Raw genomic sequence first — 57,671 nt, forward strand, 5'->3', positions numbered from 1 at the left:
TCGCGCCACAGGACTTCGGCGATATCTGCCATACCCATGGGTGCGCCCGGGTGACCGGATTTGGCTTTTTGCACGCCGTCCATGCTGAGTGCGCGGATAGCGTTGGCAAGTTCTTTACGAGAGGACATGCTTTACTCCAGATCGGATTGAACAGATGTCTTGCCAAACATACGTTTAATAATCAATACGTTAGCCAGGAAGACCAAAGAGAGATGGCTATAAATGTACATGAAAATGCTGGCGATTGCACATGGAACCATTGGCGAAATAACAGGATTTCATGGCTATTTTGCGCCAAACAGGATTTTAGCTATCCTACATGCAGCAAAGCCTGCTGAAAGTGCGAGTGAATTCGCCGTTTTCCGATATTAAGACCATTCGCTTTCCTCTATTTTGAAACCGGGTTTCATCATAGTGGTCGATAAAAAGGAACATCTTTTCTGCCTTACCGTGAGCAGAATCTGCATGAGCCTGAAAACCAGTGAGGAAGATAAGGGTATGAGGATCAGAACACCGCTGTTAGCTCTGACTATCACCAGCCTACTGAGCGGCTGTCAAAATCTGGATAACAACACCTTGATGCAATCAGGGGTGCAAGCGTTTCAGGCGGCGACGCTGAGCGACGCGCAGGTAAAAACGCTCAGCGAACAGTCTTGTGCACAAATGGATAAAGAGGCCAAAATCGCGCCCGCCGACAGCAGCTATACAAAACGGCTGAACAACATCGCCGATGCGCTCGGCCACGATATCAATGGCACCCCCGCCAACTACAAGGTGTACCTGACCAAAGACGTGAATGCCTGGGCCATGGCCAATGGCTGCATCCGCGTCTACAGCGGGTTAATGGATATCATGACGGACAATGAAGTCGAAGGCGTATTGGGGCATGAAATGGGGCATGTGGCCTTGGGTCATAGCCGTAAGGCGATGCAGGTAGCCTATGCCACCAGCGCGGCCCGCACTGCCGTCGCCTCGGCGGGCGGCGTGGCGACCTCATTATCACAATCCCAATTGGCGGATATGGGAGAAAAACTGGTGAATGCCCAGTTTTCGCAGACGCAAGAGCGTCAGGCCGACGACTACTCTTTCGACTTGCTAAAACGGCGCGGTATCGATCAACAAGGATTAGCCAGCAGCTTTGAGAAACTGGCCAAACTGGATGCGGGCCGACAAAGCAGCATGTTTGATTCACACCCTGCCGCCGAAGAACGCGCGCAACATATTCGCGATCGTATCGCCGCAGGCAAGTAACCCGACAGATACCCTCACCGCAGCGATGTATCGAATCGGTACGTCGCTGTAATTATCGGCTAAAGGAATTACCCCACGCTATTAATCTTCCCTTAACAGAGAAGTCATTTTATTTGTATGGATAATTTATAATAACGATGGCGCACCCTCTGATGGCACGATAAATAAAAGTTTTTCGCCTTCATCCATGTTCCGTTATCACTTAAATAAATAAAAGTAATTAATTACATAATTTCAATCAATTATAGTAATTAATCTTCTCGCTAATACCTATTAATTCGATAGCGTAACACCATGTATTTTCAATACATTATATTTTTTAATAGGAAAATTCCCTAAATTTGATATGATAGTCACGCGAGAGTTGTAAAAATTTGTCAATTTTATCATTGAGATAGACTAATTATTTTCGTTAGTCCTATTTTTGAGATAGCGGATTCGTAAGACAGATAAATATTTCAAATTATTTCAAAGTGGTTTTTGGACGACTAACCCGACGAGCGCAATATTGACAACAATATTTGAGATATGTTTTTTTTGAATAAACTCATAAAGTCAAAACACCATGGATGTGAGAATTTTTAGCAAATGCAACTTTACGCTTGTCGGCTTACGTGAAATTTTTTCACGTGTCCCCGCGTTGCATGTAAAGTCTGCAAATCGATTTACATTGATACCCCAGGGAAGAAAAAAATGCATTTTTATCATCGATGGCGCAAGTGAAGGCTTCGAGGAATACTACGCGTCGATAAAATGTCACTTTTATGACATTGTTTCCGTTTTCATCATTATTAATAACTCAAACCACGAACCCGTTTGCATTGATGAAAAAACGGTGCTTATCCCTAAATCAACGTCGATCGGATACTTCTCTAACATATTGAATATAGAAGAGATCCATGAAAGTGGTGCCGCCCAGCCGGTTAAACTCTCCAAATCCGAGCATGCGGTATTTCGGTACTGGAGCGAGGGGTATTCGCCGGAAGTGATCGCCGAACGGGTGGGGATTAATAAAAAGTCAGTACTGAACAGCAAAGCAAGGCTGTTAAACAAATACGGCGTGCACGACAAGAATTCCCTGCTGCTGATTGCCACCATTCTGTTTAAACGACAAATCATTAAACTGGGTGAAGGCAGCGCCAATGCGCCTTAAGCGTGTTGCCTGTATTAAACAGAGATAAAAAGGGAGGCTATTGCCTCCCTTTTTTATGCCTTCAAACTAGGCATCTTCCAGGTAAGTGTAGCCATACAGGCCGCTTTCGAACTCATCCAGAAACTGCGACTGAATGTCAGCAGGCAGGTTGGTCTCTTTCACCTGATCGCGGAAACGCGACATCAGGACTTCGGGATCCAGTTGCACGTACTCCAGCATGTCTGCCACCGTATTGCCTTCATCGGACTCTTCCAGTTCGATGGAGCCGTCCTGGAACACGTAGACATCCACCGTCGCCGTATCGCCAAACAGGTTATGCATGTTGCCCAGGATCTCCTGATAGGCCCCAATCATAAAGAAGCCCAGCAGCGGCGGATTTTCCGGGTCATAAGGCGGCATCGGCATGGTGGTCGCGATACCATCACCATCGATGTAATGGTCGATGGTTCCGTCCGAGTCACAGGTAATATCCAGCAGCACGGCACGGCGCTCAGGCAGTTTGTCCAAACCTTCCAGCGGCATCACCGGGAACAGCTGATCGATCCCCCAGGCATCCGGCATCGACTGGAACAACGAAAAATTCACATACAATTTATCCGCCATGCGTTCCTGCAACTCGTCAATGATCGGACGGTGCGCGCGGTTGCTGGGATCAAGCTGCTGCTGAATCTGCTGGCAGATGCTGAGATAGAGCTGCTCCGCTTTCGCACGCTGCGTCAGATTTAACATCCCGTGCGTATATTGGGTATGCACATCATGCAAATCCATCTGGCTGTCGTGCAACCATTCACGCAAGGAACGCCGCGTTCCCGGCATTTTGATCTCCTGCCAGGTTGACCACAGGCTTTCCAGCGCGCGGGGATCGTCCTCTTCCGGCGGCATCGGCTCGCTGAACTCGTTGCGCTCCACCCCGATAATGTTGGACACCAGCACCGTGTGGTGTGCGGTAACCGCACGCCCGGATTCGGTGATCACCATCGGGTGCGGCAGACCGTGTTCATTACAGGCATCGCCAATGCCCCAAATCACGTTATTCGCGTATTCATTCAGGCCATAGTTGACCGAACAGTCAGATTGAGAGCGGGTGCCTTCATAATCTACGCCCAGCCCACCGCCGACGTCGAAACACTGAATATTGACGCCCAGCTTGTGCAGTTCCACATAGAAACGGGCGGATTCGCGCACACCCGTGGCAATATCGCGAATATTGGCCAACTGGGAGCCGAGATGGAAGTGCAACAGTTGCAGGCTGTCCAAACGCCCCGCTTCGCGCAGCATCTCGACCAGTTGCAGAACCTGCACCGCAGCCAGACCAAACTTGGACTTTTCACCGCCGCTGGATTGCCACTTGCCTGAGCCCTGCGAGGCCAGACGCGCACGCACGCCAAGGCGCGGCACCACGTTGAGCTGCTCAGCCTCTTCCAGCACCAGTTTAATCTCGGACATCTTCTCGATGACCAGATACACCTTGTGCCCCAATTTCTCGCCGATCAGCGCCAGACGGATGTATTCGCGATCCTTGTAACCGTTACACACGATCACAGTGCGCGTCATACCCGCGTGTCCCAGCACCGCCATCAATTCAGCTTTTGAGCCCGCCTCCAGCCCCAGCGGTTCACCCGAATTCACCAGCGATTCAATCACGCGCCGATGCTGGTTAACCTTGATGGGGTACACCAGGAAATAGCCGCCTTCGTAGCCGAAGGACTCCCGCGCACGACGAAACGCGGCGTTAATCGAACGCAAACGGTGTTGCAGAATTTGCGGAAAACAGAACAGCGCAGGCAAACGCTGGTGGTCCTGCTGCATCTCTTTCACCAGCCGCGCCAAATCAACGCGGGCTTCCGGCACGTCCGGATCCGGGCAAACGCTGATATGCCCCAACTCGTTCACGTCGTAATAGTTGTTGCCCCACCAGGCAATGTTGTACGTCCGTAGCATCTCGCTGGCATTGCGGTCATTCATGGCCACCTCTTGCATAGAGCGTAAATGTTCACGTTTACCCGTCGCTGACGAGCCATTTTCAATCATATCGTCAGACATAACGCACCTCTTTATTCATTCCACTCATCACATTACGACCTGTCCCAAAACGCTGTGTCACTTCCACCCACGTTGATGGCGACAGCGGTGAAAAAACTGGCTGCATGCAGTATGCCGCCGTTATGTGACCTTTATTAGTGTAGTAAAACACGCTATCAGACTCCGTCGCACCCGCGAAAGAAAACGTAACAATCCGTGCCTGCGCAACAAAGGCGGCAGCACACGCGTTGGGTTACACAGCTAAAAAATAGTAGAAAGACAACGCACGCAAACGCGGCAAAAACCCTGAACATAGGCGTATCAGCCTGCCCGGGAGTCCTGCGTTAAGCTCGTGGACACGCGACTTCGGGAAACAGCAGAGTGAGAAGAAAAAAAGAAAGGCTGAGTATTTGACGCCGATACGTCAAAAGAAACCTGTTGCAAATGCAACGGACTCGGCAAACCGTGGATCATTAAACCTATCACCTCCGTGCCGCCGCAACGATTGCGGTCAGGCTATGGGTCAAAACAGGGAGCATATACGCTTTCCGCTACGCGTTACGGGACACTGCAACCGCTCGCCGTTTATACCGATATGTGGGGGTAAAAGCAAAATGAAAATCACTTTTCAACCTTTTGTACCCTAAATAATTCGAGTTGCAGGAAGGCGGCAAGTAAGGGAATCCCGATGAGCTTACTCAAGTAAGTGATTCGGGTGACAAATCTGCCGGGAGCAGATTTGAACGCCGCTTGCGGCGGCCTCGTCAGAGGTGAGGCCCAGGGATGGGCCGAATAACGAACGCAGCCAACGCATCTGCAGCTTGAAGTATGACGGGGAAAACGGCAATACAATATTTCGATGATAGCCGTCCAGAAACAAAAAACTGCTGGTAATCCGTCCGCCAAGTGACCTAGAATAGCCATCCAGATGTTAATCCATCTATACTGTTTTACTGACACACCGCGACTACTACAGCATTTGCTTTGAAGGTATAAAACGCATGGCTAAACACCTTTTTACGTCGGAATCCGTTTCTGAAGGGCATCCGGACAAGATTGCAGACCAGATCTCTGATGCGGTTCTTGACGCCATTTTGGAACAAGATCCCAAGGCGCGCGTCGCCTGTGAGACTTACGTGAAAACCGGTATGGTGTTAGTGGGCGGTGAGATCACCACCAGCGCCTGGGTAGATATTGAAGAAATCACGCGTCGTACGGTACGTGAGATTGGCTACGTCAACTCTGAGATGGGGTTTGATGCCAACTCATGCGCTGTGTTAAGCGCCATCGGTAAACAGTCGCCGGATATCAATCAGGGCGTCGATCGCAGCAATCCCCTGGAACAAGGCGCGGGCGACCAGGGTCTGATGTTCGGTTATGCCACCAATGAAACCGACGTGCTGATGCCAGCTCCCATCACCTACGCTCACCGTTTGGTACAGCGTCAGGCTGAAGTGCGCAAGAACGGCACGCTGCCGTGGCTGCGTCCGGATGCAAAAAGCCAGGTCACTTTCCAATATGATGACGGCAAGATCGTCGGTATTGACGCGGTGGTCCTGTCGACACAGCACGCGGAAGATATTGCGCAAAGCGATTTGCATGAAGCAGTGATGGAAGAGATCATCAAGCCGGTTCTGCCGTCTGAATGGCTCTCTGCCAGCACCAAATTCTTTATCAACCCGACAGGCCGTTTCGTTATCGGTGGCCCGATGGGTGACTGCGGTTTGACCGGTCGCAAGATTATCGTGGATACCTACGGCGGTGCAGCGCGTCACGGCGGCGGTGCGTTTTCCGGCAAAGACCCGTCCAAGGTTGACCGCTCTGCGGCCTATGCCGCGCGCTACGTGGCGAAAAACATCGTCGCTGCGGGTTTGGCCGATCGCTGTGAGATCCAGGTGTCCTACGCCATCGGCGTGGCCGAACCGACCTCAATCATGATCGAAACCTTTGGCACAGAAAAAATCCCGGCAGAGCGCCTCACTCAGTTGGTACGCGAGTTCTTCGATCTGCGTCCTTACGGATTGATTCAGATGCTCGACCTGCTGCACCCGATTTATCAGGAAACTGCCGCTTATGGCCACTTTGGCCGCGAGCATTTCCCGTGGGAGAAAACCGACAAGGCCGCACAACTGCGCGCGTCTGCCGGTCTGTAACCACCACAGGGCATTCCTCTCCGGTCAAAGGCGGGAGAGGAATGCGCCTTTCAGTTGCATCCCGTTTTGCCTCGTTCTATCCTCAACGCCATGAACACGCCTCGCATTCCTATCGCTCTCCATCACGCTGTCATGCACTGTCTGCGTGAACGCCTGCAATTTGCTAATCAAGCCTTAGGCAGCCAGTACTCGGAGCCCAGCGTCAGCTATCAGCAGCGCGGTGCAACCGCCGGGACCGCCTGGCTACAGCAATGGGAAATCCGTCTGAACCCGGTGCTGTTGCTGGAAAACCAACAAGCGTTCATCGATGAGGTGGTTCCCCACGAACTGGCTCATCTGCTGGTGTATGCCCGCTTCGGCCGCGTTGCGCCCCATGGCAAAGAGTGGCGCTGGATGATGGAACAGATTCTGCAAACCCCGGCGAAACGCACCCACCGTTTCGCCACTGCCTCCGTGCAGGGCAAAACCTATCCTTATCGTTGCGCCTGCCAGCAGCACCAGTTGAGCGTGCGTCGCCACTATCGGGCCCAACGCGGCGATGCCACTTATCGCTGTCTGAAGTGCGGTACGCCGCTACAGCTCGACGCCGCGCCACAGACCTAAGCCGTTCCTCCTCACGGCGCGATAAAACGTACAGTATCCATTTGCGCGATACGTCGACGTTCGCTACTCTGCGCGTTTTACGCCAAGGGGTAAATTTGGAATATGCTTCGCAACATTCTTGTTATTTCCACACTGAGTGGTGCACTGTTTTCGGCGTTTGCCGCAGCGCAAACCATCAATAATTTCACTCAGGCCAAAGCCGTTGCCGTGCGTATTCATCAGGATGCACCCGGCTCCTTCTATTGCGGATGCCGTATCTCCTGGGAAGGCAAAAAAGGCACCCCCGATCTCGCCTCCTGCGGTTATACCGTGCGCAAAAACGCCGATCGCGCACAGCGCATTGAGTGGGAACACGTGGTGCCTGCCTGGCAGTTCGGCCATCAACGTCAATGCTGGCAAGACGGCGGCAGAAAAAACTGCACAGGCGATGAGGTGTATCGCGACATGGAAACCGATCTGCACAACCTGCAACCCAGCATTGGTGAGGTGAATGGCGATCGCGGCAACTTCATGTATGGTCAATGGAACGGCGGTGAAGGCCAGTACGGCCAATGCGCGATGAAGATTGATTTCAAAAACAAGCTGGCAGAACCGCCCGAGCGGGCACGCGGTGCCATCGCCCGGACCTATTTTTACATGCGCGATCGCTACCAACTGCAGCTTTCCAGCCAGCAAACCCAGCTGTTTACCGCATGGGACAAGCTCTACCCCGTGACTTCCTGGGAATGCACCCGTGACCAGCGCATTGCCGAGCAGCAGGGGAATCATAATCCTTACGTTCAGCAGGCTTGCCAGCGCTAGTTCCACTACCTACTATAGAGCGTTCAACCAACGCCGCTGATCACGACATGTACTGCGGCGATACCGTAAACATCGCCGCCGGACACGCGCTTGTGAATCACCAAAGGCCAAGATAGACCTATGCGAATACCGCGTATTTTTCACCCCGAGACCGTGCCGCTCACGGGGGGTGACATCGAATTGAGTGAGGATGCCGCCAACCATGTGGGCCGCGTGCTGCGCATGAATCCGGGCGACGCGTTGCAGCTTTTTGACGGCAGCAACCACGTTTTTGCAGCCGAGATCCTGTCGGTCAGTAAAAAGCAGCTTATCGTCCGCACGCAACCCGGCGTTGGGGAAGACAAAGAGTCACCGCTCCATCTGCACCTGGGTCAGGTGATGTCGCGCGGCGAGAAGATGGAGTTCACCGTGCAAAAATCCATTGAACTCGGGGTCAATGTCATCACACCGCTGTTTTCTGAGCGTTGCGGCGTGAAACTGGACGGTGAGCGATTGGAGAAAAAAATCGCGCAGTGGCAAAAAATCGCTATCGCCGCCTGTGAGCAGTGTGGCCGTAACCGTATCCCCGAAATCCGGCCCGCCATGACGCTTGAGGATTGGTGCGCCGAGCACGATGAAGCCCTGAAACTGAATTTACACCCGCGCGCGACGCACAGCATCAACACGCTGCCTGTACCGCTTGCGCGCGTTCGGTTACTCATTGGTCCCGAAGGGGGCCTGTCTGCCGATGAAATAGCCATGACGGCCCAGCACCATTTCACCGACATTCTGTTGGGGCCGCGCGTTTTACGTACTGAAACGACTGCACTTACCGCCATCACCGCCTTACAGGTGCGTTTCGGCGATGTGGGGTAAAGGAGAAAAACCATGATCAAGCTCGGCATCGTGATGGATCCCATCGATTCCATCAACATCAAGAAAGACACCAGCTTTGCCATGCTGCTGGAAGCGCAACGCCGCGGTTATGAGCTGCATTACATGGAGATGAACGACCTCTATCTTCATGCTGGTGAAGCCCGTGCCACCACGCGTCGCCTCAGCGTACAGTACGACTATGATGGCTGGTACGATTTCCACGGCGAGCAGGATATCGCCCTGCACGAACTGGATGCGGTCCTGATGCGTAAGGATCCGCCGTTCGATACCGAATTCATCTATGCCACCTATATCCTGGAGCGGGCGGAAGAAAAAGGCACGCTGATCGTCAACAAGCCGCAAAGCCTGCGTGACTGTAACGAGAAGCTCTTTACCGCCTGGTTCCCGCACCTGACGCCGGATACGCTGGTCACGCGCCGCGCCGACAAGCTGCGTCAGTTCCACCAGCAGCATGGTGATGTGATCCTCAAACCGCTGGATGGTATGGGCGGCGCGTCGATTTTCCGGCTGAAACAGGATGACGCTAACGTTTCGGTTATCATCGAAACCCTGACCGAACACGGCCAGCGCTACTGCATGGCGCAAAACTATCTGCCCGCCATCAAAGACGGTGACAAGCGTATTCTGGTGGTGGATGGCGAACCCGTGCCCTATTGCCTGGCGCGTATCCCGAAAAGCGGTGAAACGCGCGGTAATCTGGCTGCCGGTGGACGCGGTGAAGCGCGCCCGCTGACGGAAAGCGATTGGCAAATCGCGCGCGCGGTGGCACCGACGTTGAAACAGAAAGGGCTGATTTTTGTCGGTCTTGACGTCATCGGCGATCGACTGACAGAGATCAACGTGACCAGCCCTACCTGCGCGCGGGAAATCGAAGCGGCATTTCCTGACGTTTCCATTACCGGTATGCTGATGGATGCCATTGAGCGCCGCCTGGCAGATCGCCAGCGTTAAGGTGGTTGGTGTAAAGGTTCTTGGCATTAATGTGCTTTACGTTAATGTACTTCGCGTTAAGGTATCCTGCATTACGGTGCCCAGCATGAGGGATACCCACCGATACCCGCCCGTGGCAACACGGGCTTCCCCTTCCCCCTGACCAGAGCGAATAACCACGCACAATGAATTTACAGCATCATTTTCTTATCGCCATGCCAGCCGTTCAGGATCCGGTATTCAAACGCGCCCTGATCTATATTTTCGAGCACAATGAAGACGGTGCAATGGGGCTTATCGTCAACAAACCGATGGACCAATTTTCGGTAGAAGACATCCTGAGCAAGCTGCGTATCGAGCCGACGCCTCGCGATCCCGACATTCGTCTGGATAAGCCGGTGTTCTCCGGTGGTCCGCTGGCGGACGATCGCGGTTTTATTCTGCACACGCCGCAGTCGGGTTTTGGTTCCAGCATCAGTATTTCCAGCGATGTCATGGTTACCACGTCAAAAGATGTGCTGGAGACGCTGGGCACACCGACACAGCCACGGGAAACGATGGTGGCCTTGGGGTATTCCGGCTGGGAACAGGGACAATTGGAAACAGAACTGCTGGAGAACGTGTGGCTCACCGCCCCCGCAGAAGCCGATATCCTGTTCCATACCCCGATCGCAGAGCGCTGGCGCATGGCGGCGAAAAGGATTGGTATCGATATCCACAATATCGTGGCCGATGCGGGGCATGCCTGATGACCAACCGAACCCTGATGGCCTTCGATTTTGGCACCAAAAGCATCGGTGTTGCCATCGGCCAGGAAGTCACCGGCACTGCGCGACCGCTTACGGCGTTCAAGGCGCAGGACGGCGTGCCTGACTGGAACCAGGTAGAGAAAATACTCAACGAGTGGCAGCCTGATTTACTGGTGGTGGGGTTGCCGCTGAACATGGATGGCACCGAGCAGGAGCTGACCGCAAGAGCGCGCAAGTTCGCCAACCGTTTACACGGGCGTTTCGGCAAACCGGTGGAACTACAGGATGAACGTCTGAGCACCGTAGAAGCACGGGCTGACCTGTTTGAACGCGGTGGGTTTCGCGCATTGAATAAAGGCCAGGTGGATGCCACCTCGGCCGTCATTATTCTGGAAAGCTGGTTTAGTCGTCAAACGCCGGGGCAGTAAAGGGATACCCATCCTCTTTCACGTAGCGGGTAGGTCGGCCACGCGAAGTCGTTAGGGTATATGGCAATACCTCTCAGCGGCGTTGGTGCAAACCGTCGCTATTCGTCCGGGAACTCAGCGATGAAATGTTCCACGTCGTTCACCATGGATTCGGTGCCGACAAAGAACGGGCAGCGCTGGTGCAATTTTTCCGGCGTAATATCGAGAATACGGCGTGCGCCATCGCTGGCTTTACCGCCTGCTTGTTCCGCCAGGAATGCCATCGGGTTGCATTCGTACAGCAAACGCAATTTTCCTTTCGGATAGCTTGCGGTGCTCGGGTACAAGTAGATGCCGCCTTTCAGCAGGTTACGGTGAAAATCCGCCACCAGTGAGCCGATATAGCGCGAGGTGTAAGGACGCTGCGTTGCCTCATCCTGTTCCTGACAGTACTTGATGTACTTCTTCACGCCCTGCGGGAATTTGATGTAGTTCCCTTCGTTAATCGAGTACATGTTCCCTTTTTCCGGGAAATGCACGCGTTCGTGCGACAGGCAGAAAACGCCCAGGGAAGGATCGTAAGTAAAGGCATGCACGCCGTGACCGGTGGTGTACACCAGCATGGTCGAGGAGCCGTATACGATATAACCCGCCGCCACCTGCTTGTTACCCGGTTGCAGGAAATCCGCTTCCGTGACCGGCGTACCCAACGGGGTAATACGACGGTAAATGGAGAAAATGGTGCCAACAGATACGTTAACATCAATGTTGGAAGAACCATCCAGCGGGTCCATTAACACCACATATTTGGCGTTTAGACCGCGGTCGCCTTCAAAAACGACGATCTCATCTTCTTCTTCGGAGGCAATCCCCGCTACTTCACCACGCGCTTTCAGTGCCGCTTTCAGTTTTTCATTGGCATACAGATCCAGCTTCATCTGCACTTCGCCCTGAACGTTCGACACGCCGCTGGTTCCCAGGATATCAACCAGTCCAGCCTTGTTGATATCACGGTGAATAATTTTGGCGCCCAGTTTGAGTGCGGACAACAGCGCGGTCAGTTCACCGGTTGCGTGAGAGAAATCGTGCTGTTTTTCGACGATAAATTCGCCTAACGTTTTCATAACACTATTCCAGAATCTACGAATGAAAAGCGGTTTCAGTTTTCACCGCTCATGTTTGCGCATGCAGTGTAGCCCAAACAGAAAGCCGCACCTAGTCAAATCCATTTCTTATGCGTAATCCAGGCGCTAGAATACGCGAAGACTTTCAGGAACTGATGGAAAATGTATGCGTATTCATATTTTGGGCATCTGTGGCACCTTTATGGGCGGTTTGGCACTGCTCGCTCGTTCATTGGGACATGAGGTTACCGGTTCGGATGCCAACGTCTATCCTCCGATGAGCACGTTGCTGGAAGAACAAGGCATCAGCCTCATTCAGGGCTATGACCCGTCGCAGTTAGACCCCGCGCCGGACCTGGTGATCATTGGCAACGCCATGAGTCGCGGCAACCCTTGCGTCGAGGCGGTGCTGGAAAAAAACATTCCCTACGTCTCCGGGCCACAGTGGCTGCATGACGCGGTGCTGCGTGAACGCTGGGTGATTGCCGTTGCGGGCACACACGGTAAAACCACCACCGCCGGGATGGTAACCTGGATTCTGGAAGCCTGCGGCTACCAACCCGGATTCGTCATCGGTGGTGTTCCCGGCAACTTTACCGTTTCTGCCCGCTTGGGTGGCGGCACCTTTATGGTAGTGGAAGCCGACGAATATGACTGTGCGTTCTTCGACAAACGTTCAAAATTCGTGCACTATGCGCCGCGCACGCTGATCCTGAACAACCTCGAATTCGATCATGCGGATATTTTTGACGATCTGAAAGCCATCCAGAAACAGTTCCACCATCTGGTTCGTCTGGTGCCGGGAACCGGTAAAATCATATTGCCAGACAATGATTTACACCTTAAACAGGTGATGGGTATGGGCTGTTGGAGCGAGCAGGAGTTAGTGGGTGACGACGGTGTCTGGAAAGCGAAAAAAGTCACGACCGATGCCAGCGAATTTCAGGTTTATCTGAACGATGAGTGGGTCGGCGAAGTACGTTGGAAGCTGGTGGGCGAGCACAACATGCATAACGCCCTGATGGCCATCGCGGCGGCGCGCCATGTCGGCGTGCCCGCAGAAGAAGCCTGCCGTGCGCTGGGCGGATTTATCAACGCCCGTCGCCGCCTTGAACTACGCGGCACCGTCAACAACATTAGCGTCTACGACGATTTTGCACACCACCCAACGGCGATCCTTGCCACGTTGGCCGCATTACGCAGCAAAGTGGGCGGAACGGCACGCATTTTGGCCGTGCTGGAGCCACGCTCTAACACCATGAAAATGGGCGTTATCAAGAATGAGCTAGCCCCGTCATTAGGCCGTGCAGACGAGGTGTTCCTGTTCCAGCCGCAGCACATTCCGTGGCAGGTGGTTGAAGTGGCTGATGCCTGTGTGCAGCCGGCGCACTGGAGCGCGGATATCGACACGCTGGTAGAGATGATCGCCAAAACCGCTCAACCGGGTGACCATATTCTGGTGATGAGTAACGGCGGGTTCGGCAATATTCACAACACGCTGCTGGCGGCGTTGGAGAAGAAAGCAGCATCCGCGCAGGATGAAAGCGACGAGCGGTAAAACAGAACTAAAGCCAAAAGGACGGCTTTTCGTCCTTCGAGGTTGCTGATAAACCGACCTAAAACAGCGACACTCACCTCTCTCTGTCATCCTCGGCGCAAGCCGGGGATCTCTGCCAGAAGAAACGCGTTTCACCTGCAAGAGATTCCCGCCTTCGCGGGAATGACAGAACGTCAAAAAGGACGGTTTCCCGTCCTTTTTTCGTTGATGCGTTTAGTATGGTTTACACATTACGCATCGAACGGATCGCGCAGGATCATGGTTTCGCTACGATCAGGGCCGGTGGAGATAATATCAACCGGCACGCCGGTGACTTCTTCCACGCGCTTGATGTAGTCCAGCGCAGCCTGCGGCAGTTTGCTGTGGTCCTGCACACCAAAGGTGCTTTCCGTCCAGCCCGGCAGGGTTTCATAGATAGGCTCGATGCCTTCCCAACCTTCAGCCGCCAGCGGCGTCACATCCACTTCGTCACCGTTCGGCATACGATAGCCGACGCAGATCTTCACTTCTTTCAGTCCATCCAGCACGTCCAGTTTGGTCATGCAGAAACCGGACAGGGAGTTGATCTGTACGGCACGGCGCACGGCAACCGCATCCAGCCAACCGGTACGGCGACGACGGCCGGTGGTTGCACCAAACTCATTGCCTTTCTGCGACAGATGTTCACCAACATCATCAAACAGTTCGGTAGGGAACGGACCAGCACCCACGCGGGTAGAGTAGGCTTTAACGATACCCAGCACATAGTCTACGTAACGCGGACCCAGACCAGAACCGGTGGCAACGCCGCCCGCCGTGGTGTTAGAGGAGGTTACGTACGGATAGGTACCGTGGTCGATATCCAGCAGCGTGCCTTGCGCGCCTTCGAACATCACCAGATCGCCGCGCTGATGCGCTTTGAACAGCAGATCGGAGACATCTACCACCATGGCAGTGAGAATGTCGGCAATCGCCAGCACGTCATCCAGCACTTTCTGATAGTCCACCGCTTCCACTTTGTAATAGTTAACCAGTTGGAAGTTGTGGTACTCGACGATCTCTTTCAGTTTGACGGCAAACGTCTGCTTATCGAACAGATCGCCCACGCGCAAACCACGACGCGCCACTTTATCTTCATACGCAGGGCCGATACCACGACCGGTAGTACCGATAGCTTTCGCGCCACGCGCTTTTTCGCGCGCGTTATCCAACGCGACGTGATAAGGCAGAATCAGCGGACAAGCTTCAGAAAGCAGCAGACGTTCGCGTACCGGAACACCGCGCGCTTCCAATGCGGTCATCTCTTTCATCAGCGCATCAGGTGCCAGCACAACACCGTTACCGATGATGCTAACCACGTTTTCACGCAGGATGCCAGAGGGGATTAAGTGGAGGACGGTTTTCTCACCGTTGATAACCAGAGTGTGACCAGCATTGTGACCACCCTGGTAGCGCACAACATACTTAGCCCGTTCAGTCAGCAGGTCAACGACCTTGCCTTTACCTTCGTCACCCCATTGGGTGCCCAGTACGACGACGTTCTTACCCATTTCAAGAATCACCAGGTTGCTTAAAAATGGATTCTATCATCTCACTTGGTTGCTTTCAGTACTTTTAGCATACGTTTGCGCACATTTTTTGAGGCAATTTAGCTTCCCGCGCGATGACGCAACATGTAGTAGATCACAATGCCAGCAACCACTAATCCGCCGCCAAAACGGCGTAAAATTGTATCTGGCTGCTGCGCCATCGCCAGGATCATACGACGCCAAATCCGTGGAAACAGCAGCGGCCCCAGCCCTTCCACAATCAAGACCAGGCCCAGCGCCAGCCAAATAGTGATACTCATACCCACTCCGATGAAAAATTTTGCCATTAAAAAAGCCCGTATAACCATACGGGCTTTTGGTGAAAAACGGTAACGCTAATCAGCGTGCAAGCGAGGTCGTGGGTGAACGCATATAGCGGAAGAAGTCGCTATCCGGGCTGAGCACCATCACGTCCTGATTGTCGTTGAAGCTGGCTTCATAGGCACGCAGGCTACGGATAAAGGCATAGAAGTTCGGATCTTCGCTAAACGCGTTGGCAAACAGCTTGGCCGCTTCCGCATCCCCTTCACCGCGCATGATCAGCGCTTCACGTTCCGCTTCGGCCAGAGTGCGGGTCACCAGATAATCTGCCGCCGCTTTCAGTTTCTCAGCCTGTTCCTGACCTTGAGAACGGTGACGACGGGCAACCGCTTCACGTTCTGCACGCATACGGGCGAAGATCGCATCCGACACTTCCGTCGGCAGGTTGATCTGCTTGATACGCACATCGATCACTTCGATACCGAGAGCCGCCATACTGTTCGGGTTGATGTGCGGTTGCGCACCCTTGGTCTCTTGCTCCACGCGCGCAGCAGCAGAGGCAATGGCGCTATCCGCTTCCGTGGTTTCACCGGTACCGGTATTCAGCGCATCACGCACGTCCAACATCAGTCGGCCACGAGAATCGGTAACAATACCACGCACGTCTAAACGGCCGATTTCAGAACGCAAGCGGTCGCTGAACTTACGTTTGAGCAGCACTTCAGCCTGAGAAATGTCACCGCCGCCTGTCGCCAGGTAGTAGCGGCTGAAATCACTGATGCGCCATTTGATGTAAGAATCCACGATCAGGTCTTTCTGCTCCGAAGTAATGAAGCGATCGGCCTGATTTTCCATGGTTTGGATACGCGCATCCAACGTCTTCACGGTATCAATAAACGGGACTTTGAACTGCAAGCCCGGCGAGTAAATAACGGGTTTGTTCTCGCCATCGCGCAATACTTTGCCAAAGCGCATCACGATCCCACGCTGGCCTTCCTGCACCACAAACACTGAGGCATAGAGCACCATCAGCACTAGGGCGAGGATAAAAACGATAGACTTACGCATTATTATTCTCTCCCAAAATCACGCTGCGCGTTTGCACGACGCTGGTCCATGACAGTTCCACCCGTGCTGGTACGGGTTTGTCCGGTGGTTGCTCCGTTGTTATTCGGTGCAGACGGCAGACGCATCGGCGCAGCCGTGGTGTTACTGGTCGCGTTACCGCTGGCATTGCCAGTCTGACCGCGCATCAGTTGATCCAACGGCAGCACCATCAGGCTGTTGCCTTTGTCATTAACCAACACTTTCCGGGTATGTCCCAGTACGCGCTCCATGCTTTCGATATAGAGACGTTCGCGGGTAATTTCTGGCGCGGCTTTGTATTCCGGCAGAATCTTGGCAAAACGCGCCACTTCACCCTGCGCTTCAAGCGTGATACGAGCGCGATAAGCGCGCGCCTCTTCCAGCACACGCTGTGCCTGGCCGTTGGCACGCGGCTGCACTTCGTTGGCATAGGCTTCTGCTTCACGGATGTATTGCTGTTCGTTCTCACGAGCAGCAATCGCGTCATCAAACGCAGCTTTCACTTCCTCCGGCGGACGCGCCGCCTGGAAGTTAACGTCCAACAGGGTTAACCCCATGTTGTACGGACGAATGGTCTCTTCCAATACGCGTTGCGTGTCAGTACGCACGATGGAGCGCCCCTCAGTGAGGATTTTGTCCATGGTGTATTTACCGATAACCCCGCGCAGGGCGCTGTCCGTCGCCTGACGCAGACTGTCGTCAGCATTGGTGACGCTAAACAGATAGCGCTCCGGCTCCGTGACACGATACTGAACGTTCATCTCCACGCGCACCACGTTTTCATCCGACGTCAACATCACGCCCGATGTGGCCAATTCACGCACAGACTCCACGTTTACCGCACGAACCGAGTCGATAAATGTCGGTTTCCAGTTCAGACCCGGCCCTACCAGGTGGCTGAACTTGCCAAAGCGTGTTACTACGCCGCGCTCGGCTTCTCGGATGGTGTAAAAGCCGCTCGCGGCCCAAATCACCACTGCCGCCACCGCGACAATACCCACGACACGGCCGCCCAGGCCGCTGCCAGAGGTGCCGCCGCCGTTACCTGAATTCCTGCTTCCGCCCAGTTCGCCCAGCTTTTTGCTCAGCTTGCGGAAGATATCATCCAGATCGGGAGGACCTTGATCCCGGCCGCCTTTATTATTGTTTCCGCCAGAGTTGCCGCCTTGATTATTGCTGCTCCCCCACGGGTCGCGGTCCTGTCCGTTATTACCGGGCTGATTCCACGCCATGTTTTAGCTCCATTCTTTTATGATTGGTGTTCTTCAGGTTCAATATCCCAGAGTCCGCAGAACGATGCCGATATCGACCAACAAGTCAGTCTCAAACCACATAATCCGCGAGTTCTTGCTCTTGTTTGCAAAGACGACGCCAGTCCACCATCGGCATACGCACGATAAGACCCACGCGACCGTCTTCCTCAATCCATTCTTTTTCTATTGCCTGAAGCTGGTAAAAACGACTACGAAGGCGTCCTGCCTGCGGAGGAAGGCTCAGAGAATAATGTGCGATGTCCCCTGATAGCCGCTCCGTCAATGCCTGAAATAACAACGAAATTCCGTCACCCGTCTGGGCAGAAAGCCATACCCTGACCGGCACATTCTCTTCGTTGCGATCGATACGCGGAACGAAACCGTCCAACATGTCGATTTTGTTCATCACGAGCAGCACAGGAATCTCATCAGCCTCGATTTCCGCCAGCACGTCATTTACCGCCACGATATTCTCGTTAATACGAGGATCGGCAGCATCCACTAAGTGCAACAGCAACGACGCCTGACGCGTTTCCTGTAATGTCGCTTTAAACGCCGCCACCAAATCGTGCGGCAAGTGACGAATAAATCCCACGGTGTCGGCCAACACCGTATCCCCGACATCCACAACATTAATCCGTCGCAGCGTAGGATCCAGTGTGGCAAACAGCTGATCGGCAGCATAAACGCCTGCCGCTGTCATTTCGTTAAACAGGGTGGATTTTCCGGCGTTGGTGTAGCCCACCAGTGCAACCGTGGGCACATCCGCGCGCGTTCTGGCGCGACGCCCTTGTTCACGCTGCTTCTCCACGCGCTCAAGGCGAGAGAGGATTTGGCTGATACGGTTACGCAACAAGCGACGGTCAGTTTCGAGCTGGGTTTCACCCGGCCCACGCAGGCCAATCCCCCCTTTCTGACGCTCAAGGTGCGTCCATCCCCTTACCAAACGCGTGGCAAGGTGACGCAACTGCGCCAGTTCAACCTGCAATTTCCCCTCGTGAGTACGCGCACGCTGGGCAAAAATATCCAGAATCAATCCGGTTCTGTCGATAACACGGCATTCGCACAAACGCTCAAGGTTACGCTCCTGAGCAGGCGTCAGCGCATGATTGAACAGCACAACAAAGGCATCGGTGGCTTTCACCGCCTGCGCAATTTCTTCCGCCTTGCCTTCACCCACAAAATATTTGGAGTGCGGTGCCTTACGGCTACCGGTGATCACCTGCAATGACTCGATACCGGCGGAGGAAACCAGAGATTCAAACTCCAGCAAATCGTCCGTATCTCTGTCTTGCGAAAAATAAATATGAACCAATACGGCCCGTTCACCGGCTTCATAACGGTCAAACAAACGTGCGACCTCTCAAACAAACGAAAAACACCCTGGTGGAAAGCGTTAGCGATGTGTACAAGCTCCCCACCGGGGTGAAAGCGCAATACGCGTTATTCCGCGTCATCACTTTCCTGCGCCGACGACTGCTGATTTGCAGACGAACCACCATGGTAGTTGCTGGTGCCAGGGTTATTGCTGTGATGAGAAACCGGACGAGACGGCACCACGGTGGAGATAGCGTGCTTATACACCATCTGGCTAACCGTGTTTTTCAACAAGATAACGAACTGATCGAAAGACTCGATCTGGCCCTGCAACTTGATACCATTCACCAAATAAATAGAAACCGGAACACGTTCGCGACGCAGCGCGTTCAGGAACGGGTCTTGCAAAGATTGCCCCTTAGCCATTCTATATTTTCCTTATTTGCTTGTTGTTTGTAACAAAGAACCCCAAGGCTCTAAAATAATGATGTAAAAAAGTTGTGCGCTGAGACTCGCCAATTGTACACAATCGGCCACCCTATGCACTAACTATGCGCGCATAATAAACCCGCACATCAAGGTGCCTGTACCACCGCCATCACACGTTCAAACGCATCCTGCGGTTTTTCACTGTCCAACCAATGAACGCCGTCCCAACCGCGCAACCAGGTCATTTGACGTTTCGCCAACTGACGTGTCGCACAGATACCCCGGAACACCATCTCATCGTAATCAAACTCGCCGGATAAATATGACCACATCTGGCGATAACCAACACAACGAACAGACGGCAAATCCTGATGTAAATCGCCCCGGGCAAAGAGCGAACGGACTTCCGCCTCAAATCCTGCCGCCAGCATCTGCTGAAAACGCAGCGCGATACGCTCGTGCAACAACTCGCGCGTCACCGGTGCGATGGCAAACTGATGCACACGGTAAGGCAACGCCTCACCCGCTGTTTTTGTCAGCTCGGTTAAAGTGTTACCTGAAACGAAAAAAACTTCCAGTGCCCGACACAGTCTCTGCGGATCATTTGGATGAATCCGAGCCGCTGCAACGGGATCAATCTCACACAATTGGCGGTGCAGTGCTTCCCACCCTTGCTCACGCGCCTGCGCTTCGATGCGCTCACGCACGGCCATGTCGGCTGACGGCAGCGGTGACAATCCCTCCAGCAGCGCCTTAAAGTACAACATGGTTCCCCCCACCAGCAGGGGAATGCGCCCGGCAGCGGTAATCTCCGCCATCTCCCGTAACGCATCGCGGCGGAAATCCGCGGCGGAATACGCCTGCGTCGGATCGAGAATATCAATCAGACGGTGTGGAGCCTGAGCCAACTCTTCGGCGCTGGGTTTGGCGCTGCCAATATCCATACCTTTATAGATAAGGGCAGAGTCTACACTAATCAACTCAACGGGCAACGATTGTCGCAACGCCATCGCCAGCGCGGTTTTTCCTGACGCGGTCGGCCCCATGATAAAAATCGCCGGGGGAAGGGCCGCGTTCACTAATTCAGTCATACTTTCAAAGCCTTAATGGCATCTTCCACGCTAACCCGCTGCAACAGCGATGCGGGCGGCTGTTTTGGCAGTTCCGGACAAAGGCGCTCTATTTCTGTTAACAGTTGTATCGCCTGCGCCTGGCTCCAACGTTCGTGGTCGCTGTGCAGTTGCTCCGACAACCAGGTCGCCAGTTGCTCAGGCGTGCACGCAGGTTGCAACGCAAGATAGCCTAACAGTTCAGAGATCAAGTTTTGTAAATTTTGTTGGCGCAATGGTAAAGGTACAGCGCGCAGTAGCGCTCTCTGGGATTCCAACGCGATATCGATACCAAACTGCGCCAATAGTGCCTGATGATGAAGCAGCGCTTCGCGTTCATTTTTTTCCACCGTCAAGCGTTGTGGAATCAGCAGCGGTTGCGGACGTAATCCTTGTTCCGGCGGCAACAGTTGCGTGCGCTTAAGGTAACGCTCGGCGTGCGTCAATGACACCACCGCCAATCCGTGCTGATACTCCACCAGCGCGAAACTGGGCGCAAACACGGTTAACAGACGGCCGAAGCCTTGAGTCACGCTGACCGGATCCACATCCGGCACAGCCGCTGGCACGGCCGTATCGCCAGGTTCTTGAACGGTTTCCGCTACGGACGCCGGTTTCAATAAAGTCTGGTAAAGCTCACCCTGTTTTTTCTGGTAGGGTGCGCCAGTGAGGGGCATAGGCCCTCGCCCTTGCGTTTGAGAGCCGCGCGACGGATAGGCCGGGACACTCTCCTTCATCTGGCGCACCGAAATGTCTGCAGTTTTCGCTGGCGCATGCTCCACCGTGCGTGCGGGCTGCGCAAATTGATTTTCCCCTGCGGCGATGCGATTTTCCGGCTGCCATGCGATGGTCCCGGTTGCGGCGTCAGGGGCCACGGTCGCCAACGGCAGCTCAGACGCCTGCTGTAATACGCTCACCACCGCCTGATAGATAAAATCATGCACCAGCCGCGACTGATGGAAACGCACTTCATGCTTGGCCGGATGCACGTTGACGTCAACCTGGTGCGGGTCCACTTCAAGAAACAGCAGGTAGGCGGGCTGCTGCTCACCGTGCAAACTGTCTTGATAAGCCTGACGGATAGCGTGATTGATCAACCGATCGCGCATCATGCGCTGATTGACATAGCAATACTGCATGTCGGTCAGTTGTTTTGCGCCCTCGGGCTCAACCACCCAGCCGTGGATGGACAAATCACCGTGCTGCCAGGAAATCCGCAGCGCGTGCTGCAAAAACAGCGGCCCGCAAATGTTGCCAACGCGGCGCTCATGCTGCGAGGCGTCCAGCGCGGCACGGTATTGGCGGATCGTTTTACCATTATGGTTGAGGGTGATCGCCACATCGAAGCGCGCCAGCGCAATGCGTCGCACCACTTCATCAATATGCGCGAATTCTGTCTTTTCTGTGCGCATGAATTTGCGCCGCGCGGGGGTGTTGTAGAACAGATCGAGCACTTCCAGCGTGGTGCCCACCGGATGCGCTGCCGGTTTTACCGTCACCGCCATATCACGGCCTTCCGCGTAGGCCTGCCAGGCTTCGTTCTGCTCCGCCGTACGAGACGTCAACGTTAAGCGTGAAACGGAACTGATACTCGCCAGCGCCTCACCGCGAAAACCTAAGCTGATAATGGCTTCGAGATCGTCCAACGTGGCAATTTTGCTGGTTGCATGACGCGCCAGCGCCAAGGCCAGATCGTCTTTGCCGATTCCCGTGCCGTTATCACGAATCCGAATGCGTTTTGCCCCGCCGCGATCGATATCGATATCAATTCGGGTCGCCCCGGCATCGAGACTGTTCTCCACCAGTTCCTTCACCACGGAAGCGGGGCGTTCCACCACTTCTCCGGCGGCAATCTGGTTAGCCAGTTGGGGAGGCAGAACCTGAATCGGCATGCGAGTTCCTCTGTTATGGACGCACCAGCGTCGCGAACGGCATCAGGCTGACGGGATGATCAGCGTCTGCCCAAGTTGTACCGTGCCGGACGTCATGTCATTGGCACGTTGGATCTCCTTCATACTTACACCATATCGCATGGCGATGGCACTCAGGCTATCTCCTTTTACCACTTTATGCTTGACCGGAACGGCGGTGCGCGTCACTGCGGCCGGTGCCGTCGATGTGCGAACCCCCGCCGGAATACGCAGTTTCTGCCCCACCCATACGCCGTCTTTTTTCAGATTATTCTCACTGCGCAACGCCGCCATGCTGACGCCATAACGCGCGGCAATCCCTGAAAGTGACTCACCGCGCGCCACGGTATGGCGCGTGGCCTCGGTTCTACCGGATGCTGATGTGCTGCTGGATGCCGACGTGGTGGGCGTCGCGGCCTTACGGTTGACCGGCTGTACGACCGGTCGATTTTCCTGCTTTGGGACGGATTGTACTGGATGCGACTGGAAATAGCTGCGCAACCCCCGGTAGATCGCCGTGGCGATTTTATCCTGATAATCGCTGCTTCCCAGCAGGCGCTCTTCAGTCAGGTTGCTGATAAAGCCGGTTTCCACCAGCAACGAGGGAATATCCGGCGATCGCAGCACGCCCAGGCTGGCGTGTTCCGGGCGGCGTTTGTGCAACGACCCGACGCGCTGCATTTCCTGCAACACTTTGACTGCCACGTCATAACCGACGCGCTGAGAGTGACCAAACTGCAAATCCAGCACCGCTTGGCTCAGGTAAGGGTCTGCACTGTTGTTTGCCAGCAGATCGCCTGCCCCACCGAGCAGTTCCGACTGTTTCTCGTGCTGTTCCAGCCAGTTAGCCATTTCGCTATTCGCGCGCCGATTGGAGAGCACCCATACAGAAGCACCGGAGGCCCCACGGTTTGGTGCCGCATCCGCGTGAATGGAGACCAGCAGGTTGGCACCTTGCTTACGCGCCACGTCGGAGCGCCCCATGACAGAGATAAAGTAATCGCCGTCACGCGTCATCACCCCTTTAAAATTAGGATCGCTATTGAGCAAGGTATGCAATTTGCGCCCAATCGCCAGCGTCACGTTTTTCTCGCGCAAGCCAGAAGGCCCAATGGCACCGGGGTCCTGCCCACCATGCCCGGCATCAATGGCGACGACCACCGGTTCGCTGGCACCGCTGGAACGTGGCGTTGCTGCACGCGCGGAGGCATTGCTGTTCACCACCACGGTAGGTTTGTTATTAAACGGATTGCCACCCGATTCAACCGGGGCCGTGTTACGGGTTTCACGCGTTGCGGGAGTCGACGATGGCGCTTTTGCCACCTTCGCTTTCTGTTGCCCAGCAACGGTAAACACCACGTTAAACCCCGCGCCAGCTTTCTGTGTCGAAGCGCGCGTTTTGGCCGGTTGGGTCAAATCCAGCACCAGTCGCAGGCTCTGTGCATCTTTCGCCTGACTGGTACGAATGCGTTTGATAATGTTTTGCCCGCTGAACTCGAGCGGTAACCCTTGAACCACACCGGTCTGGCGGATGTCTATCACCACCCGATCCGGGTTGTTGAGCGGGAAAAAGGCATAGATCGGTTGTCCGCTAAAATTCAGGCTGACCGTCGCCTGATTATCGCCGTTTTCCACCTTGATATCAGAGAGGTTGGCAGCCCAACCCGTACTGGCCAGCAGCAGCCCAGCCCACATCACCAGAGCGAGCACGCGTTTCATCATGGCGTTTCACTCTCCGGCAGAGAAGAGATCTGCGTCAGGATACGTTCACCCAGCGCCGATATGGCGATCAACTGCGCGTGCCGCCCTTGCGCTTCATAGTTCAGATGCACTTCGAGATCGGCGCCAGGAAGAATGCCTTCGCCCTGCTGAGGCCACTCAATCAGGCAGATGGCATCCTGCGTCACGTAGTCGCGGATCCCCATAAACTCCAGCTCTTCAGGATCGGCCAGACGGTAAAGGTCGAAATGATACACCGCCAACGGTGACAGCGCGTAAGGCTCCACCAGCGTATAGGTGGGGCTTTTCACGTTGCCCTGATGGCCGCGCGCCTGAAGGAAGCCGCGACTGAACGTGGTTTTACCCGCGCCCAGATCGCCAAAAAGATAAATGCTGCACGCGCTGTCGCAGGCGTGCGCCAACGATGCCCCTAATGCGATGGTAGCTGCCTCATCCGGCAGCGGAAAATCTACTTTTTTCATTCTGTCTTTTCTAAGGGTATCCACTCAGGATTAACATAGCGGGACAATACTGGCATCAAATCAGTTGCCAACATCCCTCGCGTGCCGCGCTGCTCGGCCAGCGCATCGGCCGCCGCGCCGTGCACCACACATCCGGCGCAAGCCGCTGCATAGCGTGACAATTTTTGTCCAAGCAATGCACCAATAATACCAGACAACACGTCGCCCATGCCGCCACTCGCCATGCCCGGATTACCGACATCAACCAGCGCCAGCGCATCAGACTCATCGGCAATCACAGTACCCGCCCCTTTTAGCACCACCGTGCCGCCATAGCGTTGTACCAGTCTCTGGGCAGCAAGTAAGCGATCGCTTTCAATCTCCGCCACTCGGCAATTCAGCAGGCGCGCTGCTTCCCCTGGATGTGGGGTTAAAATACGATTTTGACGTTTAAAAGGGCTCATTGCCAGCAGGTTTAGCGCATCCGCGTCCCATAGCATGGGTTTGTTACAATTTTCCACGGCGCGCAGTGCACTTTTCGCCCAGCCATCTTGCCCCAGTCCCGGACCAATCACCACCACATCAGCCCAGTCAAGCCCTTCACGCAGGCTGGCATCACTCAGCGCTTGCACCATCAGTTCAGGGCGCGCCATCAGCAGCGCCGCCGCGTACTGCATGTGAGTGAGTACTCGCACCAACCCCGCCCCGCTGCGCAATGCGGCTTCTCCCGCCATCGCAATCGCGCCCCCCATGCCGGCATTGCCCCCCACCAGCAGCACTCGGCCATGATCGCCTTTGTGTGCCAGCGGTGAACGGGGCGTCAGCCAGCCCGGTAAATGTTCACGGGATAAACGTCGCATCGGCGCGGAATGCTGCTGTAACCAACTGGACAGGCCCAAATCCGCATAACGTAGCGTGCCGACACAAGCGCGTGCCCTGCCCGTCAGCAACCCCGGTTTTAGCGCAATAAAGGTGACTGTGCAGGCAGCGACGATCGTCTCTCCGGCACAGGCACCGGTTTGCGCATTCAATCCAGAAGGGATATCCAGCGCCAGCACCGGCGCACCGTGGGCATTAGCGCGTGCGATCAGCGCATCATAAGGAGCACGCGGCGCGGAGGATAACCCAGTCCCGAGCAGGCCGTCGATAATCAAATCGATTCCGTCAGGCCAGGGGGCGTCGGGCGTCAATGCCATATCGCCCTCCTTCTGCCATGTCGCGTAAGCACACTGTGCTTCCTCTGGCAGAGGGCGTGCCGCCCTGCACGCGACCACGGTGGTTTCAATCCCAGCAGCGCGCGCAAGCGTGGCTACCACATAGCCATCGCCGCCGTTGTTGCCATGCCCACACAACACCAGCCAGCGGCGCGCATTCGGGTAACGGTGACGGGCGTATTGGTAAGCGGCCTCTCCGGCACGTTGCATCAACGCATAAAGCGTGGTTCCCGTTTGCCGCGCGGCGTCAGGTTCTTCACGACGCAGCCAGTCGGGTGGATAAACGCAGTCTGGTAGCCTTCGCTGATGCGCAGGTATGGTATGCGGCATGAGTTCCTCCCGGGCAACATAAGCGCTTGTCGCAAAAACGGATAACGCATGGTTATCTTTATGTCTCAACTTAGCAAGGTCTGAAACCGGCTGCCAGAAACCGATAGGATAAATGTCGCATGGCACCGGTGCTTTCAGCGCACAGACGTCCGTCAGACGATGTGATAAAATAAGACCGTTTATCTCTTCGATACGGTTCCTCATGACTTATCCCTACGACCTTAACCAACTCGCCCAGCACATCAAACAGTGGGGACGTGAATTGGGCTTTCAGCAGGTAGGGATCTGCGATACCGACCTTTCCCACGAAGAGCCACGGCTTCAGGCGTGGCTGGATAAGCAGTACCACGGTGAAATGGCGTGGATGGCGCGCCACGGTATGCTGCGTGCGCGCCCTCATGAGCTGTTGCCCGGCACGCTGCGCGTTATCAGCGTGCGCATGAACTATCTGCCCGCCAAAGCGGCCTTCGCCAAAACCCTGAACAACCCGACGCTCGGTTACGTTAGCCGTTACGCGCTGGGGCGTGATTACCACAAACTGTTGCGCCAGCGGCTGAAAAAGTTGGGTGAGCGGATACAGGAACATTGCGGCAGCCTGCAATTTCGCCCCTTCGTCGATTCTGCACCGATTATGGAACGCCCGTTGGCGGCCAAGGCTGGGCTGGGTTGGGTGGGTAAACACTCACTGATCCTCAATCGCGAAGCGGGCTCCTGGTTTTTCCTCGGGGAACTGCTTATCGATCTGCCATTGCCGGTCGATCAACCGCTGGAAGAACAGTGCGGACGCTGCGTTGCTTGCATGACAACCTGCCCGACCGGGGCCATCGTCGCGCCTTACACCGTAGATGCCCGACGCTGCATCTCCTACCTGACCATTGAGCTGGAAGGCGTTATCCCCGAAGCATTTCGCCCGCTGATGGGCAACCGTATCTACGGTTGTGATGATTGCCAACTGATTTGCCCCTGGAACCGTTTTTCCCAGCTTACCGATGAAGATGATTTTAGCCCGCGCGCCGCGCTGCATACGCCTGCGTTACTGGATCTGTTTGGGTGGGATGAGGCAAAATTTCTGCGCATCACGGAAGGTTCAGCCATCCGCCGCATCGGCCACGAGCGCTGGTTGCGCAATATCGCCGTGGCGCTGGGGAATGCCCCCTATGAGGAAAATGTTGTGCTAGCCTTACAAGCGCGACTCGGGCAGAGCGCGCTGATCGATGAGCATATTCACTGGGCGATTGAGCAGCAATTGGCACGCCGTGCCGCTCAATCTATCGACGTGCAGTTGCCGCAGAAAAAACGGCTTATTCGTGCTATTGAAAAAGGACTACCGCGCGATGCCTGAGGTGTTTCCAGCCGGTCATATCATCCTGGCCCGCCCTGTGCATAAATATAAAACTCCTTGCCAATCAATCCATGAAGAAAGTGCAAGTGATCGCCTTAACATTTTGATAAGTTATTTTTATCAATAAATATCAATAAGATATAAATATACTTTTGACAATCTTGCCACAGATCATTTTATGCAAGCAAAGCGCAGCCTGTGGATAAGTCTGTTAAGAAAATTATGAGATTTTATATTACATGAAACGCAAAAGAGAGGAGTAAACACTTTGACGCCTGAAAATACGCTGCACAAAAAATAGCCTACTACGCGAGCGGGACGCAATTGTGGACTGGTTAGTCTCGGAGCACAAGCGATTTATCTTTCATCTGCGATTAAACGCCTAAAATATAATCACAGAAACGATCTTGCGCCACACCAACGATCGGATCATCGTCGATGCGCCAAGGCACGCACCAGACGATCGCCGATCGATTGTACGCCTTGTACCAAAATCACCAATACCACCACCGTACCCACCATTACCTGATCGTTAAAACGCTGATAGCCGTAGCGGATCGCCAGATCGCCCAACCCGCCGCCGCCGATCACGCCCGCCATGGAAGAGAATCCGATCAACAACACCACCGTTAAGGTCACGCCTGCCAGGAGGGTTGGCAGCGCTTCTGGCAGCAACACTTTGCCGATCACGTGCCAGAGCGATCCGCCCATTGACTGGATCGCCTCGATACGCCCACGCTCAACCTCATCCAGCGCATTTTCCACTACACGGGCAAAAAAGGGAAAAGCCCCGATGGTGATCGGTACGATCGCCGCCGTACTCCCAAGCGTGGTGCCCACGATCAGACGGGTCAACGGGATCAGCGCAATCAACAACACCACAAACGGTAACGATCGGCCAACGTTGATCACCGCGCCCAGCCCCCGGTTTAGCCAGGGCAATGGCGCAACCCCGTCAGGTCGCGTGATAAACAGCACCACGCCCAACGGCAGGCCAATCAGCACGGTAAACAGCGCTGCCACACCCACCATGTACCCAGTCTCTAATGTGGCATCCCACATCAGCGCAATAAATTCATCCCAACTCAGGCGACCCTGCATAAGGTACTCCCCTCGACGACGCCGTGACGGCGAAGAAATGCCTGTTCTGCCGCATAATCAGGCAGCAACGCTCTGCGTAGCTGTGAATCCGGCGTCGCGAGCAGCGTCGACAGCGCCCCGCTTTCCACGATCTGGCCTTGCTCCATCAGCGCAGCGTGATCGCAAATGGCTTTTACCACCGCCAGTTCGTGCGTGATCAACACGATCGTCACACCCAACTGACGGTTGATATCTGCCAGTAGCGCCAACACCGATGCTGTGGTTTCAGGATCGAGCGCGCTGGTCGCCTCGTCACACAGCAAATACCTCGGCTTTGCCGCCAACGCACGCGCAATACCGACACGCTGTTGCTGCCCACCGGATAACTGCGAGGGAAAGGCGCGCGCTTTGTCACTGAGCCCCACCCATTCCAGCAATGCGCTTACCCGCGTTTCACGCTCGTGGCGCGCCACCCCGGCTATCTCAAGCGGAACGGCGACGTTGTCATGCACATTACGCGCATGCAGCAGGTTGAAGTGCTGAAAAATCATGCTGGTGCGCAGCCGGTGCTGGCGCAACGCCCGTGAAGAGAGTGACGTAATGTCTTCGCCATCCACCACAATCCGGCCCGATGAGGGCCGTTCTAGCAGATTAAGACAGCGCAGCAGCGAGCTTTTGCCCGCACCGCTACGCCCCAAAATGCCATAAACAGAACCCTCGGGAATCGTCAGCGACACGTCATCCAATGCCGGACGATCGCACCCTGGATAACGTTTTCCCAATTGTTCGATGACGATCATGGCTGCTTGCTCGCCACCGGGATCACCGAGCCGTTATAGCGCTGCGTAATAAAATCTGCGATGGCTTTGGATTCCAGATCGGCCGCCAGCTTTTTAATGCGCGGATCGTTTTGCAGGGCGGGCGTCGTCACCAATATGTTGGCATACGGGTTATGCTCTGCGCGTTCTAATCCCAACGCATCCTTGGCCGGAACCAGCCCCGCTTCCAGCGCATAGTTGCCGTTGATCACCGCCAGATCGACATCGTCCAGCGAGCGCGGGATCTGCGCCGCTTCCACTTCTTTGATCTTCAGCTTCTTCGGATTTTCCGCGATATCTTTCGGTGTTGCCTTATCCTTGGCGGGATCGCTGTAGCCCGGTTTCAGTTTCACCAGCCCCTGGCTTTGTAATAGATAGAGCGCGCGGCTGAGGTTGGTGACATTGTTCGGTACGGCTACCGTGCCGCCTTCTGGCACGTCGCTAAAGCTTTTGTGCTTACGTGAGTAAACGCCCAACGGCTCCACGTGCACGGTAGCGGCAACCACAAACTGTTTCCCTAACGCTTTTTCCTGATCGCGCAGATAGGGCACGTGTTGGAAATAGTTGGCATCCACATCACCATGCGCCAGCAGTTCGTTGGCGTTAACGCCGCTGGTCAGCTCGATCACTTTCAGTGAGTTTTGGGGATCAATTTTCTGCACCTGTGCCAGGATCTCACTGTGGGGCACCGGATCGGCAGCCACGCGCAGCGCCTGCGACGCGGAGGCAGAGAAGGTCACGCTAACGGCCAATGCAACACTGCTGACAAAAAATGCGACACGCTTATTCATACAGGCTTCCTTTTATCGCTTCGTTTTAAGTATTGGGGTATAGAAAAGCGTCAGTGAGCGGCGAGTTCCGCTTTCGCTACCACATCGGCGTAATAACGCTGTGCAACATCAGGGTGCGAACGCAGCCGCCCTTTTAGGTAGTTCCAGCCCACATCACGCAACAACGGATTGTGTGGATCGCTGGTAGGCCCTTGCGCCAGACGCGCCACCTGTGGAGGCAGTTGATACACCGGTACCACCGCATCCAACTGTGCGCCGAGGAAGAACGCAATGGAGAGGCGCTCCTGCCCGGCTGGCGGTGAGACCACACGGTGCACCGTGGCACGCAAATAGCCATTGGTTGCCAGTTCCAGCAGTTCGCCAATATTCACGACGAAAGAACCCGGCAGCGGCGGCGCATCAATCCAGCGATCGGGAGCCACCTCGACCTGTAAACCGGCCTGCTCATCCTGCAACAGGAAGCTCAGGAAGCCTGAATCCTTGTGTGCGCCCACACCTTGCTGGCTGCCCTGCGCCGATTGCCCCGGATAACGAATCAGCTTGATGTGTTCGTTGGGCTTTTCACCGTACAGTGCATCAAAGGTGTGTGGCGCTAACGCCAGCGCCTCAGCAAAAGCACGCAGTAACTGCTGGGCCATAGCGGTCATCGCTTGTTGCCAGGTCAGCAGCGTGGTTTTCAGTGCAGGCTGCGCTTCCGGCCACAAATTGGGACCTTGTAACTGCCACCAGCGTGGATCCTGTGGGGTCAATTGCAGGGCGGCGCGCTCAGCGCCAATGTCAAACTGCTCGCGCCAGTCGGGCTGGTTGCGCGTCAATTCTGCCCCGGCACGGTTGTAGCCGCGAAAATGGGGAGAATGGATCATGGCAACGTGCTGTTTTTCATCATCAGGCAAGGCAAAGAAAGCGCGTGCCTGCTGCTGCAACTGCTGCTGTAGCGTTTCGGGAATACCGTGGTGGGTGAGATAAAAGAAACCGACATCGCGGGCGGCTTCATTGAGCGAGGTTAAAAAAGCCCGCCGCTGCTCGGGGTTGCCGTGCAGGTGTGATAAATCAAGGAGAGGTAATCTGTTTATGGTACTCATTGCGTACTCCATTAATTATTCCATGCTCAACCGGAAAATAAATGCAGGAGCAGCAACAACAGCGATAGCCCGTCATGGTTCACCTCATCAGGAAGCGGAGTGATTGCAGAGCGTTCACCGGTACCAGCGCAACGCCCCTATCAGCACAAAGTAAAGAAACTGATGTTTTTCGACATCTGAGATTGCAGACAATCCCTTTTAGGCATGTCCGAGTTTCCCGGCGAATCGCAACGAGGGGCACTCCGGCGGCTTACGCCGCTACGACCCCATCGCCGCACTTCACCTAACAACGGACATTGTCATCAGTCTGAGATATTTTTCGACATCTGATGCTATTAATCCTGAATTGTAGCGACGGGTAAAATACAAAGAGTGGCAAAGTTAAGCAGCGCTTTAGCTTTGGGATAACACCCGCAGAAAAACAACGGTATATCCGTCTACACCGCTATCCTTTCACACATCCTTACGGCCAAAACAGAGTTTTATATCAGGAAAGTGCATATTCATGGGATTTTTATTTATTTAATTCCCCTTTAACGCAGAAAGTAAGATGCAGCTTTCAGGATTGAGGAGATAAACGATGGCTGCGCCAACGTCCGTACTCTCGCTTATTGGCAATACGCCGCTGCTGGAACTGACCCAATTTGATACCGGCCCGTGCCGCCTGTTCGTCAAGCTGGAAAATCAAAATCCAGGTGGATCCATCAAGGATCGCGTGGCGCTGGCAATGATCGAAGAGGCAGAACAGCAAGGCAGGTTGAAACCGGGTGCGACCATCATTGAGGCCACCGCGGGCAATACTGGTCTGGGGCTGGCACTGGTCGCCGCGCAAAAAGGGTATCGTCTGGTGCTGGTGGTGCCGGACAAAATGAGCCGCGAGAAGATTTTCCACCTGCGTGCACTCGGGGCCGAAGTGCTGTTAACCCGTTCCGATGTCGCCAAGGGACATCCCGACTACTATCAGGACTATGCACAGCGTCTGGCGCACAGCCAGCCTGATGCGTACTACATCGATCAATTCAACAATCCGGCCAACCCGTTAGCTCACTATCGCAGTACCGGACCGGAACTGTGGCGACAAATGGATGAGCAGGTCGATGCCGTGGTGGTCGGCGTTGGGTCCGGCGGCACCCTGGGCGGGCTGGCACGCTATTTTGCAGACGTTTCTCCCGATACCGAATTTGTGCTGGCCGATCCACAAGGTTCGATCCTGACAGACTATGTGCAGCGCGGTGATTACGGCGAAGCAGGAAGCTGGCGCGTGGAAGGTATCGGTGAAGACTTCGTGCCGCCACTGGCGGATTTTCGGCAGGTCAGACACGCCTACGCCATCAGCGATGCAGACGCCTTTGCCAGCGCCCGCGATCTGCTGCGTTTGGAAGGTGTTCTGGCTGGCTCCTCCAGCGGCACCTTGCTGTCTGCCGCATTGCGCTACTGTCAGGCACAGTCTGAGCCGAAACGCGTGGCAACGCTGGTGTGCGACAGCGGCAACAAATACCTGTCGAAAATGTTTAACGACTATTGGCTGCTGGAGCAAGGGCTGATCCAACGCCCACACCTTGGCGATCTGCGCGATCTCATTACCTATCGCCACGACGATCGCGCAACCGTCGCTGTCACGCCCGACGATACGCTGGCAGTGGCTCACGCGCGTATGCGTCTGTACGACATTTCACAGTTGCCCGTGCTGGAGAACGATCATCTGGTCGGCATTCTCGACGAGTGGGATCTGCTCAACAGCGTCAAACAGGACAGCCGTCCTTTCGCACGCCGCGTGCGCGATGCGATGTCGCGCCACGTGCAGACGCTGGCTTATACCGCGTCTCACGATGCCTTGTTAAGCACCTTCGATCGCGGCCACGTCGCAGTGATCGTGGATGGCGATCGCTTTCTCGGCCTGATCACCCGTACCGATGTGCTGAACCATTGGCGTCACACCCTGAACTGATATTTGCCCGCTGCTAAGGAATTTACCATGAGCCGTTTTGATACCCTGACCGTACACGCAGGCTACACGCCCGACGCTACCGGCGCCGTGATGCCAGCCATCTATGCCACCTCGACCTTTGCCCAGACCGCGCCCGGAGAGCACGCTGGCTATGAATACTCGCGCAGTGGCAACCCGACTCGCGCCGCACTGGAGTCCGCCATTGCCAGCCTGGAGAACGGCACGCAGGGCTATGCCTTTGCCTCCGGCCTGGCCGCCAGCGCCACGGTATTGGAATTGCTCGATCACGGCAGCCATATCGTCGCCGTGGACGATCTGTACGGCGGCACCTGGCGTCTGCTGGAAAACGTGCGTAAGCGCAGCGCTGGCCTGAGCGTAAGCTATGTGGAACCGGGCGACAGCGCAGCGCTGGAGCGCGCGGTTACGCCGCAAACCCGGCTTATTTGGGTGGAAACCCCCACCAACCCGCTGCTAAAGCTGGCCGATCTGGCCGCGATCGCCGCGATTGCCCAGCGCCACAACCTGATTAGCGTTGCCGATAACACCTTTGCCTCACCGGTGCTGCAACGCCCGCTCGATCTGGGGTTCGACATTGTGGTGCATTCTGCCACCAAGTATTTGAACGGTCACTCCGACGTGATCGCCGGGCTGGCCGTGGTGGGCAACAACCGCGAGCTGGCAGCCAGACTGGCCTACCTGCACAATGCGGTTGGCGGCGTGCTCGATCCCTTCAGCAGCTTTCTCACGCTGCGCGGTATCCGCACCCTGGCGCTACGCATTCAACGTCACAGTGAGAATGCCCTCACGCTGGCACGCTGGCTGGAACAGCAGCCGCAGGTCGAACAGGTTTATTATCCGGGATTGCTCAGTCATCCGCAGTACGAACTGGCCCAGCGCCAGATGGCAGCGCCTGGCGGCATGATCTCGGTGCGTCTGAAAGGGGATGAAGATCGCGCCCGCCGAGTGATTCAGCGCACTAAAATCTTTACGCTGGCGGAGAGCCTCGGCGGCGTGGAGAGCTTAATCAGCCAACCCTACGCCATGACTCATGCATCGGTGCCGTTGGAAAAACGCTTGGAGAAAGGCATTACACCACAGCTGATTCGCCTCTCGGTCGGCATCGAGAATGCAGAGGATCTGATCGCCGATCTGCATCAGGCGCTATCGGGAGACAACGCCTGATGTCGCACGGCTACGCCTGTTCCGACGGCGTAGCCAATGCCACCAGCAATCGCTGAATATCCTGCGGCGTGGGCGTCTCGCAGGTGAATAAAATGCGGTACATCAGGGGCGCAATGATGCGCTCAATTATCTGTTGTGCGCTGGCTGGCGCTTCGTGTCGCGCCAGTGCGCGCTCACGCATCACCTCCAACTGCTGCGCGGTGAAACCGGCGCACTTGCCCGAGCTTTCATGCCCCGGCGTGCCCAACACATCGCGCAGCATCGCCCGGCCCGGCTCCGAAGCCATCTCTTCGATGTAGGTATTCAGCCAGATCTCAAGATCGCCGGTGAAAGAACCGGTATCCTGCGGCTCGGCATCCGGACGCAGTTTCTCCACCGCCACATCGGCCAGCAGTTGGGGCAAATCCCCCCAGCGCCGATAAAGCGTAGACGGTGTTACCCCCGCGCGTGTCGCAATGGCGGGAATAGTGAGCGCCTGACGCCCCATCTCCTGCTCCAATTCGCGCACCGCCTGGTGAATCGCCGCCTGTACTCGCGCGCTGCGCCCCCCCGGCCGCACACCTTGTGTGATCGCCATCTGTTGCTCCCAGATCGAACAAAAAACGTTTATTGATACCACTAAAGCAAAATATTTGCTTTAGTGGGGAAATCGCTGTAGCGTTGTTAACGCATAATCTTAGCTTTTATACCACAGGACACGCCATGACGGTGATCAGCAATACCGTGATACGCGCCACAACCCGGCGCGATGCACTCACGCTCGCATTACATAGCCTCACGCTGATCGCTTTTATGGCGGCCTCCAGCGTGCCGACGCCGCTCTACCGACTGTATCAGCACGATTGGGGATTTTCCGCGACGCTGCTTACCGTCATCTTCGCAGCCTATGCCTTTGCCCTGCTGTTCGCCCTGTTGATCGCTGGCCGACTTTCCGATCACGTGGGGCGACGCCCGGTGATTGCCGCCGCGCTGCTGCTTAACATCGCCGCCATGCTCTGTTTTCTCTTTGCATCGCATCCTTATGGGCTCGTCGCCGCACGCATCGTACAGGGCTTTGCCACCGGGCTGGCAACCGCTGCGGTGGGTGCCGCTCTGCTGGATGTGCATCCCGAACGCGGATCGCTGGTCAACAGCATTGCACCGCTGACCGGTATGGCCGCCGGTGCAATGCTGAGTTGCGCCCTGCTGGCGTATCAACTGGCACCGCTCCACAGCGGCTATCTGCTGCTGCTCGGCGTATTTGTGCTGCTGTTGATCGGTCTGGCGTGCACGCCGGAAACCGGCCTACGTCGCAGCGGTGCCTGGGCCAGCCTGCGCCCGAGCGTTGCCGTGCCGCCGCAGGCCAGAACCGCTTTTTGGCGCGTGATGCCGGGCAACGTCGCGGTGTGGATGGTGGGCGGGTTCTATCTCTCGCTGATGCCCTCGTTGCTGGCGCAAAATACGCCTGCGGTTTCCCCTTGGCTGAGCGGCATATCCGTCGCAGCCCTGACGCTAAGCGGTGCGGTGGCGATTCTGCTGGCGCGGCGCACTGCCGCCACACCGACACTGCGCGCGGGCGCGCTCTGCCTGATTGTCGGCATGACGCTGATGCTGTTCGCGGTCCATCGCGCCAGCACCGGTTGGCTGCTGGCGGGGGCATGTATCACCGGGTTGGGGTTTGGCATGGCATTCCTCGGTGCGCTGCGTAGCGTGCTTCCGCTGGCAAAGCCACACGAACGCGCCGGCCTCACCGCCGTGTTCTACATCGAAAGCTATTTGGCAAACAGCGTACCCGCCATCATTGCAGGCTACCTGACGCAGCATCTGGGGTTGATCGCCACCACCTATGTATACGGTGGCGTGATCTTGACGCTGGCGACGCTGGCCATCGTACTAACGTTCATCCCGCGGTTAACCAAAGCGAAATAAAATTAACAAAATCATAATAATAAACAACCTGACTGCATAAGTTATAAATAATTCGTCTTGCGATTTATCCCTGTAAAGAGAATGGTTATGGTCTACCTCTTTTGCGGAGAACGCCCATGACCACATTATCCATATTTCAACTGCCGCACACGGCACAGCCCGCTGAGCAACTGGCCGCCTTCGGCGATATCGCCGAGCTGCTGGCGGGTGCCGGAATCCAGCTCGAACGCTGGGAGATTGGCTCGCTGCCCGCAACGGTGGACAGTGACACACTGCTCACTCATTTTCAGCAGGATATTGAGCGCCTCAAACTGCAAGAGGGTTACACCGCCGCCGATGTGATCCGCATTACGCCGGATCACCCCGACAAACAGGCGCTGCGCGAGAAGTTTTTGCAGGAACATACCCACAGCGAAGACGAGGTGCGCTTTTTTGTCACGGGTAGCGGCACGTTCTTCGTTCCGCTGGGCGACAAGGTGTTTCGTTTAACCTGTGAAGCGGGTGATCTGCTGCGCGTTCCGGCCAACACCCGCCACTGGTTTGACTGCGGCGCACAACCGGACTTCACCGCCATCCGTATTTTCACTAATCCGACAGGATGGGTGGGACATTTCACCGGGCAGAAAACCTTCTATTAACGCCTACCGTGCTTTGCCCGGCGTCGCCGGGCGAGCCCCTCTTCACAGCTGCGTGATCTCTTCCAGCGATACCATGCGCGTTTCAATACCAAACACGAAAAGTATCAGTGCGCAGCAAGCCAGCAGCACCCCGAGTACGATAAACACCGTGGTTGAGCCATAGTGCGTTAATAAGCTTGCTACGCCATAAGGGGTAAAGACCGCGACGATGCGCCCCACCGCATTGACAAAACCGGAGCCGCGCAGCCGCATATGGGTAGGCCATAGCTCAGGAATATAAACGGCGGAGGAAAAACAGACATACATGTACAGGAAAAAAATCATCACCAGCCCACAGGAAATAATCCCAAACTCGCTCTTCTGCAAGGAGTAGTAATACCCCAGCAGCGCAATCAAAATTAGCAAGCCGGAACCAAACAGGCGGCGTGGGAACTTATCAATCACCAACGTTGCGAAAAAAATCCCCACAGGCGCGCCAATCATAATGACAGCGGTCATAAATATCGATTTAGTGACGTCAATACCGGAGTTAACAAATATGGTGGGGATCCACACGGTAATGGTATACAGAGAGATGTTCATGGCAATCAGTACGGTAATTGCGACACAGGTTCGCCTTAACATTGTGCCTTTAAACAGATCCCAAAACGATCCCGCTTCACTTATCGGGGTATCAGCAGCATTTACCGTAGGGAGTTGTCTGAGGCTAATCTTCTTTTCATTCTCGATACTTTTTTCAATATCGCGCAGACTGTTCTCCGCCAGATCGGTGTGTCCCTTCCCCGCCAGCCAGCGCGGTGATTCAATAAAATAGACGCGCGAAAGGAACCAGGCAGCCAGCATGCCTAACCCGCCGATCAAAAACATCACGCGCCAGCTCAAGTAGGAGATCACCACCACCCCAATTGCCGCCGACAACATCGGGGCCCAATTGCCCACAAAGGAGAGGCGAGCAGACCATTTTCCGCGAATACTGGCAGGAATAAACTCGGCAAAAGAGGCATAGCCGACCATAATCAACGCCCCCATGCCAATCCCCATCAAACAACGAAACACAATCAACCAATACATATCCGGCACAAAGGCTGCTGCCGTCGCCGATATACCGACAATCAATAAATTCATGCGGAACGCTTTGCGTCTGCCAAGACAGTCGCCAATAAAACCGCCCAACAATGAACCTAGAAAATACCCCAGCATCAATGCGGACGTGAATGCCGCATTCAGGTAGTTGTTAGACCAACCGTTACTAACCAGTTTGGCTAACACCACATTGCCTGAATAACTGAGAAAACCGGTCAGTAATAAACTAAAACCAATAATGCCAAAAATACGATAATGAAACGTAGATACCGGTAAACGATCTAATCTCGTGCCAATGCCATCATGATGTTTCATGTTATTGCCTCAGTGCATTGCCTGGTCATATAAGGCTGATATAACCGTCATACTTCAAGTTGCCTGTGCGTTGGCTGCGTTCGTTCACCCGAATCACTTACCTGAGTAAGCTCATCGGGACTCACTCACTTGCCGCCTTCTTGCAACTCGAATTATTTAGGGTATAACGACAGAGAAGATGTCAGAACTGACAATCAGTATTTCTGTCGCTGTAGGGTATATCGCCTTATTTTTATTAATAATCACTCAGGCAATGCGCAAGGCATAAGATAACATTCACTCGATGTGCTCAATGAATGCGTATTTTACACATTCAAAATATCAGTTTTATATTATTCTTATGGCAAAAATCAACCCATTCATCGCCCGGTGTCTTATCGGTTATAATGTAATTTATATGACTAAAATCCACTAACTTGACGAACGCCTTTTTATCAAACTTCGAATGATCGATAAGCAGCGCCACTTCGGTGGCTTGCTGAATCATCGCCTTTTTGATTTCGGCTTCCGCTTCATTCGAATCAAGCGCACCGCTGTTCATATCCAATCCTTTACAGCTCATCACCATAATATCGACGTGATATTTTCCAATCACTTCTTTGGTAATGCGTCCTTGTAACGACAGCGTATTTTTATTCAGCTCACCGCCTGTCGAAACGACATTGATTTCTGACTGCGCCAATTCATGAAAGGCCTCTGTTGAATTGGTCAGTAGTGTCAGGTCGTTCCTTTCCTTTAACAGCTTTAATAATTCCACCACGGTAGTGCTGGAATCCGCAGCCATGGTTGTTTTGTGTTCGGTAAACGGCAGCGCGTTTAATGCGATAGCCTGTTTTTCTTCAATAAAAGATTTCGCTCTCTTATAGAAGTGCACATTCTCCGTCAGGCTGCTGGCGTTTAATACCGCACCGCCATAGGTTCGGGTGAGATATCCCTCACCTTCTAATTTCTCGAGATCCCGACGAATGGTTTCTTCCGTTACTTGAAAAAGATGACTCAAATGGGTCACGGTGACTTTCTTGTCATTTGCGACCATCTGTTTTATCGATTGAAGTCGATCTTTTGCTGCCACAGTAATACCCCTGTTTCCGTTAACAACATGATATTTGCGTATTATGTCACATACCATATGTACTTTCAAAAAAACATGTCTGAATCACAGAAAAATCATGTCTTTTTATATTGAAACAGAGGTAACTGTCGCGATTAATGTGACTTATCCAACGCTTCAGCCATTTCCCGCATCAGCGCCACATCCCCCTCTTCGAGGTGAATATTCGCCGCTTCCACATTTTCACGCACCTGCTGCGGTGATGTGGCCCCGCTTAAAATAGAAATCAGGTTGCTTTGAGCCAAGATCCAGGCCAGCGCCAGTGTGGGAACGGAGCACTGATACTTCTGGCACAACGGTTGCCATTGTTCCAACATAGCAATGACTCGCGTCATATTGCCCGGCTGGAACCACAGCTTGTTGGCCCGCGCACCGGTGGGAACATAATCGCGCGCAATGGTCCCGGTCAGCAGCCCTTGCTCTAACGGAGAGTAAACCTGCAACACAATGCCATGATGGCGGCACAGCGGCAGCAGATCCTGTTCCACCGCTCTGTCCAGCAGGCTGTATTTCGCCTGAACAATATCGAGATCGCCATATTTCAAATAGCTTTCGATATGGCTGGCATCGACATTGGCAGCACCAATGGCCTTGATTTTCCCTTCTTTCTTCAACGCATTGAGCGCGTCCATGGTTTCAGCGATCGGGGTAAAATACGGCGGCACCGATTGCCAGTGCGTCATGTAGATATCGACAGCCTCAATGTTTAAGCGCCGCAGGCTGGCCTCAATTTCCTCACGGATAGATTCCGGCGACAGGTTTTTATACAGTTGCCGATCGCCCACTTTATTAAACAGGCTGCCTTCGCGCTCCCACACGATGCCGCATTTGGTTTCGACAATCACTTGATCGCGTTTCAGGTAACCCAGCGCTTTGCCAACGATGGTTTCACTGTTGCCAAAGTTGTAACCCGGCGCGGTATCGATCAAATTAATGCCGCAGCGATTCGCTTCAATAATGGTATCGATACAGACCTGTAAATCCAGGTCGCCATTCCACGCAGGGCCGCCACCGATGGCCCACGTCCCCAACCCGATTTGTGAAATATCCAGCCCTGTCCGACCCAACGGTATCATTTTCATTACTGCTTACCCTTCATATTCTTCAAGCAATTGCTCAACCAGTTTTCGATTTTTCACGCCGGTTGTTGCGCCGACGCTTAATACAGAAATCGCCGCCGTGGCGTTGGCAAAACGCGCGCATTCCAGCAAGGTTTTTCCTTCCAGCACACCGGAAATAAACCCGGAAACGAAGTTGTCACCCGCACCAATGGTGTCGATGGCCGTAATGCCTTTCACCGCTGGCACCGAGAGCGATTCCGTGCGCGTTTTAATAAAGCAGCCGTTTTTACCGTGTTTAATCACCACGTTTTTCACGCCACACGCCAGAAAACGATCGGCAATGCTGTCCAGCGAGCTTTCCCCGGTTAATAGCCGCGCTTCGTCATAATTGGGAAACAGGTAATCCACGTAGCTCAGCGCGTCCTGAATATCCTCCAGCCGCTCGCCCAGACGCGGCTTAATCATATCCGCGCAGAGGGTCAGATGATGCGCTTTGGCCTGCTGGAAGATTTTTACCAGCGATTGACCCTCCAACAGCGGGCTATTAAAAATACTGGCCAGTGACAGTAATTTCGCCTCGGGAAAACGGGAGAAATCCACATCGTCAATATTCAACTTCCACAAGCTGCCGTTACAGTTGGTGACAAAGGTGCGCTCACCATCCTCCGTCACCAGGCCGACATTAATCGACGTGTCGATGTGCGTATCCAGCATCAAACTCTGAATATCAATATTTTCCCGACGGCAGGCAGCCAGAATAAAATGCCCCGGCGCATCGTCACCAATACGGCTATTTAACGCCGTTTTATGCCCTAACCGGGAAAGGATGGTCGCTTCATTAATCGCATCCCCCCCGGTCGTCATGGCAATCCGCTCCAGAGGATAAGAGTCAACATCAAAGATATTTTTACTCACCGGCTGTAACGGGATATCGACAATGGCGGCACCAATGCAAATAACATCGATAGGTTGCGCCATGGCTAGTTCGCCTTTCCGTCAGAGCCAAACAGGTAAATTTTCTCCAGCGCCCTTTCTTTCACCGCTTTACGCACTTCACGTTCAAGATGCAGGAAGGGTTGCTGCTGGTTTTCTTTTACCGCCACCATCGCCGCCAGACATAACTCGGTGTGAATATTGATCTTGGCGATACCTAACGAAATCGCTTTACGAATATCAGCATCGCTAATGCCAGAGGCACCGTGCAGCACCAGCGGCACAGAAACCGCCGCGCGCACTTTTTCAACCACCTCAAAATTCAATTTTGGCTCAGAGGTGTAGACACCGTGCTGATTACCGATCGCCACCGCCAGCGAATCACAGCCGGTTCTTTCCACAAATTCTGCGGCCTGGCTGGGATCCGTGTAGTGATAGCTTGCCAGCGCTTCTTCATACACGGTTTCATTACCCACATGGCCCAATTCTGCCTCTACCGGAATGCCCAGCGGATGGAAATAATCCACGGCTTCTTTGGTCAGGCGAATGTTCTCTTCAAAGTCGAACGCAGAGGCATCACGCATTAATGAATTCATGCCGTGGGTCCAGGCGTTATGGATAATTTCCATGCTGCGCCCGTGATCCCAATGGGTAATCACCGGCACCGTGGCTTTTTTCGCCATGGAGACCATCATGTGGGAAAAATCTTCAAATGAGGTATTTCCCACAAACCCGGTACCAAAAGAAATAATGACCGGCGATTTCGACTCCTCGGCAGCATCAATAACGCCCATCAGCATTTCCGCATTCCATACGTTAAAATGTGCAATTGCATATTTTCCCGCCTGCGCCTGTGTTTCCCAATATTTAATATCTGCCAGCATAGTTATGTCTCCCTTGTGAATTTACGCACCAATCTTAATTACGCCTTTGATGATGTCCTTTTTCATATTTACGGATTCATCAAAAGCACGCTGCACATCCTGATAGTCATAGATATGCGTCACCATAGATTTCACATCGAACTTGCCCGATGAGATGGCCTCAATCGTTACCGGATAGCGGTTGGCATAGCGGAATACGGTTTGAATGGACACTTCGCGATTAATTTTCAGGAAATTAATCGGAGAATCGCCGGGCACCGTGCCGACAATCATGATTTTTCCGCCGCGCATAACCAGATAGGGGGCTTGTTTTACCGTCACTTGCGAACCGGCGGTTTCAAACACGATGTCAGCGCCCGCCTCACCCAATAACGTTTTGGCGCGCTCAACCGTGTCTTCAGCGGCACCGTTGATGACCGCCATCGCGCCAAGTTTGCCTGCCATCTCAAGGCGTTTTTCCAAAACGTCGACCACGACAATTTCCGATGCGCCCATATAACGGCACGCCTGCAATGTCATCAAACCAATACAGCCGGCCCCGAGAATGACAATCTTTTTGCCGGGCTTAACGTCGGCCAGCATCGCGGCATGAATCCCCACCGCCGCCGGTTCAACCAGGGCACCTTCCAGGGTGTCCATATTGTCGGGCAGCTTGTAGGTGAAGCTTTCCGGGTGACACAAATAGTGAGTCAACGCACCGCGGTAATTGGGCTGTGTCGCCATAAAGTCAACGTCAGGACAAATGTTGTATTTGCCTTCCAGGCAATAGCGACATTTACCGCAGGGTACGCCGGGTTCAATATTTACCCGGTCGCCAATTTTGAATTTTTTTACTTTACTGCCTACCGCTGCGACCGTACCGGCACATTCGTGCCCCAATCCAATCTCTTGATTAGGATCTTTCGGCGGAATAAAAGGGCCAGATTCAAACCCGTGCACGTCAGAACCGCAGATCCCGACATACTCAACGTTAATTAATACTTCATCATCCTTTGGTGTCGGAACCGCAGCGGGAATAATATTCATTGTCCCAGGCGTTTTTAATACAGCTTTTGAATTTTTCATCATTAATTCCTGTAGGATAACTTATTTATCGGTAAAACGTATTGATGGAAAAACGTCGTTTATTTATTGGTGTTATTTACTGGTAACCACATTCATGCCAATGCTTTCAACCGATGCGCCTTTGGTTTCAATACCAATCACCGCAATAGCACCCGCCACAATAATTGACACGCCGCCGAGTAAAACAAACACGCCGGTTACACCGTATCCACTCAATAAGCTCGCCACCGCGTAAGGCGCGGCAATACCGCTGATGCGACCTACCGCATTTGCCAGTCCTGAACCTCTTAATTTGGCTTCCGTCGGCCAGATTTCCGGTACATACACCGCAGAGGCATAGCAAACGTACATATACACAAAGGTAATCAGGAAGAAACCAATCAGGGTAATCATCATCATGCTGGTTTGCAGCGAGTAGAAATAACCCAGCCCGGCAATCAATAACAGCAGTCCGACCCCCATGACTTTTCTGGGAATTCGGTCCATCACCAGCATGGCAATAAAAATGCCAAACGGTGCGCCGAACATACTCATGGTGTTAAGAACAATAGAATCCTTTAAGTTTATTCCCTGCGTCATAAAGATAGTGGGTAACCAATTAATCAAGGTGTACTGCACTACGTTCATTGCGATAAGCACGAAAGAACCAAGAATAACCCGTTTGAGCAAGGCGCCTTTGAGCAGCGCCGAATAAGGAACGCTGGCGGCCCGCACGTGCGTATCTTCAACCTGCACTGGCGGCGGCAGCGGTTTGCCGGTCTGCTGCTCCACGCGTTGTTCGATCGCTTTCATGATGGCTTCCGCCTCCTGATAGCGCCCTTGAGCCTCCAGCCAGCGCGGTGATTCAGGGAAATGGCGGTAGGCAAACCAGGTGGCAATCAACGACAGTCCGGCAGGAATCAGCAATTGCACACGCCAGTTCCACTCGGCACTAATGACCGTGGTGAGTGCCATAGCAATCAGGGAACAAATAGGATAGGACCAGTTACCAATAAAAGAGACACGGCTAGACCAGGTACCGCGATTTCGCCCCGGCATATATTCCGTATACCCGGCGAACAGCGTGACCAACAAAGCACCCAGACCAAATCCCATAACAAAACGGCAGGCGATCAAAAAATCCATATTGGGCGAGAATGCCCCAACCACCATTGAGATAATATGAATCAGTTCGAACAGGACAACCCCTTTCTTTCGCCCTATTTTATCACCAATGATGCCGCCAATTAATGCACCGGCAAACATCCCAGCGGTGGTAATGGCAGAAAAGGTCGCGGTAATTGAATTATCAGCCCATCCCAGTGATTTCAACTGAGCCAATATTATTCCACCGACGGCATTACTCCAGCAAACTAATAATCCAAATGCCACCATGCCAAACATGGAATAATGCCATCGACTGTCCGGCAAGCGATCGAGCCTCGCCCCACAATGAGGTGCTATTATCGTATTCATGTGATTCTATCCTTAAAGAATAAGGGAATTCACGCCAGATTAATGCGTAAAGTCATAGGTCATAATAACTTTAATCGCCGTTTTATTTGCCATCGCCTCGAAACCTTCCTGCCATTGAGAAAGTCCAATGCGGTGGGTAATCATCGGTTTGACCTGAATCGCACCCGAGGCCAATAAGCGAATCGCATTGCGCCATGAGGTCGAGTCATAGGCCATATGACCAATAATGCTTTTATTCCATGCAGTAATGTCGTTAATGGAGAAATCCAGCGGTTTGAATCCCATACCAACGCGCACCACTTCACCATTCGGGCGCAGCATCTCAATCGATTGTTTCAAGGCAATATTGGCACCGGAACATTCAATCACCAGGCCCAGATTGTCTTTTCCACAAATTTCGTGGCAACGCGCGACCACGTCTTCGGTGGATGCATTGACGGTTGCCGTTGCCCCCAGCGCTTTTGCCACGCCAAAACGCACGCTTACGTCCTCTTCCAACCCAACCATCACGATATTGACCGCGCCCATAATGCGCGCCATCTGGACGGCAAACAGCCCGAGCGGCCCGGTACCAAAAACCACAACATCCTGACCAGGAAGGAATTTAGATTGCTGAGCAATCGCTTTATAGGCATTACAGATGGGATCGAGTACCGCAGCTTCTTCGTAATCCACGCCTTCCGGGATTTCCCACAGGGCATGGCGATGGATTCTGAGAATTTCGCCGGGCACAAGGCAGTATTTTGAAAAACCGCCACCCCATTTATTGTTATCCAACCCCAGGTTCACTTTTTCTGTACAACACAGAAAATCGCCTTGTTCACAGGCCGGGCAAACACCACAGACATGGCCGCTGTTGTCCGACACAACGCGTTGTCCAACCTTCCACCCTTTTACCTGCTGGCCCACCGCCACGATCTGACCGGCAAATTCGTGACCGCGTACCGAGTTAAATTCATCAGATCCGCTATCAACCTTGTAGTGCTTCATATCAGCGCCACAAATGGCGGCCGCTTTGATCTCGATAACCACATCCTCCGGACCACAAACCGGCTCCGGTACCTCAATCATCTTGTACCCACCAAATGCCTTACCGAAACGCGCGAGTGCTTTCATGACATTCCTCATTAGGTTTATCTGTAAATCAGTCGGGCCATAGTTCGCTATTACACATTTGAAGTCAACATTAAATCTGTAAAACACAGATATCAATCTTCACATTGAAGAGCCGATCACATATTTAGCGGAGAAAGACAGAAGAATAAAAACATTGCATTTAAAAACATTGCATTTAAAAACAATGAGTTAAAAAAACAGGCACCAAGGCGGTTCAGCAATAAGCGAAAAAGTGAACAAATCACACCGGATAACGTTTTTTGATAGCAAGGATCCGCCATTTACCTTATTGCTAGCAAAACCGCTTCCGGCGAATCTGAAATGAGGCAACGAGCACCGCATCGTTTGGGCAATGTTTAAAATTCATGCACCCACGCTCTCTATACTGTCCCCGGATTTTTCAGGTGGATTTAACATGATGAAATGTACTATTGCGGGCACCGGTTACGTCGGGTTGTCGAACGCCGTGCTGTTGGCCCAGCATAATCAGGTGGTGGCTCTCGACGTTGTCGAACAGCGGGTGGCGCTGTTGAACCAGAACCTGTCGCCGATTGTTGATAAAGATATTGACCATTATCTCAAGGAAAAACCGCTCAATCTGGTGGCGACAACGGACAAACAGCTGGCCTATCAGGATGCGGATATCGTGATTATTGCCACGCCAACCAACTACGATCCGATCACCAATGCGTTCGATACCCAGTCGATTGAATCCGTGGTGCAGGATGTGTTGTCCATCAATCCCGGTGCGCTTATTGTCATAAAATCAACGGTTCCCGTGGGATATACCCAGCAACTGCGACGCACCTTTGCCACGGATAACATTATTTTCTCCCCCGAATTTCTGCGTGAGGGAAAAGCGCTGCACGACAATCTCTACCCTTCACGCATTGTGATTGGGGAACGCTCGCCGCGCGCAGAACGTTTTGCCGCCTTGCTGCTGCAAGGTGCGATCAAGAAAACGGCGCCGGTGCTCTACACCGATGCAACGGAAGCGGAGGCCATCAAGCTGTTCGCCAATACCTATCTCGCCATGCGCGTCGCCTATTTCAACGAGCTCGATAGCTATGCACAGATGCACACGTTGGATAGCAGGCAGATTATTGAGGGGGTCGGGTTAGATCCGCGTATCGGTTCGCATTACAACAACCCGTCATTTGGTTATGGCGGCTACTGTTTGCCCAAAGACACCAAGCAGCTGTTGGCCAATTATGCCAAAGTGCCTAACCGGCTGATTTGTGCCATCGTCGAGGCGAATCGCACGCGCAAAGATTTCATTGCCGATGATATTCTCAAACAGAATCCCAGCGTGGTAGGCGTTTATCGTCTGGTGATGAAAACCGGCTCCGATAACTACCGCGCATCGGCCATTCAAGGCATCATGAAACGGCTCAAAGCCAAGGGTGTTGACGTGGTGGTTTATGAACCGGTACTGACAGAAGCGACATTTTTCCGCTCACCGGTAATCAACGATCTGACAACGTTCAAGCACCAGGCTGATTTGATCATCTCAAACCGCATGGCACCGGAGTTGGAGGATGTCGCGGATAAAGTCTATACCCGCGACCTGTTTGGTTTGGATTAAGTCGGTTGACCAACCTGCTGCACACGGCGGCGACGCGCGTAATACCGGCCCCACAGCAGGCCCAGCGTGGCCGCAATCAGCGAGCCCAGCAATACCCCTAGCTTGGCCGCGCCCAGCAGTTGCGGATCGTCAAAGGCCAGCATGGCGATAAATATCGACATGGTAAAGCCGATACCGGCGAGCAGCCCAATCAAAAACACACCGCGCCAGGATACCTCTGGCGGTAATTGGCACCCGCCAAAACGCACCATCAGCCAACTGACGCCGACCACACCCAGCAACTTACCGGCGACCAGCGCCAGCGTAACGCCCATCATCACCCCGAGTGGCCCTGCGCCCGACAAATCGATGCCATTCACGCTCACCCCCGCGTTCGCCAGGGCGAACAGCGGCATCACACCATAAGCCACCCAAGGGTGCAATGCCATCTGCACGCGAGTGACAGGCGGCAGCACTTCACGCTGAGCACGGCGCAGTTGCTTAAGCGGCGCAGCCAACTGATCCACAGCGTGCGTATCCTGTTGGTGCATCAGGTCGCGCACAATGTGCGAAAGACGCTCCAATGGACGCTCCTTCATCACCTGCACGGAGGCCACCGGGGTAATCAGCCCCAAGACGACACCCGCTAATGTCGGGTGCGCTCCCGTGAGCAGAAAGCCCAACCACACGATGATGCCGGGAATGACATAGGCCCACGCCGAGCCGATGCCTATCTTCTGTAGCCCGAACACCAGCAGCACGCCCACCAGCACGGGGAGCAAGCCGTGGTATTCAAGCCCACCGGAGTAGAAGAACGCAATGATCAAGACGGCGATAATGTCATCGATAATGGCTAACGCCAGCAAAAACACCCGTATATTGCCGGGAATGCCTTTGCCCAACAGTGCCAGTACCCCCACGGCAAAGGCGATATCCGTTGCCGTCGGTACCGCCCAGCCTTGTTGCTGCAACGGCGCGCTGTTCATGCTCAGATAAATCAACGCGGGTACTATCACGCCGCCCACGGCGGCAGCGATCGGCAGCATGGCTTGCCGCAGGCTGCTCAACGCACCTTCGTGAATTTCACGGCGGATCTCCATGCCGACCACTAAGAAGAACAGGGTCATAAAGGCGTCGTTGATCCAGAAATGCAGGGAGTACTCGATTTCCGTATCGCCAATGCTAAAAGAGAATGGCAGATGCCACAGCGCATGGTAGCTTTCCGCCCACGGCGAATTGGCCCATATCAACGCAGCCGCCGCGGACACAAGCAGCACAATGCCACTTACCGCTTCAATATGGAGAAAACGTTCAAGGGTGGCGAAAGCGCGTTCCGCCAAACGCTGAGCACGAGGGATGCTCTGCGGGGACAGGTGTCGATTCATGGTTGTTATCACTCCGCGTGGCGGCCCGACCAACGCACAAACCTGTCTCACCACAACATGTGGCTAACACCCATCCTCTTTTTACCGACAATGTTGGATGATTTCAAGTATTTTACATGGATTTACAGGCCATTTATTCGGAAGATTCCATCATTTCCGGCACCGGCGACAAAGGAAGTTGAACCGTAAAACAGGCGCCCCCTTGCGGACGGTTGGCGGCACTGATTTCCCCCTGATGCAGAGTGACAATCGCGCGACAAATCGCCAATCCCATCCCGACGCCGGGAATGGCAGACTCCTCATTACCACGGGTAAATTTCTCAAAAATATGCTGTTCGCTGCCCGAGGTAAGACCGGGGCCGTCATCCCAGACGTCGATCCTGATTTTCCCCGGCAACGCGCGTGCCCGAATGCCTATCGCCCGCGCTCTGCCCGCATATTTCAATGCGTTTTCCAGCAAGTTTGCGAATACACGCTCCAGCAGCGCGCCATCGGCCTGAAGCAACACCATCTCCTGCGGAAGATCCAATTGCACCGCCTCGGCGGGCAGGAGCGCCTCGAGGGATTTCAGCGCGCCGCCAATAACCTCATCCAGCGCGACCCAATCGGTTTGCAGGCGAAAGCCTTCTCCTTCAATACGCGCCATATCCAGCATGTTGTTCACCAGACGAATGGTACTCAGCGTTTGCAGGCGAAGCGCACCGGCTTGCGGCGCATGCGGCGATCCTTCCGTGGAAAGATCGAGCAGCAGGATCTCCGCCTGACCAAACAGCACCGTCAGCGGTGTGCGCAGATCGTGAGACAGCGCAGCCAGCAAGGAGTTGCGCAGCTCCTCCCGCTCCGCCACCAGACGCGACTGCTGCTCGCGCCGCGTCAGTGCCAGACGCAGCAACGCACCTGAAATCAGCATCACAAACGTCTCCAGCAGCCGCTGCTGTTCGGGTATCAGCAGGTGGCGCAGGTTGCTTGGCTCAATAATCAGCAACCCTAACGTATCCTCGGAGGACATCAGCGGCAGCACTTTATAAGGCACGCCGGGCAGCGTATCGGTTCCTGCGCCCGCCACATGCCCTTTCTCAAAGCTCCATTTGACGATGGCGGGATCGGGAATGGTATGCAGCAAACGCTCGGCGGGCGCGATCAGTTTCCCCTGCGCGTCTGGCAGCCAGATTTCACAGCGGGCAAACAGTGCGCTGCCCATCACCCGCTGGCAAATCGGCGCAATGTCGTTCGGGGCTCGCACCCGGCTCAGCCCATCGGCCATTTCGTACAGATAACGCGCGCGCTGCTCTCGATGTCGGGCAACCCGCGCCTGATAGCGTACGCCCGCCGTCAGGTTGCCGGTGATCGCACCCACGATCAGCATCACCGCAAAGGTCACCAGATACTGCGCATCACTGACGGCAAAGGTGCCTTCCGGCGCGACAAAAAACAGATCGAACGCCACGATATTGAGTATTGCCGCCACCACCGAGGGCAAACGGCCAAAACCAATGGCAATCAGCACCACGCCCAACAAATAGACCATCACCAGATTGATCGGCGAAAAGTCGGGCAAAACCCCTTTGCTTACCAACGTTATCAATGCACACAGCGCCGTCGCAGCCAGACAGCCGCGCGCTTTCTGGCGCAACTTTTCCGGGCTGAGGTGTGTGTCTATCAGCGGTGCAGCATGCACGTCCGGCGCATCATCCAGGGCAACAATCATCAAGTCGAGCTCCGGCCCAAGGCGGCTTAGCCGTCGCGCAAAGCGATTAGGCAACGCCCAACGTCGCTGCGGTGGCCTCCCCACAATGATCTTGCCGAGATTGTGCTCGCGCGCGTAGCGCAGCACCGCTTTCGCTTCATCCGGCTCCGACAGGGTGGCAGTAACGGCACCCAGCTTTTGCGCCAACTGCAAGGTACGCAGAATGCCACGCCGACGCGCTTCGCCCTGCCGATGCAGCGTTGGCGTCTCCACCGTTACCGCATGCCATTCGCTGCCGAGCTTGGCGGCCAGTCGGGCGGCAATGCGCACCAGTTTCTCACTGCCGGTGTTAGCGCCAATGCACAGCAGGATCGCATCGCGGGTGTGCCAGACGCGTTCCTCTCGTCCACTGGCATCGCGCCAGGCGCGCATCTGATCGTCGACGCGATCCGCCGTGCGGCGCAACGCCAGTTCCCGCAGCGCAAACAGATTGCTCTTACGAAAAAAGTTCTCGATGGCGCGCTCGGCACGATCGCCGACGTACACCTTGCCCTCTTTCAACCGTTGCCGCAGATCGTCCGGCGGCAAATCCACCAGCACCACTTCGGTGGCCGAGTCAAAAAAAGGATCGGGGACGGTTTCCTGCACCCGAATCCCCGTGACGCCGCTGACCACATCATTGAGGCTTTCCAGATGCTGCACGTTCACCGTGGTCAGCACATCAATGCCAGCGTCCAGCAGCTCATCGATATCCTGCCAGCGCTTGGGATGGCGCGACCCCGGTGCGTTGGAATGCGCCAGCTCATCCATCAGAATAACGGCTGGACGCCGCGCCAGGGCGGCATCCAGATTGAACTCCAGATGACGATGTCGCCCCGTGGCACGTCGGGCAAGGGTTTCCAACCCGTCCAGCAGCGTGGCGGTCTCCTGTCGACCATGGGTTTCCACCACGCCTACCAGCACATCCAACCCCTGCGCGCGCAATCGTCGCGCCTCTTGCAGCATGGCCCAGGTTTTCCCGACGCCCGCACAGGCACCGAAATAGATTTTCAGTTTGCCGCGCCCTTCACGGTCCGACTGAGCCAGCAGCGCATCCGGATCGGGACGCAGGGGTTCTTCCGTCATCACAATACCTTTCAAGTCATCCTTCGTTCAGGATAGCGAAGCCTTACGGTTTCGGCACGGCATCCAACGCCATGTTCAACGCCAGCACATTGACCACCGGCTCCCCGATAAACGGCAGCAGCGGACGGCGCGTGTTCGCCAGCACCAACTGGCGCAACGTTGCTTCTGGCAGATGGCGTGCTTGTGCCACGCGCGGAATCTGCCACGCCGCCGCTGCCGGAGAAATGTGCGGATCCAATCCGCTGGCAGAGGCCGTCACCAGCTCCACCGGGACGAACGCATTGGCCTGGGGATTCACCTTACGCCATTCGGCAACGCGCTGCGTTATAGCTTCATCCAGTGCCGGATTGCTGGGCGCCAGATTACTGCCAGAGGAGGCCAGCGCATTATAGGGCGAGTCGGCCGTCGCCGAGGGCCGCCCCTGAAAATAATCCGGGCGGGTAAAGGACTGACCGATCAGGGCCGAACCGCGTACCTTGCCTTCCAGCATCACCAGCGAGCCGTTAGCCTGTACGGGAAACCACCACTGCGCCAATCCGGTTGTCAGTAACGGATAGACCGCCCCGACAATCAGTGTCAGCAGGATAAAAAGCGAAAGTGCGGGACGTAACAGGTTCATTGATATTCTCCTTAAACCCAACCCAGCGCGGTCAGTATCAGATCAATGGCTTTGATGCCAATAAATGGCACCACCAGCCCCCCCACGCCGTAAATCCACAGGTTGCGGCGCAGCAGCGCAGCCGCCGGCATCGGGCGGTAGCTCACCCCTTTCAATGCCAGTGGAATCAGCAGTACGATAATCAAGGCGTTAAAAATCACCGCTGACAAAATGGCCGAGGCGGGCGAATGCAGCCCCATCACGTTAAGGGCATTCAGCGGGGGATAGGTCACCGCAAAGGCGGCGGGGATAATGGCAAAATATTTGGCGACATCGTTGGCGATGCTGAAGGTGGTTAACGATCCGCGCGTCATCAGCATCTGCTTACCGATATGCACCACCTCGAGCAGCTTGGTCGGGTTGGAATCCAGATCCACCATGTTGCCCGCCTCTTTCGCCGCTTGCGTACCGGAGTTCATCGCCACCGCCACATCCGCCTGCGCCAGCGCGGGGGCGTCGTTGGTGCCATCCCCCGTCATAGCCACCATGCGTCCTTCTGCCTGATATTGACGAATCAGCGCCAGCTTGGCTTCGGGCGTGGCCTCCGACAAAAAGTCATCGACACCCGCTTCGGCAGCAATGGCGGCGGCGGTCAGTGGGTTATCCCCCGTGACCATCACCGTTTTGATCCCCATACGGCGCAGTTCAGCAAAGCGCTCTTTGATACCGCCTTTGACGATATCCTTGAGCGCCACCACGCCCATCACGGTATTATCTTCCGCCACCACCAGCGGCGTACCGCCTTTGCGCGCCACCGACTCCACCAGCGCCACCACATCCGCAGGGAAGCGCCCGCCGTTGCTTTCAACGTGCCGACGAATCGCGTCCGCCGCGCCTTTGCGTAACATTTTCGGCCCGACATTGACGCCGCTCATGCGGGTTTGCGCCGAAAAAGGAATAAAGGTGGCGTTCAGACTCTGCAAATCACGCTCGCGCAGATTGAATTTCTGCTTAGCCAGCACCACGATACTGCGCCCTTCCGGCGTTTCATCGGCCAGCGAGGCCAACTGTGCGGCGTTCGCCAACGCGGATTCACTGATGCCGCTGGCAGGCAGGAACGCGCTGGCCTGGCGGTTACCCAGCGTGATGGTGCCGGTTTTATCCAGCAGCAGCACATCCACATCGCCAGCGGCCTCCACCGCGCGTCCGCTGGTGGCGATCACATTCGCACCCAGCATACGACTCATGCCCGCAATACCAATCGCCGAGAGCAGTGCACCAATGGTGGTAGGAATCAAACAGACCAACAGCGCCACCAGCACCGTAATGCTGACCGGTGTACCGCTCCAGGCAGAAAACGGGTACAGCGTCGCCGTTGCCAGCAAAAACACAATCGTCAGTGAAATCAGCAAAATGGTCAGTGCCACTTCATTCGGCGTTTTACGCCGTTTGGCCCCTTCCACCATGGCGATCATGCGATCCAGAAAGGTTTCACCGGGATTGACACTGCATCGAATCACCAGCCAGTCAGAGAGAATGCGCGTGCCCCCGGTGACTGAGGCAAAATCGCCCCCGGCCTCACGAATCACTGGCGCAGACTCACCGGTAATCGCGCTTTCATCCACGGAAGCCCCCCCGGCCAGTACTTCGCCGTCACACGGGATAATGTCACCCGCATCCACCCGCACATAATCGCCTTTGCGCACGCTGTCTGCGGCAACCTTTTGCTGGGTGGATTCAGGCTCAGGACCAGAGAGCTTTTTCGCCCAATTGGTGCGCGTAATGCCTTTTAAACTCTCGGCCTGCGCCTTACTGCGCCCTTCCGCCAGCGCTTCGGCAACATTAGCAAACAGCACGGTGAACCACAGCCACAGGCTAATGGCAGCAGTGAAACCCAGCTGTCCCTCACTCCAGCCCAGCGCCATGCTCACGGCCAACAGCGTGGTGAGAATGCTGCCCAGATACACCACAAACATCACCGGGTTACGGTATTGCACGCGGGGGCTAAGCTTGGTCAATGATTCAGCCAGCGCGGCACGCCACAGTGTGCCGCGTTGCGAAGACGCGATTTGATGTGTCATAGAATTCTCCGGCGATTAGCGCGCCAGTAACTGCAAATGTTCGATAACAGGCCCCAGCGCCAGCGCAGGGATAAAGGTCAGTGCGCCAATCAGCAGCACGGTGCCGATAATCAGCGCGACAAACAGTGCGCCGTGCGTCGGCAAGGTACCGGGGCTGGCAGGCTGGGTCTTGCGCGCCGCCAGTGAACCGGCAATGGCCAGCAGTGGGATGAAAGGGGCAAAGCGTCCCATCAACATCGCCGCGCCCAGCAGCAGGTTCCAGAACGGCGTATTGGCAGAAAGCCCGGCAAACGCGCTGCCGTTGTTGTTGGCCGCAGAAGAGAGCGCATAGAGCACTTCGCTAAAACCGTGCGGTCCCGGGTTAAAGATTCCGGCGCGCCCGGCATCGGTCATCATCGCCAGCGCCGTACCCAACAGCACCAGAGACGGGGTAATCAGGATATAAATCGCCGCCATCTTCATTTCCGGCACGCCGATTTTCTTGCCCAAATATTCCGGCGTGCGACCAATCATCAATCCGGCAATAAACACTGCCAGCAGCACGTTCATCAGCATGCCGTACAGCCCTGAACCCACGCCGCCAAACACCACTTCACCCAGTTGCATCAACCACAGCGGAATCATCCCCCCCAGTGCGGTAAAGGAGTCATGCATGGCGTTGACCGCCCCGCACGATGCCGCCGTGGTGATCACCGCAAACAGGCTGGAATTGAGAATACCGAAGCGGCTCTCTTTCCCTTCCCAGTTCATCGCGCTGTCGGCGCCAAGCAGCGTCAAATGCGGGTTGCCCTTCACTTCCGCCATCATGACCAACACCGCCGCCACCACAAACATCAACGTCATGGCCCACAACAGGGTGCGTCCCTGCGCCCGGTTGCGTACCGTTTCGCCAAAGGTGAAACACAGCGCGGCCGGAATTAGGAAAATCGCCAGCATCTGCACAAAATTGGTTAACGCGGTGGGGTTTTCGAACGGGTGAGCGGAGTTGGCATTGAAAAAGCCGCCGCCGTTGGTGCCGAGCATTTTGATCGCTTCCTGCGACGCCACCGGCCCCATCGGCAGCGTCTGCTGCACGCCTTCAAGCGTGGTGAGCGTAAGGTAGGGGTTAACATTCTGAATCACCCCTTGGCTGACCAGAAATAACGCCATCAGCAGCGACAGCGGCAGCAGTACAAACAGCGTAATACGCGTCAGATCGCGCCAGACATTACCGAGTTCATCGGTGCTCTGACGGGAAAAGCCACGCATCAACGCAAACAGCACCGCAATCCCGGTCGCTGCCGATAAGAAATTCTGTACTGCAAGCCCCACCATCTGGCTGAAATAGCTCAGGGTGGATTCCCCGGCGTAGGATTGCCAGTTGGTGTTACTGACAAAACTGATGGCGGTGTTCAGCGCCAAATGCCAGGACAAACCGGGCAACTGCTGCGGGTTATAGGGCAAGCTCCCCTGCGCCATCAACAGTGCTACCAGAAAGCACAACCCAAGGGCGTTAAACAGCAGAATGGCGCACAGATACTGACGCCAGTTCATCTCGCTGTCTGACACGCCGCACACGCGCCATATCCCGCGTTCGAACGCCGCCACGCCGGGTAAAGCGCGATCGAGCACCATCCCCGTCATCAACCGACCTAACGGCTGGGCCAGCAGCAATAATACGGCCAGAAAGCTGGCCAGAAGTAAAAACGCATTGGCCGCCATTAGAATTCCTCCGCCCGAAACAGGGCATAAAACAGATAGCCCAGTAACAGAAATACCAGCACGATGCCGGTCATCAGTCCCACATTCACGGTTTATCTCCCCGCGTTTATTGAATGTGGCTCGAGTGTAGGAAGTGGGGTGTAAAAATGTCGTTAATATCTCAGGCGGGGGTGTAAAAAAGGTATAAAAATGCAGGAGGCACAACCCGCTCAATCAGCATCGATGAGCCGGTCACTTTAGCACCAAGAAATCACAGCAGGCCTTGCAGCGCAGGCGCCGTCATACTGGCATCAAACGGGATGATGTCTGCGTTGGCCAGCCCCAGTTTCTGAAACGGATCCTGGCTAAGGCGCGCCTGCAACTGTTCGAGGCTGTCGCTCTTTGCCAAAATGACACCGCCAGTGCGCGGAATGCGGCGGCCTGATGCGAGAAAAATACCGTCGGCATAGCCCTGTTTCAACCATTCAACATGGGCAGGAATCTGTTTATCAATCGCCTCAAGCGGCTGCACATACGTCAGTACCACCACATAAATCACACTCATTGCAAATTCCATGTATTGCGTCAGGGATAATGCAAGGCTACTCCTCGACAGGGGAGGCATGAAGCGCTTTTTGGTGGAAAATTAAGGCGTATACCATTTCCTCTATGCGGACTAATAGCGTGAAGGCCAAATCTCCTCAGGCCGTTTACTCAACGCCTTAGCAATCAACCGTTCGCCTTTGGGCCAACGTCGCGCCAACGCGTTTGCCAGTGTTGATGACGCCAATCCCGCCTCTCGGGAAAGTGCAGACAGTGTTGTACCTTGCTTTTTCAGCGCAGCAATAATATCTGCCGGGTGCCAGTCCTTACCGTCCATTACCATCCCCCGATGTTATTATGTGCAAATGTTCAGCATATCTAAACAACGGCGATGTTAAGTAATGCTAAACACTAAGTCAATATCGATTATCGATGGTGCCATGATGCTACCTGCTCGCCTTAAATCCGCCCGCCTGCATGCCAAGTTGACTCAGGAAAAACTCGGAGTCCTCGCGGGTATCGAAGAAGCGACCGCACGGTCGCGCGTCTCTCAGTATGAAAGCGGCACCTATCGCCCCACCTTCGAGATGATGTGCGCCTTTGCCCGCGTACTTGGCGTGCCGGAAAGCTACTTTTACACCGTCGATGATGACTTCGCGGAACGCATTTTGCAGTTGTATGAAAGTGATGGCATACAACAAGAAAAGAAGGCATAGGAGCCGCTTAAAGCTCAAATGCGTAAAAGTTTAGGGTGCGAACACGTGGAGGGGGAGCAGCGTAGGTAATGACATCATGCCCGTGGATGGCTCATGCCAGGATTACGGGCAAAAAAAAAGACCTTTCGGTCTGTTTTTTAACGCGTTGCAGAATGATAGTACATTCTACACATCACATTTTGGAGCGGGAAACGAG

At 54.7% G+C, this 57,671-nt stretch carries 52 protein-coding genes and 1 tRNA gene (1 of these 53 running past the window's edge); 17 read left to right on the forward strand and 36 right to left on the reverse strand.

All coding sequences use genetic code 11. The features are described 5' to 3' along the window. On the reverse strand, nt 1-128 hold a 128-nt coding region (locus tag J5067_RS21860; protein WP_181845996.1), incomplete at its 3' end, for a hypothetical protein. Nucleotides 129-498: 370 nt separating this feature from the next. Between J5067_RS21860 and J5067_RS21865 the strand changes: the two genes are divergently transcribed. Together J5067_RS21865 and J5067_RS21870 are read left to right on the forward strand one after the other, a co-directional pair. After that, nucleotides 499-1,251, forward strand: a complete 753-nt coding sequence (locus tag J5067_RS21865; protein WP_264644472.1) for a M48 family metallopeptidase — start codon at nt 499-501, stop codon at nt 1,249-1,251. Nucleotides 1,252-1,816: 565 nt separating this feature from the next. Further along, nucleotides 1,817-2,404 (forward strand): LuxR C-terminal-related transcriptional regulator, encoded by a 588-nt coding sequence (locus tag J5067_RS21870; RefSeq protein WP_264652013.1) that lies wholly within the window; start codon nt 1,817-1,819, stop codon nt 2,402-2,404. A 66-nt stretch (nt 2,405-2,470) separates the two neighbouring features. Here the strand turns inward: J5067_RS21870 and speA are convergent, their stop codons facing one another. After that, nucleotides 2,471-4,447: a biosynthetic arginine decarboxylase gene (speA, locus tag J5067_RS21875; protein ID WP_264644470.1), complete on the reverse strand. Its 1,977-nt coding sequence runs from the start codon at nt 4,445-4,447 to the stop codon at nt 2,471-2,473. Nucleotides 4,448-5,427: 980 nt separating this feature from the next. Here speA and metK point away from each other — a divergent pair. The 7 genes from metK to ruvX all read left to right on the forward strand — a co-directional run bounded on the left by metK (nt 5,428) and on the right by ruvX (nt 10,966). Further along, nucleotides 5,428-6,579, forward strand: a complete 1,152-nt coding sequence (gene metK, locus J5067_RS21880; RefSeq protein ID WP_264644469.1) for a methionine adenosyltransferase — start codon at nt 5,428-5,430, stop codon at nt 6,577-6,579. Nucleotides 6,580-6,669: 90 nt separating this feature from the next. Further along, a complete protein-coding gene (locus J5067_RS21885) occupies nt 6,670-7,182 on the forward strand; it encodes a SprT family zinc-dependent metalloprotease (protein ID WP_264644766.1) in 513 nt (170 codons plus the stop codon). A 102-nt stretch (nt 7,183-7,284) separates the two neighbouring features. Beyond that, a complete protein-coding gene (gene endA, locus J5067_RS21890; protein WP_264644468.1) occupies nt 7,285-7,983 on the forward strand; it encodes a deoxyribonuclease I in 699 nt (232 codons plus the stop codon). Between the two features lie 120 nt (nt 7,984-8,103). Then, complete coding sequence (rsmE, locus tag J5067_RS21895) at nt 8,104-8,838, forward strand: 16S rRNA (uracil(1498)-N(3))-methyltransferase (RefSeq protein WP_264644467.1); 735 nt, start codon at nt 8,104-8,106, stop codon at nt 8,836-8,838. 12 nt (nt 8,839-8,850) lie between these two features. Further along, nucleotides 8,851-9,810 carry a glutathione synthase gene (gene gshB, locus J5067_RS21900; protein ID WP_264644466.1) on the forward strand — a complete coding sequence of 320 codons (960 nt, stop codon included), beginning with the start codon at nt 8,851-8,853 and terminating at the stop codon, nt 9,808-9,810. A 164-nt stretch (nt 9,811-9,974) separates the two neighbouring features. Then, nucleotides 9,975-10,538 (forward strand): YqgE/AlgH family protein, encoded by a 564-nt coding sequence (locus J5067_RS21905; RefSeq protein WP_264644465.1) that lies wholly within the window; start codon nt 9,975-9,977, stop codon nt 10,536-10,538. Next, nucleotides 10,538-10,966, forward strand: coding sequence for a Holliday junction resolvase RuvX (gene ruvX / locus J5067_RS21910; RefSeq protein ID WP_264644464.1), 429 nt, complete (start codon nt 10,538-10,540; stop codon nt 10,964-10,966). Before J5067_RS21905 ends, ruvX begins: the two co-directional genes overlap by 1 nt. Nucleotides 10,967-11,064: 98 nt before the next feature. Here the strand turns inward: ruvX and fbp are convergent, their stop codons facing one another. Beyond that, nucleotides 11,065-12,069 (reverse strand): class 1 fructose-bisphosphatase, encoded by a 1,005-nt coding sequence (fbp, locus tag J5067_RS21915; protein ID WP_264644463.1) that lies wholly within the window; start codon nt 12,067-12,069, stop codon nt 11,065-11,067. Nucleotides 12,070-12,235: 166 nt separating this feature from the next. Here fbp and mpl point away from each other — a divergent pair, with 166 nt between their 5' ends. Then, nucleotides 12,236-13,627: a UDP-N-acetylmuramate:L-alanyl-gamma-D-glutamyl-meso-diaminopimelate ligase gene (mpl, locus tag J5067_RS21920; RefSeq protein WP_264652014.1), complete on the forward strand. Its 1,392-nt coding sequence runs from the start codon at nt 12,236-12,238 to the stop codon at nt 13,625-13,627. Nucleotides 13,628-13,857: 230 nt separating this feature from the next. Here mpl and J5067_RS21925 read toward each other — a convergent pair whose 3' ends face one another. From J5067_RS21925 to nnr, 11 genes are all read right to left on the reverse strand, one after another. Continuing rightward, nucleotides 13,858-15,156 carry an adenylosuccinate synthase gene (locus tag J5067_RS21925; RefSeq protein WP_264644461.1) on the reverse strand — a complete coding sequence of 433 codons (1,299 nt, stop codon included), beginning with the start codon at nt 15,154-15,156 and terminating at the stop codon, nt 13,858-13,860. A 98-nt stretch (nt 15,157-15,254) separates the two neighbouring features. After that, nucleotides 15,255-15,455, reverse strand: a complete 201-nt coding sequence (locus J5067_RS21930) for a DUF2065 domain-containing protein (protein ID WP_264623813.1) — start codon at nt 15,453-15,455, stop codon at nt 15,255-15,257. 79 nt (nt 15,456-15,534) lie between these two features. Then, nucleotides 15,535-16,524, reverse strand: coding sequence for a protease modulator HflC (hflC, locus tag J5067_RS21935; protein WP_264644460.1), 990 nt, complete (start codon nt 16,522-16,524; stop codon nt 15,535-15,537). 2 nt (nt 16,525-16,526) lie between these two features. Further along, nucleotides 16,527-17,774, reverse strand: coding sequence for an FtsH protease activity modulator HflK (gene hflK / locus J5067_RS21940; protein ID WP_222159847.1), 1,248 nt, complete (start codon nt 17,772-17,774; stop codon nt 16,527-16,529). Nucleotides 17,775-17,865: 91 nt separating this feature from the next. Beyond that, the gene (gene hflX / locus J5067_RS21945; protein WP_264644459.1) at nt 17,866-19,146 is read right to left on the reverse strand and encodes a ribosome rescue GTPase HflX; all 1,281 of its coding nucleotides are present in this window, start codon (nt 19,144-19,146) and stop codon (nt 17,866-17,868) included. A gap of 92 nt (nt 19,147-19,238) precedes the next feature. Continuing rightward, nucleotides 19,239-19,538 (reverse strand): RNA chaperone Hfq, encoded by a 300-nt coding sequence (hfq, locus tag J5067_RS21950; protein WP_252321358.1) that lies wholly within the window; start codon nt 19,536-19,538, stop codon nt 19,239-19,241. 149 nt (nt 19,539-19,687) lie between these two features. Continuing rightward, entirely contained in the window at nt 19,688-20,632 is a 945-nt protein-coding gene (miaA, locus tag J5067_RS21955) for a tRNA (adenosine(37)-N6)-dimethylallyltransferase MiaA (protein WP_264652015.1), read from the reverse strand. Then, on the reverse strand, nt 20,629-22,542 hold the full coding sequence (gene mutL, locus J5067_RS21960) for a DNA mismatch repair endonuclease MutL (protein ID WP_264652016.1): 1,914 nt from the start codon (nt 22,540-22,542) through the stop codon (nt 20,629-20,631). Before mutL ends, miaA begins: the two co-directional genes overlap by 4 nt. A 42-nt stretch (nt 22,543-22,584) precedes the next feature. Then, the gene (gene amiB / locus J5067_RS21965; protein WP_264652017.1) at nt 22,585-24,282 is read right to left on the reverse strand and encodes an N-acetylmuramoyl-L-alanine amidase AmiB; all 1,698 of its coding nucleotides are present in this window, start codon (nt 24,280-24,282) and stop codon (nt 22,585-22,587) included. Beyond that, nucleotides 24,279-24,761: a tRNA (adenosine(37)-N6)-threonylcarbamoyltransferase complex ATPase subunit type 1 TsaE gene (tsaE, locus tag J5067_RS21970; RefSeq protein ID WP_264644455.1), complete on the reverse strand. Its 483-nt coding sequence runs from the start codon at nt 24,759-24,761 to the stop codon at nt 24,279-24,281. The genes amiB and tsaE overlap by 4 nt, the downstream gene beginning before the upstream one ends. Then, on the reverse strand, nt 24,758-26,284 hold the full coding sequence (nnr, locus tag J5067_RS21975; protein ID WP_264652018.1) for a bifunctional ADP-dependent NAD(P)H-hydrate dehydratase/NAD(P)H-hydrate epimerase: 1,527 nt from the start codon (nt 26,282-26,284) through the stop codon (nt 24,758-24,760). Before nnr ends, tsaE begins: the two co-directional genes overlap by 4 nt. Before the next feature lie 202 nt (nt 26,285-26,486). Here nnr and queG point away from each other — a divergent pair, with 202 nt between their 5' ends. Beyond that, the gene (gene queG, locus J5067_RS21980; RefSeq protein WP_264644453.1) at nt 26,487-27,626 is read left to right on the forward strand and encodes a tRNA epoxyqueuosine(34) reductase QueG; all 1,140 of its coding nucleotides are present in this window, start codon (nt 26,487-26,489) and stop codon (nt 27,624-27,626) included. Nucleotides 27,627-28,055: 429 nt separating this feature from the next. On the opposite strand, the gene J5067_RS21985 is transcribed toward queG, so the two are convergent. From J5067_RS21985 to J5067_RS22000, 4 genes are read right to left on the reverse strand one after another with little or no spacing between them, the layout of a single operon-like run. Further along, nucleotides 28,056-28,727, reverse strand: a complete 672-nt coding sequence (locus tag J5067_RS21985) for a methionine ABC transporter permease (RefSeq protein WP_264644452.1) — start codon at nt 28,725-28,727, stop codon at nt 28,056-28,058. After that, nucleotides 28,712-29,506, reverse strand: coding sequence for a methionine ABC transporter ATP-binding protein (locus J5067_RS21990; RefSeq protein ID WP_264644451.1), 795 nt, complete (start codon nt 29,504-29,506; stop codon nt 28,712-28,714). Before J5067_RS21990 ends, J5067_RS21985 begins: the two co-directional genes overlap by 16 nt. After that, a complete protein-coding gene (locus tag J5067_RS21995) occupies nt 29,503-30,315 on the reverse strand; it encodes a MetQ/NlpA family ABC transporter substrate-binding protein (protein WP_264652019.1) in 813 nt (270 codons plus the stop codon). Before J5067_RS21995 ends, J5067_RS21990 begins: the two co-directional genes overlap by 4 nt. Nucleotides 30,316-30,365: 50 nt before the next feature. Next, the gene (locus tag J5067_RS22000; protein ID WP_264644449.1) at nt 30,366-31,397 is read right to left on the reverse strand and encodes an isopenicillin N synthase family oxygenase; all 1,032 of its coding nucleotides are present in this window, start codon (nt 31,395-31,397) and stop codon (nt 30,366-30,368) included. 580 nt (nt 31,398-31,977) lie between these two features. Here J5067_RS22000 and J5067_RS22005 point away from each other — a divergent pair. Both J5067_RS22005 and J5067_RS22010 read left to right on the forward strand, forming a co-directional pair. Next, on the forward strand, nt 31,978-33,345 hold the full coding sequence (locus tag J5067_RS22005; protein ID WP_264652020.1) for a cystathionine beta-synthase: 1,368 nt from the start codon (nt 31,978-31,980) through the stop codon (nt 33,343-33,345). Between the two features lie 27 nt (nt 33,346-33,372). Further along, nucleotides 33,373-34,527 carry a PLP-dependent aspartate aminotransferase family protein gene (locus J5067_RS22010; RefSeq protein ID WP_264652021.1) on the forward strand — a complete coding sequence of 385 codons (1,155 nt, stop codon included), beginning with the start codon at nt 33,373-33,375 and terminating at the stop codon, nt 34,525-34,527. A gap of 10 nt (nt 34,528-34,537) precedes the next feature. Here J5067_RS22010 and J5067_RS22015 read toward each other — a convergent pair whose 3' ends face one another. Next, complete coding sequence (locus tag J5067_RS22015; protein WP_264628040.1) at nt 34,538-35,104, reverse strand: TetR/AcrR family transcriptional regulator; 567 nt, start codon at nt 35,102-35,104, stop codon at nt 34,538-34,540. Between the two features lie 125 nt (nt 35,105-35,229). Between J5067_RS22015 and J5067_RS22020 the strand changes: the two genes are divergently transcribed. Then, nucleotides 35,230-36,435: an MFS transporter gene (locus tag J5067_RS22020; RefSeq protein ID WP_264652022.1), complete on the forward strand. Its 1,206-nt coding sequence runs from the start codon at nt 35,230-35,232 to the stop codon at nt 36,433-36,435. Nucleotides 36,436-36,551: 116 nt separating this feature from the next. Further along, on the forward strand, nt 36,552-37,073 hold the full coding sequence (locus tag J5067_RS22025; protein ID WP_264644444.1) for an acireductone dioxygenase: 522 nt from the start codon (nt 36,552-36,554) through the stop codon (nt 37,071-37,073). Between the two features lie 42 nt (nt 37,074-37,115). Here J5067_RS22025 and J5067_RS22030 read toward each other — a convergent pair whose 3' ends face one another. The 8 genes from J5067_RS22030 to J5067_RS22065 form a co-directional block, all read right to left on the reverse strand. Next, on the reverse strand, nt 37,116-38,471 hold the full coding sequence (locus J5067_RS22030; protein WP_264644443.1) for an MFS transporter: 1,356 nt from the start codon (nt 38,469-38,471) through the stop codon (nt 37,116-37,118). A 313-nt stretch (nt 38,472-38,784) separates the two neighbouring features. Beyond that, nucleotides 38,785-39,543: a DeoR/GlpR family DNA-binding transcription regulator gene (locus J5067_RS22035; protein WP_264627993.1), complete on the reverse strand. Its 759-nt coding sequence runs from the start codon at nt 39,541-39,543 to the stop codon at nt 38,785-38,787. A 134-nt stretch (nt 39,544-39,677) separates the two neighbouring features. Then, nucleotides 39,678-40,664, reverse strand: a complete 987-nt coding sequence (locus J5067_RS22040; RefSeq protein WP_264644442.1) for an aldo/keto reductase — start codon at nt 40,662-40,664, stop codon at nt 39,678-39,680. A gap of 6 nt (nt 40,665-40,670) precedes the next feature. Continuing rightward, on the reverse strand, nt 40,671-41,621 hold the full coding sequence (locus J5067_RS22045) for a carbohydrate kinase family protein (RefSeq protein ID WP_264652023.1): 951 nt from the start codon (nt 41,619-41,621) through the stop codon (nt 40,671-40,673). 2 nt (nt 41,622-41,623) lie between these two features. Beyond that, nucleotides 41,624-42,460, reverse strand: coding sequence for a ketose-bisphosphate aldolase (locus J5067_RS22050; RefSeq protein WP_264627672.1), 837 nt, complete (start codon nt 42,458-42,460; stop codon nt 41,624-41,626). Between the two features lie 21 nt (nt 42,461-42,481). Further along, the gene (locus J5067_RS22055; RefSeq protein ID WP_264627674.1) at nt 42,482-43,525 is read right to left on the reverse strand and encodes an NAD(P)-dependent alcohol dehydrogenase; all 1,044 of its coding nucleotides are present in this window, start codon (nt 43,523-43,525) and stop codon (nt 42,482-42,484) included. Nucleotides 43,526-43,597: 72 nt separating this feature from the next. After that, entirely contained in the window at nt 43,598-44,980 is a 1,383-nt protein-coding gene (locus tag J5067_RS22060; RefSeq protein ID WP_264627673.1) for an MFS transporter, read from the reverse strand. Between the two features lie 39 nt (nt 44,981-45,019). Next, nucleotides 45,020-46,096: a zinc-binding dehydrogenase gene (locus tag J5067_RS22065; RefSeq protein ID WP_264652024.1), complete on the reverse strand. Its 1,077-nt coding sequence runs from the start codon at nt 46,094-46,096 to the stop codon at nt 45,020-45,022. Nucleotides 46,097-46,514: 418 nt separating this feature from the next. Between J5067_RS22065 and J5067_RS22070 the strand changes: the two genes are divergently transcribed. Further along, entirely contained in the window at nt 46,515-47,681 is a 1,167-nt protein-coding gene (locus J5067_RS22070) for a nucleotide sugar dehydrogenase (RefSeq protein ID WP_264652056.1), read from the forward strand. On the opposite strand, the gene nhaA is transcribed toward J5067_RS22070, so the two are convergent. From nhaA to J5067_RS22110, 8 genes are all read right to left on the reverse strand, one after another. Continuing rightward, entirely contained in the window at nt 47,678-49,045 is a 1,368-nt protein-coding gene (gene nhaA / locus J5067_RS22075) for a Na+/H+ antiporter NhaA (protein WP_264652025.1), read from the reverse strand. The genes J5067_RS22070 and nhaA overlap by 4 nt on opposite strands. 133 nt (nt 49,046-49,178) lie before the next feature. Next, complete coding sequence (gene kdpD, locus J5067_RS22080) at nt 49,179-51,857, reverse strand: two-component system sensor histidine kinase KdpD (protein WP_264652026.1); 2,679 nt, start codon at nt 51,855-51,857, stop codon at nt 49,179-49,181. Between the two features lie 43 nt (nt 51,858-51,900). Further along, entirely contained in the window at nt 51,901-52,476 is a 576-nt protein-coding gene (kdpC, locus tag J5067_RS22085) for a potassium-transporting ATPase subunit KdpC (protein WP_264628073.1), read from the reverse strand. Nucleotides 52,477-52,487: 11 nt separating this feature from the next. After that, a complete protein-coding gene (gene kdpB / locus J5067_RS22090) occupies nt 52,488-54,536 on the reverse strand; it encodes a potassium-transporting ATPase subunit KdpB (RefSeq protein ID WP_264652027.1) in 2,049 nt (682 codons plus the stop codon). Between the two features lie 15 nt (nt 54,537-54,551). Further along, the gene (kdpA, locus tag J5067_RS22095) at nt 54,552-56,237 is read right to left on the reverse strand and encodes a potassium-transporting ATPase subunit KdpA (RefSeq protein WP_264652028.1); all 1,686 of its coding nucleotides are present in this window, start codon (nt 56,235-56,237) and stop codon (nt 54,552-54,554) included. Next, complete coding sequence (gene kdpF, locus J5067_RS22100; protein WP_196907966.1) at nt 56,237-56,326, reverse strand: K(+)-transporting ATPase subunit F; 90 nt, start codon at nt 56,324-56,326, stop codon at nt 56,237-56,239. The genes kdpA and kdpF overlap by 1 nt, the downstream gene beginning before the upstream one ends. A 161-nt stretch (nt 56,327-56,487) precedes the next feature. After that, a complete protein-coding gene (locus tag J5067_RS22105) occupies nt 56,488-56,781 on the reverse strand; it encodes a YciI family protein (RefSeq protein ID WP_264644433.1) in 294 nt (97 codons plus the stop codon). 111 nt (nt 56,782-56,892) lie between these two features. Then, nucleotides 56,893-57,096, reverse strand: coding sequence for a helix-turn-helix transcriptional regulator (locus J5067_RS22110; protein ID WP_264628730.1), 204 nt, complete (start codon nt 57,094-57,096; stop codon nt 56,893-56,895). A gap of 106 nt (nt 57,097-57,202) precedes the next feature. On the opposite strand from J5067_RS22110, the gene J5067_RS22115 reads away from it, so the two are divergent. Beyond that, nucleotides 57,203-57,475, forward strand: a complete 273-nt coding sequence (locus tag J5067_RS22115) for a helix-turn-helix domain-containing protein (protein WP_264628731.1) — start codon at nt 57,203-57,205, stop codon at nt 57,473-57,475. 180 nt (nt 57,476-57,655) lie between these two features. On the opposite strand, the gene J5067_RS22120 is transcribed toward J5067_RS22115, so the two are convergent. Then, a tRNA-Gly gene (locus tag J5067_RS22120) sits at nt 57,656-57,671 on the reverse strand; it runs 60 nt beyond the window's last position.

It is taken from the genome of Candidatus Symbiopectobacterium sp. NZEC151 (genome assembly GCF_025962655.1).
Taxonomy (GTDB): Bacteria; Pseudomonadota; Gammaproteobacteria; order Enterobacterales; family Enterobacteriaceae; genus Symbiopectobacterium.

What these genes read in the sequence shown, in the direction of transcription:
- queG (WP_264644453.1), top strand. Translation starts at nt 26,487, where the DNA reads ATGACTTATCCCTACGACCTTAACCAACTCGCCCAGCACATCAAACAG.
- J5067_RS22015 (WP_264628040.1), bottom strand. Translation starts at nt 35,104, where the DNA reads ATGGCGATCACACAAGGTGTGCGGCCGGGGGGGCGCAGCGCGCGAGTA.
- fbp (WP_264644463.1), bottom strand. Translation starts at nt 12,069, where the DNA reads ATGAAAACGTTAGGCGAATTTATCGTCGAAAAACAGCACGATTTCTCT.
- metK (WP_264644469.1), top strand. Translation starts at nt 5,428, where the DNA reads ATGGCTAAACACCTTTTTACGTCGGAATCCGTTTCTGAAGGGCATCCG.
- J5067_RS22065 (WP_264652024.1), bottom strand. Translation starts at nt 46,096, where the DNA reads ATGAAAGCACTCGCGCGTTTCGGTAAGGCATTTGGTGGGTACAAGATG.
- kdpA (WP_264652028.1), bottom strand. Translation starts at nt 56,237, where the DNA reads ATGGCGGCCAATGCGTTTTTACTTCTGGCCAGCTTTCTGGCCGTATTA.
- J5067_RS22055 (WP_264627674.1), bottom strand. Translation starts at nt 43,525, where the DNA reads ATGAAAAATTCAAAAGCTGTATTAAAAACGCCTGGGACAATGAATATT.
- J5067_RS21930 (WP_264623813.1), bottom strand. Translation starts at nt 15,455, where the DNA reads ATGAGTATCACTATTTGGCTGGCGCTGGGCCTGGTCTTGATTGTGGAA.
- gshB (WP_264644466.1), top strand. Translation starts at nt 8,851, where the DNA reads ATGATCAAGCTCGGCATCGTGATGGATCCCATCGATTCCATCAACATC.
- J5067_RS22045 (WP_264652023.1), bottom strand. Translation starts at nt 41,621, where the DNA reads ATGGCGCAACCTATCGATGTTATTTGCATTGGTGCCGCCATTGTCGAT.
- J5067_RS22050 (WP_264627672.1), bottom strand. Translation starts at nt 42,460, where the DNA reads ATGCTGGCAGATATTAAATATTGGGAAACACAGGCGCAGGCGGGAAAA.
- mpl (WP_264652014.1), top strand. Translation starts at nt 12,236, where the DNA reads ATGCGTATTCATATTTTGGGCATCTGTGGCACCTTTATGGGCGGTTTG.
- J5067_RS22070 (WP_264652056.1), top strand. Translation starts at nt 46,515, where the DNA reads ATGAAATGTACTATTGCGGGCACCGGTTACGTCGGGTTGTCGAACGCC.
- J5067_RS21885 (WP_264644766.1), top strand. Translation starts at nt 6,670, where the DNA reads ATGAACACGCCTCGCATTCCTATCGCTCTCCATCACGCTGTCATGCAC.
- amiB (WP_264652017.1), bottom strand. Translation starts at nt 24,282, where the DNA reads ATGATGAAACGCGTGCTCGCTCTGGTGATGTGGGCTGGGCTGCTGCTG.
- miaA (WP_264652015.1), bottom strand. Translation starts at nt 20,632, where the DNA reads ATGACTGAATTAGTGAACGCGGCCCTTCCCCCGGCGATTTTTATCATG.
- J5067_RS22060 (WP_264627673.1), bottom strand. Translation starts at nt 44,980, where the DNA reads ATGAATACGATAATAGCACCTCATTGTGGGGCGAGGCTCGATCGCTTG.
- mutL (WP_264652016.1), bottom strand. Translation starts at nt 22,542, where the DNA reads ATGCCGATTCAGGTTCTGCCTCCCCAACTGGCTAACCAGATTGCCGCC.
- J5067_RS21870 (WP_264652013.1), top strand. Translation starts at nt 1,817, where the DNA reads ATGGATGTGAGAATTTTTAGCAAATGCAACTTTACGCTTGTCGGCTTA.
- kdpC (WP_264628073.1), bottom strand. Translation starts at nt 52,476, where the DNA reads ATGAACCTGTTACGTCCCGCACTTTCGCTTTTTATCCTGCTGACACTG.
- J5067_RS22110 (WP_264628730.1), bottom strand. Translation starts at nt 57,096, where the DNA reads ATGGACGGTAAGGACTGGCACCCGGCAGATATTATTGCTGCGCTGAAA.
- tsaE (WP_264644455.1), bottom strand. Translation starts at nt 24,761, where the DNA reads ATGAAAAAAGTAGATTTTCCGCTGCCGGATGAGGCAGCTACCATCGCA.
- rsmE (WP_264644467.1), top strand. Translation starts at nt 8,104, where the DNA reads ATGCGAATACCGCGTATTTTTCACCCCGAGACCGTGCCGCTCACGGGG.
- J5067_RS22025 (WP_264644444.1), top strand. Translation starts at nt 36,552, where the DNA reads ATGACCACATTATCCATATTTCAACTGCCGCACACGGCACAGCCCGCT.
- J5067_RS22040 (WP_264644442.1), bottom strand. Translation starts at nt 40,664, where the DNA reads ATGAAAATGATACCGTTGGGTCGGACAGGGCTGGATATTTCACAAATC.
- J5067_RS21995 (WP_264652019.1), bottom strand. Translation starts at nt 30,315, where the DNA reads ATGAATAAGCGTGTCGCATTTTTTGTCAGCAGTGTTGCATTGGCCGTT.
- speA (WP_264644470.1), bottom strand. Translation starts at nt 4,447, where the DNA reads ATGTCTGACGATATGATTGAAAATGGCTCGTCAGCGACGGGTAAACGT.
- J5067_RS22020 (WP_264652022.1), top strand. Translation starts at nt 35,230, where the DNA reads ATGACGGTGATCAGCAATACCGTGATACGCGCCACAACCCGGCGCGAT.
- J5067_RS21990 (WP_264644451.1), bottom strand. Translation starts at nt 29,506, where the DNA reads ATGATCGTCATCGAACAATTGGGAAAACGTTATCCAGGGTGCGATCGT.
- endA (WP_264644468.1), top strand. Translation starts at nt 7,285, where the DNA reads ATGCTTCGCAACATTCTTGTTATTTCCACACTGAGTGGTGCACTGTTT.
- J5067_RS21925 (WP_264644461.1), bottom strand. Translation starts at nt 15,156, where the DNA reads ATGGGTAAGAACGTCGTCGTACTGGGCACCCAATGGGGTGACGAAGGT.
- J5067_RS22010 (WP_264652021.1), top strand. Translation starts at nt 33,373, where the DNA reads ATGAGCCGTTTTGATACCCTGACCGTACACGCAGGCTACACGCCCGAC.
- J5067_RS21865 (WP_264644472.1), top strand. Translation starts at nt 499, where the DNA reads ATGAGGATCAGAACACCGCTGTTAGCTCTGACTATCACCAGCCTACTG.
- kdpD (WP_264652026.1), bottom strand. Translation starts at nt 51,857, where the DNA reads ATGACGGAAGAACCCCTGCGTCCCGATCCGGATGCGCTGCTGGCTCAG.
- nhaA (WP_264652025.1), bottom strand. Translation starts at nt 49,045, where the DNA reads ATGAATCGACACCTGTCCCCGCAGAGCATCCCTCGTGCTCAGCGTTTG.
- J5067_RS21985 (WP_264644452.1), bottom strand. Translation starts at nt 28,727, where the DNA reads ATGCAGGGTCGCCTGAGTTGGGATGAATTTATTGCGCTGATGTGGGAT.
- hfq (WP_252321358.1), bottom strand. Translation starts at nt 19,538, where the DNA reads ATGGCTAAGGGGCAATCTTTGCAAGACCCGTTCCTGAACGCGCTGCGT.
- kdpB (WP_264652027.1), bottom strand. Translation starts at nt 54,536, where the DNA reads ATGACACATCAAATCGCGTCTTCGCAACGCGGCACACTGTGGCGTGCC.
- J5067_RS22000 (WP_264644449.1), bottom strand. Translation starts at nt 31,397, where the DNA reads ATGAGTACCATAAACAGATTACCTCTCCTTGATTTATCACACCTGCAC.
- nnr (WP_264652018.1), bottom strand. Translation starts at nt 26,284, where the DNA reads ATGCCGCATACCATACCTGCGCATCAGCGAAGGCTACCAGACTGCGTT.
- J5067_RS21905 (WP_264644465.1), top strand. Translation starts at nt 9,975, where the DNA reads ATGAATTTACAGCATCATTTTCTTATCGCCATGCCAGCCGTTCAGGAT.
- J5067_RS22115 (WP_264628731.1), top strand. Translation starts at nt 57,203, where the DNA reads ATGCTACCTGCTCGCCTTAAATCCGCCCGCCTGCATGCCAAGTTGACT.
- hflK (WP_222159847.1), bottom strand. Translation starts at nt 17,774, where the DNA reads ATGGCGTGGAATCAGCCCGGTAATAACGGACAGGACCGCGACCCGTGG.
- J5067_RS22105 (WP_264644433.1), bottom strand. Translation starts at nt 56,781, where the DNA reads ATGAGTGTGATTTATGTGGTGGTACTGACGTATGTGCAGCCGCTTGAG.
- hflC (WP_264644460.1), bottom strand. Translation starts at nt 16,524, where the DNA reads ATGCGTAAGTCTATCGTTTTTATCCTCGCCCTAGTGCTGATGGTGCTC.
- J5067_RS22005 (WP_264652020.1), top strand. Translation starts at nt 31,978, where the DNA reads ATGGCTGCGCCAACGTCCGTACTCTCGCTTATTGGCAATACGCCGCTG.
- ruvX (WP_264644464.1), top strand. Translation starts at nt 10,538, where the DNA reads ATGACCAACCGAACCCTGATGGCCTTCGATTTTGGCACCAAAAGCATC.
- J5067_RS22030 (WP_264644443.1), bottom strand. Translation starts at nt 38,471, where the DNA reads ATGAAACATCATGATGGCATTGGCACGAGATTAGATCGTTTACCGGTA.